The organism is Aeromonas sp. R10-1 (assembly GCF_040908465.1).
Classification (GTDB): domain Bacteria; phylum Pseudomonadota; class Gammaproteobacteria; order Enterobacterales; family Aeromonadaceae; genus Aeromonas; species Aeromonas caviae.
Genome location: NZ_JBFODT010000015.1, coordinates 1 through 56549 on the forward strand (window position 1 = coordinate 1; position 56549 = coordinate 56549).

The 56549-nt window shown below is 62.7% G+C and carries 49 protein-coding genes; 25 read left to right on the plus strand and 24 right to left on the minus strand.

What is annotated here, in order from left to right; genetic code table 11:
- The first annotated feature begins 364 nt into the window (after nucleotides 1-364).
- Entirely contained in the window at nucleotides 365-1561 is a 1197-nt protein-coding gene (locus AB5Y93_RS06305) for an NnrS family protein (RefSeq protein WP_368229001.1), read from the plus strand.
- Here AB5Y93_RS06305 and AB5Y93_RS06310 read toward each other — a convergent pair whose 3' ends face one another.
- A complete protein-coding gene (locus tag AB5Y93_RS06310) occupies nucleotides 1562-2134 on the minus strand; it encodes a helix-turn-helix domain-containing protein (RefSeq protein WP_201902277.1) in 573 nt (190 codons plus the stop codon).
- A 113-nt stretch (nucleotides 2135-2247) separates the two neighbouring features.
- On the opposite strand from AB5Y93_RS06310, the gene AB5Y93_RS06315 reads away from it, so the two are divergent.
- A complete protein-coding gene (locus tag AB5Y93_RS06315; protein ID WP_368229002.1) occupies nucleotides 2248-3399 on the plus strand; it encodes a benzoate/H(+) symporter BenE family transporter in 1152 nt (383 codons plus the stop codon).
- 147 nt (nucleotides 3400-3546) lie between these two features.
- The gene (locus AB5Y93_RS06320; RefSeq protein ID WP_183149010.1) at nucleotides 3547-4611 is read left to right on the plus strand and encodes a DUF3103 family protein; all 1065 of its coding nucleotides are present in this window, start codon (nucleotides 3547-3549) and stop codon (nucleotides 4609-4611) included.
- A 63-nt stretch (nucleotides 4612-4674) separates the two neighbouring features.
- Here the strand turns inward: AB5Y93_RS06320 and metF are convergent, their stop codons facing one another.
- Nucleotides 4675-5571 (minus strand): methylenetetrahydrofolate reductase, encoded by an 897-nt coding sequence (gene metF / locus AB5Y93_RS06325; RefSeq protein WP_010674220.1) that lies wholly within the window; start codon nucleotides 5569-5571, stop codon nucleotides 4675-4677.
- A 327-nt stretch (nucleotides 5572-5898) separates the two neighbouring features.
- Between metF and AB5Y93_RS06330 the strand changes: the two genes are divergently transcribed.
- Complete coding sequence (locus tag AB5Y93_RS06330) at nucleotides 5899-6690, plus strand: GNAT family N-acetyltransferase (protein WP_368229004.1); 792 nt, start codon at nucleotides 5899-5901, stop codon at nucleotides 6688-6690.
- A gap of 60 nt (nucleotides 6691-6750) precedes the next feature.
- Here AB5Y93_RS06330 and AB5Y93_RS06335 read toward each other — a convergent pair whose 3' ends face one another.
- The 3 genes from AB5Y93_RS06335 to AB5Y93_RS06345 all read right to left on the minus strand — a co-directional run bounded on the left by AB5Y93_RS06335 (nucleotide 6751) and on the right by AB5Y93_RS06345 (nucleotide 11011).
- Entirely contained in the window at nucleotides 6751-8214 is a 1464-nt protein-coding gene (locus AB5Y93_RS06335) for an extracellular solute-binding protein (RefSeq protein ID WP_368229006.1), read from the minus strand.
- 8 nt (nucleotides 8215-8222) lie between these two features.
- On the minus strand, nucleotides 8223-10202 hold the full coding sequence (locus AB5Y93_RS06340) for a methyl-accepting chemotaxis protein (protein WP_039040116.1): 1980 nt from the start codon (nucleotides 10200-10202) through the stop codon (nucleotides 8223-8225).
- A gap of 197 nt (nucleotides 10203-10399) precedes the next feature.
- The gene (locus AB5Y93_RS06345) at nucleotides 10400-11011 is read right to left on the minus strand and encodes an OmpW family outer membrane protein (RefSeq protein ID WP_010674216.1); all 612 of its coding nucleotides are present in this window, start codon (nucleotides 11009-11011) and stop codon (nucleotides 10400-10402) included.
- A gap of 325 nt (nucleotides 11012-11336) precedes the next feature.
- Between AB5Y93_RS06345 and AB5Y93_RS06350 the strand changes: the two genes are divergently transcribed.
- On the plus strand, nucleotides 11337-11462 hold the full coding sequence (locus AB5Y93_RS06350) for a hypothetical protein (RefSeq protein ID WP_010674215.1): 126 nt from the start codon (nucleotides 11337-11339) through the stop codon (nucleotides 11460-11462).
- 116 nt (nucleotides 11463-11578) lie between these two features.
- Here the strand turns inward: AB5Y93_RS06350 and uvrA are convergent, their stop codons facing one another.
- The gene (uvrA, locus tag AB5Y93_RS06355) at nucleotides 11579-14407 is read right to left on the minus strand and encodes an excinuclease ABC subunit UvrA (RefSeq protein WP_039040117.1); all 2829 of its coding nucleotides are present in this window, start codon (nucleotides 14405-14407) and stop codon (nucleotides 11579-11581) included.
- Nucleotides 14408-14499: 92 nt separating this feature from the next.
- Entirely contained in the window at nucleotides 14500-15138 is a 639-nt protein-coding gene (locus tag AB5Y93_RS06360; protein WP_199767272.1) for a LuxR C-terminal-related transcriptional regulator, read from the minus strand.
- A gap of 517 nt (nucleotides 15139-15655) precedes the next feature.
- Here AB5Y93_RS06360 and AB5Y93_RS06365 point away from each other — a divergent pair.
- Nucleotides 15656-16225 (plus strand): single-stranded DNA-binding protein, encoded by a 570-nt coding sequence (locus AB5Y93_RS06365; RefSeq protein ID WP_010674212.1) that lies wholly within the window; start codon nucleotides 15656-15658, stop codon nucleotides 16223-16225.
- 161 nt (nucleotides 16226-16386) lie between these two features.
- A complete protein-coding gene (locus AB5Y93_RS06370) occupies nucleotides 16387-17157 on the plus strand; it encodes an ABC transporter substrate-binding protein (protein WP_128296910.1) in 771 nt (256 codons plus the stop codon).
- A gap of 46 nt (nucleotides 17158-17203) precedes the next feature.
- Here AB5Y93_RS06370 and AB5Y93_RS06375 read toward each other — a convergent pair whose 3' ends face one another.
- Nucleotides 17204-17326, minus strand: a complete 123-nt coding sequence (locus AB5Y93_RS06375) for a hypothetical protein (RefSeq protein WP_010675895.1) — start codon at nucleotides 17324-17326, stop codon at nucleotides 17204-17206.
- Nucleotides 17327-17622: 296 nt separating this feature from the next.
- Here AB5Y93_RS06375 and yjbD point away from each other — a divergent pair, with 296 nt between their 5' ends.
- Both yjbD and AB5Y93_RS06385 read left to right on the plus strand, forming a co-directional pair.
- Nucleotides 17623-17907: a DUF3811 domain-containing protein gene (gene yjbD, locus AB5Y93_RS06380; RefSeq protein WP_042879473.1), complete on the plus strand. Its 285-nt coding sequence runs from the start codon at nucleotides 17623-17625 to the stop codon at nucleotides 17905-17907.
- Between the two features lie 392 nt (nucleotides 17908-18299).
- Nucleotides 18300-18512: an RNA chaperone/antiterminator CspA gene (locus AB5Y93_RS06385; RefSeq protein WP_042078672.1), complete on the plus strand. Its 213-nt coding sequence runs from the start codon at nucleotides 18300-18302 to the stop codon at nucleotides 18510-18512.
- 176 nt (nucleotides 18513-18688) lie between these two features.
- Here the strand turns inward: AB5Y93_RS06385 and AB5Y93_RS06390 are convergent, their stop codons facing one another.
- Together AB5Y93_RS06390 and AB5Y93_RS06395 are read right to left on the minus strand one after the other, a co-directional pair.
- A complete protein-coding gene (locus AB5Y93_RS06390; protein WP_368229007.1) occupies nucleotides 18689-20074 on the minus strand; it encodes an ATP-binding protein in 1386 nt (461 codons plus the stop codon).
- Nucleotides 20075-20081: 7 nt separating this feature from the next.
- On the minus strand, nucleotides 20082-20804 hold the full coding sequence (locus AB5Y93_RS06395) for a response regulator (protein ID WP_010675899.1): 723 nt from the start codon (nucleotides 20802-20804) through the stop codon (nucleotides 20082-20084).
- 199 nt (nucleotides 20805-21003) lie between these two features.
- Here AB5Y93_RS06395 and AB5Y93_RS06400 point away from each other — a divergent pair, with 199 nt between their 5' ends.
- Nucleotides 21004-21360, plus strand: coding sequence for a hypothetical protein (locus tag AB5Y93_RS06400; protein ID WP_010675900.1), 357 nt, complete (start codon nucleotides 21004-21006; stop codon nucleotides 21358-21360).
- A gap of 369 nt (nucleotides 21361-21729) precedes the next feature.
- Nucleotides 21730-23724, plus strand: coding sequence for a methyl-accepting chemotaxis protein (locus tag AB5Y93_RS06405; protein WP_368229008.1), 1995 nt, complete (start codon nucleotides 21730-21732; stop codon nucleotides 23722-23724).
- A gap of 62 nt (nucleotides 23725-23786) precedes the next feature.
- On the opposite strand, the gene AB5Y93_RS06410 is transcribed toward AB5Y93_RS06405, so the two are convergent.
- Together AB5Y93_RS06410 and AB5Y93_RS06415 are read right to left on the minus strand one after the other, a co-directional pair.
- Nucleotides 23787-24200 (minus strand): hypothetical protein, encoded by a 414-nt coding sequence (locus AB5Y93_RS06410; protein WP_010675902.1) that lies wholly within the window; start codon nucleotides 24198-24200, stop codon nucleotides 23787-23789.
- Between the two features lie 130 nt (nucleotides 24201-24330).
- Nucleotides 24331-25332, minus strand: a complete 1002-nt coding sequence (locus AB5Y93_RS06415) for a sensor domain-containing diguanylate cyclase (protein WP_039040121.1) — start codon at nucleotides 25330-25332, stop codon at nucleotides 24331-24333.
- 386 nt (nucleotides 25333-25718) lie between these two features.
- Between AB5Y93_RS06415 and glnK the strand changes: the two genes are divergently transcribed.
- Both glnK and AB5Y93_RS06425 read left to right on the plus strand, forming a co-directional pair.
- Nucleotides 25719-26057, plus strand: a complete 339-nt coding sequence (glnK, locus tag AB5Y93_RS06420; RefSeq protein ID WP_039040122.1) for a P-II family nitrogen regulator — start codon at nucleotides 25719-25721, stop codon at nucleotides 26055-26057.
- Nucleotides 26058-26082: 25 nt separating this feature from the next.
- Nucleotides 26083-27324 (plus strand): ammonium transporter, encoded by a 1242-nt coding sequence (locus AB5Y93_RS06425; protein ID WP_042864817.1) that lies wholly within the window; start codon nucleotides 26083-26085, stop codon nucleotides 27322-27324.
- Between the two features lie 59 nt (nucleotides 27325-27383).
- Here AB5Y93_RS06425 and AB5Y93_RS06430 read toward each other — a convergent pair whose 3' ends face one another.
- Nucleotides 27384-28310, minus strand: a complete 927-nt coding sequence (locus AB5Y93_RS06430; protein ID WP_368229010.1) for a helix-turn-helix transcriptional regulator — start codon at nucleotides 28308-28310, stop codon at nucleotides 27384-27386.
- A 75-nt stretch (nucleotides 28311-28385) separates the two neighbouring features.
- Here AB5Y93_RS06430 and AB5Y93_RS06435 point away from each other — a divergent pair, with 75 nt between their 5' ends.
- The gene (locus tag AB5Y93_RS06435) at nucleotides 28386-28784 is read left to right on the plus strand and encodes a VOC family protein (RefSeq protein ID WP_139736799.1); all 399 of its coding nucleotides are present in this window, start codon (nucleotides 28386-28388) and stop codon (nucleotides 28782-28784) included.
- A 312-nt stretch (nucleotides 28785-29096) separates the two neighbouring features.
- Here the strand turns inward: AB5Y93_RS06435 and AB5Y93_RS06440 are convergent, their stop codons facing one another.
- The 7 genes from AB5Y93_RS06440 to AB5Y93_RS06470 form a co-directional block, all read right to left on the minus strand.
- Nucleotides 29097-29804 (minus strand): hypothetical protein, encoded by a 708-nt coding sequence (locus tag AB5Y93_RS06440; RefSeq protein WP_368229011.1) that lies wholly within the window; start codon nucleotides 29802-29804, stop codon nucleotides 29097-29099.
- A gap of 184 nt (nucleotides 29805-29988) precedes the next feature.
- The gene (gene recD, locus AB5Y93_RS06445; RefSeq protein ID WP_368229013.1) at nucleotides 29989-32043 is read right to left on the minus strand and encodes an exodeoxyribonuclease V subunit alpha; all 2055 of its coding nucleotides are present in this window, start codon (nucleotides 32041-32043) and stop codon (nucleotides 29989-29991) included.
- Nucleotides 32044-32051: 8 nt separating this feature from the next.
- Nucleotides 32052-35666: an exodeoxyribonuclease V subunit beta gene (gene recB, locus AB5Y93_RS06450; protein WP_368229014.1), complete on the minus strand. Its 3615-nt coding sequence runs from the start codon at nucleotides 35664-35666 to the stop codon at nucleotides 32052-32054.
- On the minus strand, nucleotides 35666-39022 hold the full coding sequence (gene recC, locus AB5Y93_RS06455) for an exodeoxyribonuclease V subunit gamma (protein ID WP_368229016.1): 3357 nt from the start codon (nucleotides 39020-39022) through the stop codon (nucleotides 35666-35668). Before recC ends, recB begins: the two co-directional genes overlap by 1 nt.
- A gap of 232 nt (nucleotides 39023-39254) precedes the next feature.
- Nucleotides 39255-39647 (minus strand): DoxX family protein, encoded by a 393-nt coding sequence (locus tag AB5Y93_RS06460; RefSeq protein ID WP_043154976.1) that lies wholly within the window; start codon nucleotides 39645-39647, stop codon nucleotides 39255-39257.
- Nucleotides 39648-39730: 83 nt separating this feature from the next.
- Nucleotides 39731-40417: a pirin family protein gene (locus tag AB5Y93_RS06465; protein WP_010675910.1), complete on the minus strand. Its 687-nt coding sequence runs from the start codon at nucleotides 40415-40417 to the stop codon at nucleotides 39731-39733.
- A 30-nt stretch (nucleotides 40418-40447) separates the two neighbouring features.
- The gene (locus tag AB5Y93_RS06470; protein WP_041211883.1) at nucleotides 40448-40780 is read right to left on the minus strand and encodes a hypothetical protein; all 333 of its coding nucleotides are present in this window, start codon (nucleotides 40778-40780) and stop codon (nucleotides 40448-40450) included.
- A 257-nt stretch (nucleotides 40781-41037) separates the two neighbouring features.
- Between AB5Y93_RS06470 and AB5Y93_RS06475 the strand changes: the two genes are divergently transcribed.
- The gene (locus AB5Y93_RS06475) at nucleotides 41038-41952 is read left to right on the plus strand and encodes a LysR family transcriptional regulator (RefSeq protein WP_010675912.1); all 915 of its coding nucleotides are present in this window, start codon (nucleotides 41038-41040) and stop codon (nucleotides 41950-41952) included.
- A gap of 443 nt (nucleotides 41953-42395) precedes the next feature.
- Nucleotides 42396-43160, plus strand: coding sequence for a helix-turn-helix transcriptional regulator (locus AB5Y93_RS06480; protein ID WP_010675913.1), 765 nt, complete (start codon nucleotides 42396-42398; stop codon nucleotides 43158-43160).
- 48 nt (nucleotides 43161-43208) lie between these two features.
- Here the strand turns inward: AB5Y93_RS06480 and AB5Y93_RS06485 are convergent, their stop codons facing one another.
- Nucleotides 43209-44021: a UTRA domain-containing protein gene (locus AB5Y93_RS06485; protein WP_368229017.1), complete on the minus strand. Its 813-nt coding sequence runs from the start codon at nucleotides 44019-44021 to the stop codon at nucleotides 43209-43211.
- 183 nt (nucleotides 44022-44204) lie between these two features.
- Here AB5Y93_RS06485 and AB5Y93_RS06490 point away from each other — a divergent pair, with 183 nt between their 5' ends.
- The 6 genes from AB5Y93_RS06490 (at nucleotide 44205) to AB5Y93_RS06515 (ending at nucleotide 49499) form a co-directional block, all read left to right on the plus strand.
- A complete protein-coding gene (locus AB5Y93_RS06490; RefSeq protein WP_010675915.1) occupies nucleotides 44205-45251 on the plus strand; it encodes an ABC transporter substrate-binding protein in 1047 nt (348 codons plus the stop codon).
- Nucleotides 45252-45261: 10 nt separating this feature from the next.
- Complete coding sequence (locus AB5Y93_RS06495) at nucleotides 45262-46095, plus strand: alkaline phosphatase family protein (protein ID WP_368229019.1); 834 nt, start codon at nucleotides 45262-45264, stop codon at nucleotides 46093-46095.
- On the plus strand, nucleotides 46095-46991 hold the full coding sequence (locus tag AB5Y93_RS06500) for an ABC transporter permease (RefSeq protein WP_368229020.1): 897 nt from the start codon (nucleotides 46095-46097) through the stop codon (nucleotides 46989-46991). Before AB5Y93_RS06495 ends, AB5Y93_RS06500 begins: the two co-directional genes overlap by 1 nt.
- On the plus strand, nucleotides 46984-47760 hold the full coding sequence (locus tag AB5Y93_RS06505; RefSeq protein ID WP_368229022.1) for an ABC transporter permease: 777 nt from the start codon (nucleotides 46984-46986) through the stop codon (nucleotides 47758-47760). Before AB5Y93_RS06500 ends, AB5Y93_RS06505 begins: the two co-directional genes overlap by 8 nt.
- 6 nt (nucleotides 47761-47766) lie before the next feature.
- A complete protein-coding gene (locus AB5Y93_RS06510; RefSeq protein WP_368229024.1) occupies nucleotides 47767-48774 on the plus strand; it encodes an ABC transporter ATP-binding protein in 1008 nt (335 codons plus the stop codon).
- A 65-nt stretch (nucleotides 48775-48839) separates the two neighbouring features.
- A complete protein-coding gene (locus tag AB5Y93_RS06515; protein ID WP_201970239.1) occupies nucleotides 48840-49499 on the plus strand; it encodes an HAD family phosphatase in 660 nt (219 codons plus the stop codon).
- Between the two features lie 23 nt (nucleotides 49500-49522).
- On the opposite strand, the gene AB5Y93_RS06520 is transcribed toward AB5Y93_RS06515, so the two are convergent.
- The gene (locus AB5Y93_RS06520; protein ID WP_319892280.1) at nucleotides 49523-51127 is read right to left on the minus strand and encodes a diguanylate cyclase; all 1605 of its coding nucleotides are present in this window, start codon (nucleotides 51125-51127) and stop codon (nucleotides 49523-49525) included.
- A 110-nt stretch (nucleotides 51128-51237) separates the two neighbouring features.
- On the opposite strand from AB5Y93_RS06520, the gene AB5Y93_RS06525 reads away from it, so the two are divergent.
- Nucleotides 51238-51678 carry a DUF2214 family protein gene (locus AB5Y93_RS06525; protein ID WP_039040139.1) on the plus strand — a complete coding sequence of 147 codons (441 nt, stop codon included), beginning with the start codon at nucleotides 51238-51240 and terminating at the stop codon, nucleotides 51676-51678.
- Nucleotides 51679-51787: 109 nt separating this feature from the next.
- Nucleotides 51788-52687 (plus strand): DMT family transporter, encoded by a 900-nt coding sequence (locus AB5Y93_RS06530; protein WP_042864813.1) that lies wholly within the window; start codon nucleotides 51788-51790, stop codon nucleotides 52685-52687.
- 69 nt (nucleotides 52688-52756) lie between these two features.
- On the opposite strand, the gene AB5Y93_RS06535 is transcribed toward AB5Y93_RS06530, so the two are convergent.
- Nucleotides 52757-53614, minus strand: coding sequence for a helix-turn-helix domain-containing protein (locus AB5Y93_RS06535; RefSeq protein ID WP_319873117.1), 858 nt, complete (start codon nucleotides 53612-53614; stop codon nucleotides 52757-52759).
- Entirely contained in the window at nucleotides 53611-54099 is a 489-nt protein-coding gene (locus AB5Y93_RS06540; RefSeq protein WP_128296524.1) for a GNAT family N-acetyltransferase, read from the minus strand. Before AB5Y93_RS06540 ends, AB5Y93_RS06535 begins: the two co-directional genes overlap by 4 nt.
- A 152-nt stretch (nucleotides 54100-54251) precedes the next feature.
- Here AB5Y93_RS06540 and AB5Y93_RS06545 point away from each other — a divergent pair, with 152 nt between their 5' ends.
- Nucleotides 54252-55700: a catalase gene (locus AB5Y93_RS06545; protein ID WP_368229026.1), complete on the plus strand. Its 1449-nt coding sequence runs from the start codon at nucleotides 54252-54254 to the stop codon at nucleotides 55698-55700.
- The last annotated feature ends 849 nt before the right edge of the window (nucleotides 55701-56549 follow it).

The following is a 56549-nucleotide window of genomic DNA, read 5'->3' on the forward strand; positions in this document are numbered from 1 at the left end:
ACACAGATTGCTTGATTCAAATTGTTAAAGAGCGTCACGCTTATCGCGTTGAGGAGGCGCATCTTACGCTCCTCACTTCGAAAGTCAAGCGGTTGTTTTCGCTTTTCTTTCGGCGCTGGCTTCACAAGGAAGCGAGCTCATCAGGTTGGCGTAGTCCGCCATGCTGGTAGGGGCGCATTATAGGGAGCCGCGCCGTGATGACAAGGGCTTTTTCACCGAAAAGAACCGTTCGCTCAGATATACAGCAAAGCGGTTCTATTTCGTTCGCATCACCACCATTATCGGGCGGTCATTGGATTTAAATTGAACATTTGAAAAGCCACTTTATAATTGGCTTTTCAAATGTTCAATTAAGGTTTCATTCATGCACCAGATCCTGGATAGCCGCAAAGAGGAGAGAATCGTTCCTCTGTTCCGCCTCGGGTTTCGGCCTTTCTTCCTGTTTGGCGCCTTGTTCTCGGCTTTGGCGATGCTCGGCTGGCTGGGGCAGCTCAACGGCTGGTTCGCTCTGCCCCGGATTGCCAACCCCATCTGGTGGCATGCACATGAAATGCTGTTCGGCTTTGGTGCCGCCATAGTGGCGGGTTTTCTGCTTACCGCCGTCCAGAACTGGACCGCTCACCCAGGTGTACGCGGTTGGCCGCTGGCACTGGTCGTGGGATTGTGGGCCATCCCGAGAGGCCTGCTCCCCTGGTTTGGAGAAAGCAATGTCACTCTGATGGTCATGGACCTGGCCTGGTTGCCCCTCTGTACGTGGTTCCTCGCCAGACCCATCATAGTAACGCGCCAGTGGCGCAATCTCTTTTTTGTTCCCCTGCTTCTCGTGTTGACCCTGCTCAATGCCGCTTGCTGGCGGTGGCATACCGAATGGCCATTGGTGGAACATATACTGCTTGCAACCGTGCTCCTCTTCACGACCCTGATTGCCGTCATGGGAGGACGTGTCATTCCCTTCTTTACCGCCAGAGGCACTGGGGCGGAAAAAGCACCCCCACTGCCGTGGCTGGAGCGCATTGCCCTCGCGTCTCTGTGGCTCATCCTGCTGCTCTGGTTGGTGCTCCCGACACAGTGGGTCACCGGCATCCAGATGTTCCCTCTATATATAGTGGCGGCAGGGGCTCACCTCTACAGGCAGCTGCGCTGGCGACCCGGAACCACGGTGGCCCAGCCCCTGCTGTGGTCGCTTCACCTGGCATACCTCTTTATCCCACTGGGGCTGACCGCCCTGGCGGCACGCACGGCTGGCTGGCCGATTGCCTTGTCACTGGCCAGCCATCTGTTCAGCGCGGGCAGCATGGGGGCCATGATCCTCGGGATGATAGCCCGTGTATCCCTCGGACACAGTGGCAGAGCCCTGCAGATAGGACGCAGGATCACGGCGGCATTTGCACTGGTCATCCTGTCCGCACTGTTGCGGGTCTTGCTCCCCCTCTTTTGGCCAGACCTCACCCTCACGGGATGGAACCTCAGCGGATGGAGCTGGGTTGCCGCCTACGGTCTCTTTGTCTGGGTCTATACCCCCATGCTGACCAGTCCCAGAGCGGATGGCCGCCCCGGCTAGTCATCGCGTGGCCATGGCCGGATAGTGGATCAGATTGTGGAAGATGGCGGGAGCGACCCCAAGATTGCGATAGCCATGGGGACGATCCGCTGCAAACCGGACGGCCTCACCCTGATCGAGGGAACGCCACGCCCCGTCCACCAGCACCTCCATCACACCGCTGATGACGATGACATGTTCGGTCACCCCGGGTTCATGGGGTTCTGACTCCCGCTGGTAGCCAGGTAGCAGGGTCAGTTCGAACAACTCGAAACCAAAGCGGGCCTCATAGGGGAAAAGCGGGGCAACCTGCATCCCCTCTCCCGCCGGCTGCTGTCGAATATCATCGGCAATACGGTATACCGTCTCTCCCTGCGCCTCTGGTGTCGGCTCAATGAAACTGGAGAAAGAGACCCGAAAACCGGTGGCAATCTTCCACAATGTTGCCACCGTCGGACTGGATTCACCTCGCTCGATCTGTCCCAGCATGGCCTTGCTCACCCCCGTTTCACGGGCGGCCATATCCAGGCTCCATCCTCTTTCAGTGCGCAGCCCTTTCAATCGCTGGGCCAGATAGCGACTCATCTCCTGCATCTGTTCTCCGATTTCTTCGAGCCATATTGTGCGCCATAACGCACAGCGTTATAGTCAAAACCACATTGTACGCAATAGCGCACAAGCTATCAGCATCCACAAGGAAGTTTCCCATGCCCCTAGCCCTCCCCCACATGGTCGCGGGACTCATCGCCGTATTGGTGGGTTACACGAGTTCTGTCGTCTTGATCATCCAGGCTGCCACGGCCGCCGGTGCCGATGCAGCCCAGGTCTCTTCCTGGTTATGGACACTGGGTATCGGCATGGGGGTCAGCTGTATCGGCCTCTCCCTCTATTACCGGATGCCTGTCTTGACGGCCTGGTCTACCCCGGGTGCCGCCCTGCTCATCACCAACCTGGGGAGCTTCAGTCTGGCGGAGGCCATCGGCGCCTTCATCATCTCTTCACTGCTGATCACCCTCTGCGGCATCAGCGGCTGGTTCGACAGGCTGATGCGTCACATTCCCGCCCCCCTGGCGGCCGCCATGCTGGCCGGAGTCTTGCTCAGGTTCGGGCTGGATCTCTTCAAGGTAGCACCGCAAGATCCTCTGCTGCTTGGCACCTTGCTACTGGCTTTCTTGCTGGGTCGCCACCTCTGGCCCCGCTACACCATGGTGCTGGTCCTGGCGGCCGGCATGCAGCTCTGCACCCTGAGGGGCGAGCTGCAACTCAACGAGGTTCACTGGCAACTTTCCACCCCGGTCTGGATCTCGCCAGCCTTTTCCATCGACGCCCTGCTCGGCATCGCACTCCCGCTCTTTCTCGTTACCATGACCTCGCAAAACATGCCGGGCATTGCCATCCTGCGCGCCCACGGCTATCAACCGGCCACTTCTTCCCTGATTGGCTGGACCGGATTCATCGGCGTGCTGCTGGCACCGTTTGGCGGCTATGCCTTCAACCTGGCCGCCATCACTGCAGCCATCTGCATGGGCAAGGAAGTGGATCACGATGTCACTCGACGCTGGCCTGCTGCCGTGTGGGCTGGATGTTTCTACCTGCTCACAGGCTGTTTCGGTGCCACCGTGGTTGCCCTGTTCAGCGCATTCCCTGCGGTGCTGGTCACCTGCGTGGCCGGGCTGGCGCTGCTCGGTACCATAGGCAGCAGCTTGCACAGCGCCTTGCAGCAGGACGAGGAGCGGGAAGCCGCGCTACTGACTTTCCTTGTGACTGCCTCGGGGATCACCCTGCTCGGGGTCGGGTCTGCCTGCTGGGGATTGCTGATCGGAGTGACATTGCATCAAGTCAACCGGCTCCGCGCCTGACCTGACCATCTGGGGAGACTCCAGTGAGACGCAGCACATAATCCTGAGAAGAGCGTTCACATATGAACCTTATTCCTTTCTAGTGAGAAAACGGCGCAGATCCTTCCCGACAAGCGCCGTTGTCAGACTCAATACTGGAGAACGAAGATGAGGAATCAGGCTGTCATTTTGTTACTGGCACTGCTGGGCGCCACCACGACCCAGGCTGCCGACACCGATCGGGAGCTGGCACGCCAGCTCGCGCTGCAGCAGAAGAACCTGCTGCCACTCCTGAACAATCAGGAATACCAGAGCCCGCTGCCCAACCTGCTGCAAAAGGCCAGCCCGCGCCTGAAGCGCCAGGCTCGGGATGCCAACCAGGCGGCCATCCGTCGGCAAGGGCTGGATGGCGAGGTCAGGGAGCTGATGCAACTGCGGCTGGCCAATCCGGATCAGGCGGATGCACTGCAACAAGGGGTTGAGCCACTGGTTGCCTACATACCAAGTGGTGACGAAAAGAGCTGGAGCGCCATCGAGGCGTTCGACAGCGCCGGCAGCCCGATCTATCTCGATGTGAACCAGCCGCCGGCGCGGCCGGTACTGGTGGTGGAGGCCGATCCGGTCAAAGCCAAGAATGCCGGCCTGAAGGTGATGCGAAAGGCGCTGGCTGCCGCCGACATGCAGGTGACGCCCCGTGCCACCAGCAACACCACGCCCCTCAAGACCAGCATTCTCAAGAAGATCAGGCTCAACGATGATCAGGAGCCCTGGCTGCTGGGCGCCGCCGAGGTCTATGCCGTCGTGGCCGGGGTCAATCCTGGCAGGGATGAGCCCGTGGTGGATATCGTCGACATGCCCTATCTCGACTACGACAACACCGACTATACCCCCAACCAGATCCTGGTCTATTGGGATCGCTACCGCTGGGGAGCCGTCGACGTGGTCATGATGGAGCAGGATGACAACGTCAATTACAAGGAGCTGAGCGCCCTCCTGATTGACGCACTCAAACTCGGCTTCACTGCGGGCGGCGTACCCGAGGCCCTGCCCTTCCTCGACCTCGGCGGTCGTATCGTCAAGGCACTCCCGGACTCCTGGATGACCAACAACGACGACTACCTCGACACCTTCTATACCCTGGAGCAGGACCAGAGCTATCACCAGTATCCCGGTGCCGCCGGCAATGCAGTCATCGATCTCGAGCCCAGGGAGATCCAGCCAACCCGGCCCTGACTGTCGCCCAAAACAAAAAGCCAATGAGAAGACTCATTGGCTTTTCTGTATCAGAACCGCGGATCAGGCCTGACCTTTCGGCCTCACACCCAGTGTGTGACAGATGGCGTAGGTCAGCTCGGAGCGGTTCAGGGTATAGAAGTGGAAATCCTTCACCCCTTCCTGACTCAGCACACGCACCTGGTCGATGGCAATGCTGGCTCCCACCATGTTGCGCGTCATCTGATCGTTTTCCAGCCCTTCGAAACGCTGATGCATCCAGCGCGGGATTTTCACATTGGTGAAACCAGCAAACTTGGCCAGGGTCTGGTAGTTGGAGACCGGCAGTATCCCCGGCACGATCTCCGCATCGATACCGATGGCGGCGCAGCGATCCCGAAAACGCAGATAGGTCTCCACATCGAAGAAGAACTGGGTAATGGCCCGGTTGGCACCGGCATCTATCTTGCGCTTGAGGTTCAGCAAGTCGGATTGCGCACTGCGAGCCTCGGGGTGGCCTTCCGGATAGGCGGCGACCGAGATATCGAAATCGGCTTCGGATTTGAGCAGGGCGACCAGGTCGGTGGCATACATGTCAGGCTTGTCGAGGCCGGGAGGCAAGTCTCCGCGCAGGGCCACGATGTGGCGAATGCCGCTGTTCCAGTAGTCACGGGCAATGGTGCGCAACTCGTCACGGCTGGCATCGATACAGGTCAGGTGCGGGGCGGCGATGAGGCCGGTACGCTCCTTGATGTCCTTGATCACCTTGTGAGTGCGGTCCCGGGTGCCCGAATTGGCGCCATAGGTCACAGAGACGAATTTGGGCTCCAGCACCTGCAGGCGCTCGATGGACTGCCAGAGGGTGTTCTCCATCCCTTCGCTGTTGGGCGGGAAAAACTCGAAACTGACCGATATGTCGCCACCCAGATCCGCCAAACTCTGGTTGAGTGCCTCAACCTGACGCGCGCTGTGAAATCCCATCTGCTCTCTCCCTGTCCTGCAACCCATTCCTTCACGCCAAAACGGATGTTTGGACGTCTAAACGTCTTTCTATCTTTATGAGAAAACGGATCAAAGTCAATACCGATTTGTCAGCGACAAGGGGGATTGCCGATTTTTTTATTTTGCAATTCAACCTAAGTAATGAGCGACCCCATCCCAAAATGCTGTCAGGCACGCTATGATGCGGGCGGATCGTCCTGGACGTTCTGAATCTGCGTGTGATTGTTTGGCCGGGTTTCCCGGCCTTTTTTTAACTTCTTTCCCCGCCTGCCGATAAGCAATTCAAGCGTTTGCAGGAGCCCCATCATGGAAGATCACCCCGGTTTTGCCACCGATCTGCTGTTCGATCGCTATCAGGGCGAGGTGACGGATCATGATGCGTTCTGGACCGTGCGCACCCCGGGCTCTCCAGACTACTACTTCGGCAACTACCTGTTGCTGCCCACCCCCCCAAGCGATCGTGACAAGGGCTGGCTCGAGGCCAGTTTCGACAGGCTGATTGGCTGGGATCCCCGTATCCGCCACCGCACCTTCCAGTGGCCCCTCACCGCAGGCCAGAACAGCCGGGTCGCCGGGTTCGTGGCGGCGGGGTACCAATACATGGAGTGCGTGGTACTGGCGCTGGGTGCAATGGAGTGGCAAGCCCCCACCGGCAGCGACATGGCCCCGGCTCGCCCGTTCACCGCGGCGGACTGGGATCAGTGGCTCGCCTTCGAGCTGGCAGAGCGGGATCCAGCCCATTCGGAGGAGCGCTATCTTCCCTATCTCTTGTCACGCCGCCAGCTCTATCAGGCCATGATCGATGACGGGCTCGGACAGTGGTGGGGGTTATGGCACCAGGATCAACTGGTTGCCAGCTGCGGACTCTTCTTCACCGGCACCCTGGGACGCTTTCAACTGGTGCGCACGCACGCAGAGTGGCGAAACCGGGGGCTTTGTCGTCTGTTGCTGAGCCAGGTCGCACGCCAAGGACTGGCACGGGCCAGTTCGCTCATCATAGTGGCAGACGAGCACTATCACGCCCAGCGGGTCTATCGCACTCTGGGTTTCGTGCCGGTGGCCCGTATCGGCAGCCTGTGCCGCTGGCCACGGGAATGACAGGTCATCACGCAGATGCAAAACGGGAGGCCAAGGCCTCCCGTTTTGCATGGTGAACCATCAGGGCTGTGCCCCCTCCAGTTCGCTGGCGAGCGCCTCCTCCACTTCGGCAGGAGGCGCTGGAGCGACGGCTCCGGACACCGGTGCTGACGGAGGCTGGGTCGCGCTTGCTCCGGAGGGCGCTTGTCCATCCGGCACCACAGGCGCAGCAGGTTCGGTCCCGATGGCACCCGACACAGGGACGGTAGGCACGCTCGCCTCACACTGACACTCTTGTCCCTTGCCCTGGTTGCCCTGATGGGGGGCATACCACCCTTTCAACCCCTGTTCCAGGCGATCGGCCGCCGCCTTGGGTGCCACGGTTCCCAGCAATACCTGCTGGCTCACCTCGGCCAGTTCATCCCCGAGCTTGGGAGTGCCGCGGGAGAGGATCTGGGTGGCAACCCGGATGGTGGAATCGCACTGATCCCGCCACTCCATCATCTCTCTGGCCGCCGGATTGGTGGCTTCAAAGAAGTGGTTGGAGAGCGAGAAGAAGCCGGGCAGCGAGTTGGTATAGAGCTCGGCAAACTGGGGAGTGGTCAGCCACTGCAGGAAGGTCATGGCGGCCTCCTTGTTCTTGCTGGCCGGATTCATCCCCATACCGATATCGGTGTGATCGGTGAAGAAACAGCCATCCCCCTGCTTTGCCACGGGCGGGCGCATGACACCGAAGTCCACCTTGCCGGTGAAGGGGGCAATCTCCCAGGATCCCGCCGCATAGAAGGCAGCCTTGCCCGAGGTGAACAGCTCGTTGGTGGTGGCGTAGTCGCGGCTCTCGCCCCCCTCCCCCAGGTAGTCACGCCAGCGGGCCAGCTCCTCGAACACCTTGACGTATTGCGGGTTGTTGAAGCGCTCCTGGCCCCCGATCAGCGCCAATCGACCATCCTCCCCCTTCCAGTAGTTGGGGCCTATGTTCTGGAAACCGAGCTCGGAGGCAACCCAGCTCTCCGAGCCGCTCACGGCGAGGGGAACATAGCGACCATCCGCCTTCACCTTGTCCAAGGCCGCGAAGAATGCCTCGCGGGTCTGGGGTACCGTCAGCCCCAGCTCACTGAATATCTTCTTGTTGTAGAAGAAGCCATGAATCACCGATGCCATGGGTACGCAGAACGTCTGGGCGCCACTGTCGGTCTGCCAGGGGGATTGGGCAAAGCTCGGGAAGTTCTCCATCCCCGCCATCTCGCTCAGCTCCACCAGATGGCCCGCCTTGAACAGGGCCAGGGAGTCGTCAAACGGGCGACAAGTGATGAGATCCCCCGCCTTGCCCGCCTTGAGGCTGGCCCAGAGGGTCGGCATGTACTCGACGTTCTGCACCCCGTTGAATTTCACCTGAATACCCGGGTGGGCGGCCTCGAAAGCAGGAATGATCTTCTGTTCCCACAAGGCCTTGTCATCAATGCGCCAGCTCTCTATCACCAGCTCGCTGGCCATCAGCTGACCACACAACAGGAGACTCAGGGCCCCGATCCACTTGTTAGCCATAAGTCCTCCTACACCTTGAAATGGGCGATCAATTGCTGCTGCTTGGCGACCAGATCCGCCAGCACCTCACTGCTGCTGGCCGATTCCCGCGCCTCCCGCTCGGTCTCGTAAGCCACATCCGCAATGCCGGCGACATGACGGGCAACCCCCTGACTCACGGAGATCTGTTCCTGGGCGGCATGAGCCACCTGATCCGCCATCGCCTTGATGGCACTCATCCGCTCGGCAATGGATTGCAGTGCCTCGTCCATCACCCGGGTCTGGGCCACGCAATCCTGGGTCTGCTCCTGGCTGCGTGCCATCACGGCCACCACGTGCTTGCTGGAACTTTGCAGGTTCTCGATCATGGCCTGGATCTCCTCGGTCGAGGTCTGGGTCCGGTTCGCCAGTGCCCGCACCTCGTCCGCCACCACCGCGAAGCCGCGACCGGCGTCCCCCGCCCGGGCCGCCTCGATGGCCGCGTTCAGCGCCAGCAGGTTGGTCTGCTCGGCGATGCTGCGGATCACGTCGAGGATGCTGCCGATGTTGTCGCTGAATTCCCCCAGCTTGTGGGTGATACCGACCGCCTCTTCCATGGCTCCCGCCAGTTGTTCGGTGATCTGGCGCGTAGTCGCCACTTGTTTGCGTCCGGCGCGGGCCTCTTCGTCCGCCAGGTCCACCTCGCGCTTGGTGCCGTCGGTGGAGCGCGCCACCTCAGTCGCACTCACCTCCAGCTCTGTGATGGCGGCAGCCACCTGATCGGTCTGGCTTTTCTGATCCTGTACCCGTGACATGGCCCGCTCGCTTATCTCGGCGGCGCGGCTCGCCTCGTCCACCAGATGGCGCGAGCCGGCATTGATCTGGGCGAGCAGTTCGCCAGTCTTGTCTGCCAGGGTGTTGATGGAGCGGGTCAGGCTGCCAAACTCGCAGCGGCTCTGGTAGTCGATGCGCCGGGTCATGTCACCCGTGGCCATGCGATCCAACTCCCGATCGATGAGTTGCAGCGGACGCTGGATGCTGCGGGCCGTGGTGTAACCGATGAGGAGCGCGGCGGCCGCGGAGATGGCCGACACGATCAGGATCCAGGCGCTGGCGCTGCTGACGGCGTCATCCGCCCCGACCCGGCTCGCGCTGGCAATGCTGCCCGCCGATTTGGCCATCTCGTCCAGCAGCGCCAGGCTGTTGACCAGACTGGTGTCGAGTTGCTGGTTCAGGGACTGCAGTGAGGCCGCCAGTTGCTGGCCATTGCGCATGGTCGCCAACAACCCTTTCGGGCCGAGGGCCAGCTCCTGCATCCGATCGAGGTTGACGATGAAACGCTGCCTCACGTCATCGGGCACCTGCACCCGTTCGAGCCGTTTGCGTGCCATCTCGATATCCTTGCCAAGCACCTTCTCCAATTCATTGAGATCGGTCTTGGCATCGGCCCGGCGGATGTTTTTCAGATCCCGGGCAATGCCGGAGGTGATGAGTTCGGCCTTGTTGCGCATGGAGCGTTTGCTCGCGGTCTGCTGCAGCAACAGATCGGCGGCCCACTGGTAGGTATCTTCCAGCCGGATGAACGCCAGCTCCAGTTCATGGCGCCGATCGAGTGCGGCCACCCACTGACCGTGCTGGGTCAGCACCTGATCCGCCAACCCGTAGAACTCGCGGGTCGCCCCGTCGACCTGGCGAAACCGCTCGCTCGCCTCGGCCACCCCGTCAAACCGGGCCATCTCCTTGCTCTGGGCCAGGAAACGCTCCTGCTGCGCCTTGAACTGGCTGGCCAGTTGCGGCAACTGGGCCGCCTCCTCGCTGGTTCTGTAGGTGAGCACCCAGCGGTTGCTGTCCTGCAGTGCGCCCTTGAGCCCGGCGACTGCGATCACCAGGGGGGTGGCACGATCAGAAACCTGGGAGAGCCCCTCGTTGATCCCCCGGATCTTCAGAATACTGATGAAGCCGAGCAGAACCAGCAACAACAGCATCAGCACGAAGCCGGCGATGATCCGCTGCACAATAGATAAACCCATGGAGGCATCCTCACTCGTTGGGGAAAGGGGTGAATGCCGAGGTTATCGGCAGCGGGGTGCAATGGAATAGCGGTTCATGACGCGATGGCGGGCCAGATCACAGTTGGCGTGACATGGCAGGCAGAAAAGGGCCCGAACAGAGCCGGGCCAAAGAGACATGCTTGGTTGTCATGGCCGTGCATCGGCCACGTTTGTCATCAGAAGCGGTAGCCGACGCCGAACATGAAGGCCACCGGATCGATGGAGGTGTTGATGGTGCCCACGGCGGTATGCACATCGGTATCGATGTCGATGAGCCAGGCGGAGGCGTTGACGAACCAGCGGTCATTGATCGCCATGTCCAGGCCCACCTGACCCGCCATCCCCCAGGAGGAGTCCACGCTCACATCCGTCCCGGCCAGGGCTCCGCGCCCTTCCTCGTCGAAGAAGGTGGTGTAGTTGATACCGGCCCCCACATAGGGGCGCACCTTGCTGTTGGCATCACCGAAGTAGTACTGCGCCATCAGGGTCGGCGGCAGGTGTTTGACCTTGGCGACCTCACCCAGGCCGGCAGTCGACACCGAGTGGGAGAAGGGGGTCGCGGCCAGCAGCTCGACACCCCAGTTGTCCGTCAACATGTAGGAGAGGGTCAGGCCAAGCTGCATGTTGCTGTCGATCTCCAGCTCGCCCGTCCCCAGCACGTTGTCACTGCTGGTCTGGGGAGAGACGAACGCCAGGCCACCACGGACCAGGATGTCACCGGCCTGATGTGCCATGGCGACGGGGGAAGCAAAAGCGGCTGCGATTAACAGAGGAAGGATCTTTTTCATCACATTATTCCTTTTTTGTTTTCTTTCTATGTTGCAAGCCCGAAAACTATAAAAGGATGTGAATGGCCGGTTATTGATTTAGCTCAATAGTTATCAAGAAATAGATAGATGTACACGGCAGCTTTGATTGGACAATCAAACCGCAGATGAAAATAAAAAGTCATTCAAATACATGATGATGCCTTAAATTACCGCATCAGCATGAAATGTAAAATACCAATTAAATACACCTTAAACACCTTCATATCACCTTTCAATTGTTGTTTAATTATGCCCCGGGGCGTATTTTATTAATGCGATGTAACCACGCTGTAATTTGAATTTTATGAAACCACAGACACGCAAAGACAAAATTCTCGGCATTCTTGCCGCCATCTGGGGGATAGGTTCCTTCCTCTTCATTCTGCTGGGTTTCCTGTTCGCCCTCGCCTTCCTGATGCTGACACACTGAGTTTGCCGGACGAGTCCCTCTTTTCTCCCTCTCATCCCTGGCCGGGCGCCAGACCGGCGCACCTCGCCCACCGGCCAACAAAAAAGGGGCCTTGGCCCCTTTTTCTCGAGTGACGCTTATTTCTCCAGTAAAGGAGCGAGGAAGCGCGCCGTGTGGGACTCCTTGCAACGGCTCATCTCCTCAGGCGTACCCGTCACCAGGATGCGGCCACCACCAGCGCCCCCTTCCGGGCCCAGATCAACGATCCAGTCCGCGGTTTTGATGACGTCCAGGTTGTGCTCGATGATGACGATGGTGTTGCCCCGATCCCGCAGTTGGTGCAGTACCTTGAGCAACTGCTGGATATCGTGGAAGTGCAGCCCCGTGGTCGGTTCGTCCAGGATGTAGAGGGTCTGGCCGGTGTCCCGCTTGGAGAGCTCCCGCGCCAGCTTGACCCGCTGCGCCTCGCCGCCAGAGAGCGTGGTAGCGGACTGACCGAGCCGGATGTAGGAGAGGCCCACGTCCATCAGGGTCTGCAGCTTGCGCGCCACCGCCGGCACCGGATCGAAGAAGGCACGGGCATCTTCCACCGTCATCTCGAGGATTTCGTGGATGTTCTTGCCCTTGTACTTCACCTCCAGGGTCTCGCGGTTGTAGCGCTTGCCCTTGCAGACGTCGCACGGCACGTAGACGTCCGGCAGGAAGTGCATCTCCACCTTGATGACCCCGTCCCCCTGGCACGCCTCGCAGCGTCCCCCCTTCACGTTGAAGGAGAAGCGGCCCGGCTGGTAGCCACGGGAACGCGCCTCCTGGGTGCCGGAGAGCAGCTCGCGGATCGGGGTGAACAGGCCGGTGTAGGTGGCAGGGTTGGAGCGCGGGGTGCGGCCGATGGGGCTCTGGTCGATATCCACCACCTTGTCCAGATGCTCCAGCCCCTCGACGCTGCGATAGGGCGCAGGTGTGGACTCGGTGGCCTTGTTGAGCTCGCGGTGGGCGATGCGGAACAGGGTGTCGTTGATCAGAGTCGACTTGCCGGAACCGGAGACGCCGGTGACGCAGGTCATCACTCCGATGGGCAGATCCAGGTTGACGTTGCGCAGGTTGTTGCCGCTCGCCCCTTTCAATTTCAGCCACTTGCCGGTGAGCGGGGTGCGCTCGGCCGGGATGGCGATCTGCTTGCGCCCGGAGAGGTAGTCACCGGTCAGGGACTCGGGGTTCGCGATGATCTCCTCCGGCGTCCCCTGGGCGACGATGGCACCGCCGTGCACGCCAGCCCCCGGACCGATGTCGAGCACATGGTCGGCGAGGCGAATGGCATCCTCATCGTGCTCCACCACGATCACGGTGTTGCCGAGATCACGCAGGTGAGTCAGGGTCTTGAGCAGCCGCTCGTTGTCACGCTGATGCAGACCGATGGAGGGCTCATCCAGCACGTACATGACCCCCACCAGGCCAGCCCCGATCTGGCTGGCCAGCCGGATCCGCTGCGCCTCGCCACCGGAGAGGGTCTCGGCGCTGCGCGACAGGCTCAGATAGTTGAGGCCGACGTTCACCAGGAAGCCGAGCCGCTCGACGATTTCCTTGAGGATCTTGTCCGCTATCTGGGCACGCTGACCGGACAGGTTCAACCCTTCGAAGAAGGCCAGGGCATCGCCGATGGATTGCTCGGCGATGGCGGGCAGGTTGCGATTGTCCACGAAGACGTGGCGGGCTTCTTCCCGCAGTCGGCTGCCACCGCAACTGGTACAGGACTTGTTGGCGATGTATTTGGCCAGCTCTTCCCGCACCGCGTTGGATTCGGTCTCCCGGTAGCGGCGCTCCATGTTGTGCAGGATCCCCTCGAACGGGTGCTTGCGCACCACCACGTCGCCGCGGTCATTCATGTAGCGGAACTCGATCTCGGTGCGCCCGGAACCACGCAGGATCACCTCCTGGGTCTTGAGCGGCAGATCCTCCCAGGGGGTCTCCAGGTCGAACTTGTAGTGATCGGCCAGGGATTTGAGCATCTGGAAGTAGTAGAAGCTGCGCTTGTCCCAACCACGGATGGCGCCGCCGGCCAGGCTCTGGCCCGGATCATGGATGAGCTTGGCGGGATCGAAATACTGCTGCACCCCGAGACCGTCACAGGTGGGGCAGGCCCCCGCCGGGTTGTTGAAGGAGAAGATCCGGGGCTCCAGCTCCGACATGGAGTAACCGCACTCGGGGCAGGCGAAGTTGGCGGAGAAGGTCATGGGGGCAACCCCATCCTCCCCGTCCATCGGCACCACCAGCACGATGCCGCCGGAGAGAGTCAACGCCGTTTCGAACGATTCGGCCAGGCGCAGGGCCAGGTCATCGCGCACCTTGAAGCGATCCACCACCACCTCGATGGTGTGCTTCTTGTGCAGCTCCAGGGCAGGAGGATCCGACAGATCGCACACCTCGCCGTCGATGCGGGCGCGGATGTAACCCTGGGCCGCCAGGTTCTCCAGCAGCTTGGTGTGCTCCCCCTTGCGGTTGCGCACCACGGGGGCCAGCAGCATCAGCTTGGCGCCTTCGGGCTGGGCAAGCACCTGATCCACCATCTGGCTGATGGTCTGGGCCGCGAGCGGAATGGCGTGGGTCGGGCAGCGTGGCTCACCGACCCGGGCGAACAGCAGCCGCAGGTAGTCGTAAATCTCGGTGATGGTGCCAACCGTCGAGCGCGGGTTGTGGGAGGTGGACTTCTGCTCGATGGAGATGGCTGGCGACAGCCCCTCGATGTGGTCCACGTCCGGCTTCTCCATCAGGGAGAGGAACTGGCGGGCATAGGCGGAGAGCGATTCCACATAGCGGCGCTGCCCCTCGGCATAGAGGGTATCGAACGCCAGGGAGGATTTGCCCGAACCGGACAGGCCGGTGACCACGATCAGCTTGTCACGTGGCAGGATCAGGTTGATGTTCTTGAGGTTGTGGGTGCGGGCACCCCGGATCACGATTTTTTCCATCTTGTTGCGCGCTCGATACGGGAACCAGAGCGGGCCAGTATGGCATAGAGACTACTGGATGAATAGACAGTCTTTCCTTCCGTACCCCTTCCTCAGAGATACTCCTTGGCCCAGCTCACCGCCTGCAACCGGTTCTTGACGTTCAGCTTCTTGAAGACGTTGTAGAGATGGGATTTGACGGTGTGTTCGCTCACGAACAGGCTGTCGGCGATCTCGGTGTTGGAGGCCCCCGTCATCAGGTGACGCACAATCTCCTGCTCGCGGGCGGTCAGCAGCGTCTGCTGACGCTGAGGTTGCCCGCTCCCCTTGCGGTAGTAGTCCACCAGGTCGCAGAGCAGGTGGCGCGGGATCCAGTACTCCCCCTGCAACACCTTGCGGATACCGAAGACCAGCCTGTCCAGCGTGTCCTGACGAAAGAAGAGCCCGCTGGTATGGGGCCACATCAGCAGCAGCTCTTTGTTGGTGCTGGTCGGGGCATTGAGCAACACGGCACTGGCCTCGCCAAAGCGCTGGCAGATGGCATTGCTCCAAAGCTCCTGCTGGGTCGACTTGAGGTAGTCCAGATCGATCAGCAGCAAGGTTTTGGGGGTGCCCTCTGCAACGTCTGGCAGGTCATTCAGCTCCCCCACCAGCAAGATGGGCAGACCAAGCTCTTCACTGAGGTGACGCTGGAAACGGGAGGCTTGTGCGTTATTTTCGGTGATCAGCACCAGGAGGGAGTCGGGCGTCATCAAGAGAACTTCCTTGCACATTCGAGTCGGGGCTTTTTGGCAAGGAAGAGTACCAATCCCCCTCCCGGCTGCAGCATTAAAAAAGTATTAGACGCATCGGTGGCTCCTTTGAAGCCCAGCAATTTTCCAGCCAATACAATTGGCTAGCACGCCCCCCCCATTTGGGGGGTCAAGTAGTGCCGGTGCGCACCATAACAGCTCCGCCCTCTTCACGCAGCCTGCCCCAGCCGCCTCCCCTTGCTGGTGGCACCTTACCTCGGGTAAGTTACTCAGGCTGTGGCGATCCATTGACGCCACAGTGGCAGGGAAGATGTGCGCTCATGCCCGTCAACTGGTACTATGGCGGCCAAACGCTGCGGCCGATCCATGACGCCTCTGCCGGCAAGCTCCGGCGCAGCCAGGACACTGAAGAGAGATGACACCCGTCCAGGGCGCGCATCTCGTTGCAAACAAACGCATTATTGAATGGGCCCAGGCATCTGGCCTGGCCGGTATACATAAGGGTGGAAGAGAGATTATGGCCAGTCGAGGCATCAACAAAGTCATTCTGATCGGTAACCTGGGGCAAGACCCGGAAGTGCGCTACATGCCGAGCGGCGGTGCCGTGACTAACATCACCCTGGCCACCTCCGATACCTGGCGCGACAAGCAGACCGGTGAGCAGAAAGAGCGCACCGAATGGCACCGTGTCGTCTTCATGGGCAAGCTGGCCGAAGTGGCCGGCGAGTACCTGAAGAAGGGCTCCCAGGTCTATGTGGAAGGCAAGCTCCAGACCCGTAAATGGCAGGATCAGAGCGGCCAGGAGCGCTACACCACCGAGGTGCTGGTCGACAGCTTCACCGGTGTGATGCAGATGCTGGGTGGCCGTCCGCAGGGCGGTGGCCAGGGCATGGGCGGCCAGTCATCCCAGGGCAACTGGGGCCAGCCGCAACAGGCTGCACCGCAACAGAACATGCAACGTCCTGCTGCCCCGCAGCAGAACATGCAACCGCAAGGCGGTTACGGCCGTCCGGCCCAGCAGCCGCAATCCGCCCCGCCGGTCTACAACGAACCGCCGATGGATTTCGACGACGATATTCCGTTCTGATCCCCTGCGGCAGGCCCTGATTCATCAGGGCCTTTTTTTACCTGTTTCTGACGCATTCACCTCCCCCGACGACCATGTTGCTGCCACTTTCCCGCGCTTTACGTCCCCTTCGTCCAGGCTTGTGGCTATCATCGAGACGATTTCTCCCTTCGGGAACCTGCATGAACCACTTGAGTCGTCTGCTGTGCCTCGCCCTGCTGATGTTCGGCAGCCACCTTGCCGCGGAGCCGCTGCGGGTGGGAGTCAGCTTTGCCATTCCTCCCTATGTCATCAGCCACGAAGACAGGGGCATCGAACTCGATCTCATGCGAGAGGCCTTCGCAGGCAGCCCCCATGAGCTGCAGGTCGTCTATCTTCCCCTGGAGCGCACCTTCAGGATGCTGGAGGAAGGCAAGCTGGACGCCATCATCAACGTCAAACCCGGCATGCTGGAAAGCGCCTACCTCTCACAGCCGGTGATCACCTTCCACAACCGGGTCTTTACCCTGGCGCCGACGGCAGTCCACACCATGAAGGATTTGCAGACCCTGCGCGTCAGTGCCTTCCAGCGTGCACGGCAGATCCTGGGAACGACCTTCTCCGACATCGTCGACCAGAATCCCCGTTATGAAGAGGTGGCGAGGCAGGAGGGACAGGTACAGCGGCTCCTGCTCGGGCGCACCGATGCCGTGATCCTGGAACAGCGGGTGTTCTACTACTATCTGGCGCAGTTGCTCGGGGATGACCAGGAGGGCGACCGCTATCCCAAGGACAAGGTCAGACAGCACGACCTCTTCCCCCCGACTCACTACCACTTCGCCTTTCGCGAGGCGGGCCACCGGCAATGGTTCGACAGACAGCTCGCCAAGATGAAGGCGGACGGGCGCTATGAGCGGATTTTTGCCGCCTATGGCACCACCTCTACTGCCGGAGACAAAAAAGCCAGCCCATGATGGACTGGCTTGATACCGGCTCCGGGGAGCCGCAGTGGATGGAGCGTTACTTCATCGCGCTGCCGTTTTTCAGCTCTGCTTTCTGACGTTTGGCTTCGCGTTTCTCTTTCAGTGACATCTGCGGTTTTTTCTTGGCATCTTTGCCGTGATGCTGTTCTTTGTTGCTCATCATCAGACTCCAAAAAGGTTACCTGGACAGTTGGAACGGGTGTTCCAGCATGTCAGCCGAATCGTGGATTTCAGTACGCCAACAGTGACGATCGGGGATCGCACTGGCCTCAGCATACTCCCAATCTTCCGCCGGGATCCAGCCTCCCGGCAACGCCTGTCAGCCAGGCATTCCCGTAGCGTGCTCCCCCCGGAAATGACGACCGGGCGACACTTTTGGCATCCGGGGACGGATGGTCAGCCTGTCTCCGATGGATGTGTGTTAGGGTGGGCATTCAACGATCGCAGGAGCGCGTCATGAAGAAGCTGGAAATGAAAGATCTGACCGAGGCCGAGAAAGCCGAGATTGCCCTGCTGGTGCAAAAGGCCCAGGCCAATGCCGATCACACCCTGACCAACGGGGAGCGCAACAAGATCCGCGAGGCAGGACGCCAGAAGATCGCCGCCGATCGCGCCCAGGCCGCCAAGGCGGCATCCGCACTGGCGCGGGAGAAAGCCAAGGAGCGAGCCAGTGCCCAAGTACTGCCCGACACCTTCAACTGGTCCGATTCCGTCAGCAACAAATACCGTGGCAGACGGTAACGGCAGCATGAATGCACGCAGAAGACTCTGCTGAAAAAAAAGCGGCTGGCAGAGCGTGATGTCATTCCCCTGAAAAGGGCAGCAGGAGGCGCCTGGCAGCAGACGCACATCCGGATAAAACGCCGATCCAGCCATCACCGTCAGAAATGAATACCAAGATAAAGATTGCCATGACGGGATGTGCGTGTTCTAATCGTTTTCGATGGTTCGGTAGTTCAGACCTGATTATGTTAGGCAGTCATCTTAAAGCAGTGATTTGTGCAGGCAGTTATCCACGATAATTCTTGCCAGATAATTCTCCTTCTTTAGTGCTCCCCATACGTATTTCTGACGAAAAATCATGGATTGCCACCCTAATGGCGTTTCACTAATCACTATTCAAGGAAATTATCATGTCCAACAAAATGACTGGTACCGTAAAGTTCTTCAACGCCGAGAAAGGCTTCGGTTTCATCTCCCCGGCTGACGGCAGCAAAGACGTGTTCGTTCACTTCTCCGCCATCCAGTCCAACGGTTTCAAAACCCTGGAAGAAGGTCAGCGCGTTGAGTTCACCATCGAGCAAGGCCAGAAAGGCCCGGCTGCTGCCAACGTTACTGGCCTGTAATTCACGCCCGAGCCGCCTTCCGTTTATCGGCAGCGCCTCAGCAAGAATTGAAAAAACCCGCTTCGGCGGGTTTTTTGTTGCCCGTTTCCGGGTGGCCGACCTGTTGCCCTGCTTCCCTCTCGCCACGGGCAGCAAAAAGGGCACCCTGGTGGTGCCCCATTTCCTGGTCAGGTTCCTTACAGGGGCAGGCTGATCCGCGCCTCCAGCCCCCCCTCCTCGCGATTGTGAAGGCTGAGCTCACCGCCGTGCTGGTGCACCAGGGTGCGGGCGATGGCGAGCCCCAGTCCCACGCTGCCAGACTCGGTGTTGCGGGCTTCATCCAGGCGCACGAAGGGCTTGAACACCTCCTCCAGCTGGCTCTCCGCAATCCCCGGTCCCTGATCGCGAACCAGGATCAGCAACTCGCCGTCACCGCGCACCAGCGAAACCTCGGCACCCCCTGCGTACTTGATGGCGTTGCCGATGAGGTTTTGCAGTACCCGGCGCAGGGTATTGGCCCGGCAGGCGTAAACCTGCTTGCCCTCGGCCAGGCAGGTGACGGGCTGGCCCATGTCGGCATAGTCGTCACACAGACTCTCCAGCAGGCTGACCAGATCCAGCTCTCGGGTCGCCTCCTGCTGCCCCTCCTCCCGGGCAAAGCTCAGGGTCGCCGCCAGCATCTGCTCCATCTGCTGCAAGGTCTGCTGGAAGCGATCCTTGTCTTCCCCGTCCGCCAGAAACTCGCTGCGCAGCCGCAGGCTGGTGATGGGGGTGCGCAGGTCGTGGGAGATGGCGGCCAGCATCCGGGTTCTGTCCTGCACGAAGCGATCGAGCCGGGTGTGCATCCGGTTGAAGGCCTGGATGGACTCGCGGATCTCGGTGGGCCCCTCCTCGCGCAGGGGCTCGATGTCCTCACCACGCCCCAGCCTGTCGGCGTTGGCCGCCAGTTGCTTGAGGGGATGGGTCGCCCGGCGGAACAGCCAGATCATCAGGCCGATCACCAGGCTCGCCACCAGCAGCAGGTTGAGGGTGGTCTGCCAGGACCAGCTCGCCGTCTCCTTGTCCACCAGGGAGCTGAACTGAAGCCAGCCGCCGTTGGGCAGTTCGATGGAGCCGTAGAGCCGCATGTCCTGGGGCGGCGGCATGCCGTTGCGATCCTTCATCATGCGGTTGTGGTGCTGCCAGGCCCGGCTGCGCTGGATGTCCTGCTTCAGCTCGGCGCTGATCTCCACCGCCAGGGAGGATGGATAGCCGAGCTTGGCCCGCACCAGCTTCTCGAAGCGGGGGCTGCGGTTGTCCGGCTGCAACGGCTCGTCGGCCAGACGTAGCAGCAGGGTCTCGCTGCGGCTCGCCTTGAGGATCTCGTGATAGAGGGAAGGAGGAGAGAGGGAGAGCAGGCGCACCACGGAGATGATCCGCTGCATGGCGTTGCGGCTGTTGACGTAACCGAGGGCCTCTTCCCTGTCCGAGCGGTAGATCTGGATACTGAGCAACTGGATCAGCACCAGCCCCGCCAGGGCCACCAGCACTATCTGGCCGGTCAACCCCTTGGGCAGCAGCCTGGCGAAGACGCGCTTGATCATGTCGGCCTCACTCCTGGGTCACGTCGGCGGCGAACAGGTAACCGCCACCCCAGATGGTCTTGATGAGCTCGGGATTCTTGGGATCCCGCTCCAGCTTGCGCCGCAGTCGGCTCACCAGGGTATCGATGGCGCGATCGAAGGCCACCGCCTCCCGGCCACGGGCCAGATCCAGCAACTGATCCCGGCTCAGCACCCGCTGGGGCCGCTCCAGAAACACCTTGAGCAGATCGAACTCGGCGGTGGAGAGGCTCATCCCCACCCCCTCCTCGTCCACCAGCTCACGGCGATTGACGTCGAGCAGCCAGCGATCGAAGCGCAGATCCCGGGTCAGGGTCTCCGGCACGGGCAGGCTCTCCGCCTGGGTACGGCGCATCACCGCCTTGATGCGGGCCAGCAGCTCCCGCGGGTTGAACGGCTTGGAGAGGTAGTCGTCCGCCCCCATCTCCAGGCCGATGATGCGGTCCGTCTCCTCCCCCATGGCGGTAAGCATGATGATCGGCAGGCGGGATTTGACCCTGAGCTCGCGGCACAGGGTGAGGCCATCCTCCCCCGGCATCATCAGATCCAGCACCAGCAGGTCGAACTCCCGCTCATCCAGCAGCCGCTTCATCTCCTTGCCATCCCGGGCACAACTGACGCGCATGCCGTGCTGCTCCAGAAAGCGCTTGAGCAGATCGCGGATCTCGCTGTGGTCATCGACCACCAGAATATGAGGGCTGCCTTGGTTCATCATCATCTCTCCGTTATCGGGCTGGGGCGATTATACGAAAATCAACCGGGCGGGTTGTGTCAAAGTGTGCCAGCACGCCCCTGTGCCACACTCTGCTACAAAATAGGCCTCTACTGGCAAATTTCAGACACTTCCACGGTGTTTACTGGATACCAAGGCGAAAGAGCCTCTACCCGTACACATCCGACAGGAGTTACCCATGAAAAAGCTGACCAAGACCCTGCTGACCGCCACCCTGATCCTCGGCCTGCCGCTGGGCGCCTATGCCGCCAGCGAGGCGGTCTCCACCGCGCAACCGACCCAGGCCACGGCGACCGGTTGCCCCATGGACGGTACCGGCATGATGGGCGGCAAGCATCATGGCGGCCGCCACGACAAGATGGCCCGCATGAAGAACATGACCCCGGAACAGATCCAGGCCCATCTGCAACAGCGCTACGACAAGATTGAAGATCCGGCCAAGAAGGCGGAGTTCGTGAAGAACCTCGGTCTGCGTGCCGACGGCATGATCAAGCACGCCGAGGTGATGAAGCAGTTCGCAGAAGCAAATCAGTAAGTCGAAGTGATGAAGCAGTTCGCAGAAGCAAACCAGTAAGTCGAAGTGATGAAGCCGTTTGCCGAAGCAGACCAGTAAGTCGAGATGATCAAGCAGTTCGCAGAAGCAAACCAGTCAGTCGACGTAATGAAGCGGTTTGCCGAAGCAGACCCGTGATCCGGCAGGGCACTGCCCCGACACCGGCGAAAACGACAGGGTGGCGCAAGCCACCCTTTTTTTGTCTCCACCCCCCAGTTTTTTCACCTTTTCCTGCCTGGCCGCATCATGTTATGTGAGCGATAACAAACGTTTCACTTTCGAAATAAATCATAATGGTCCCTCACACAACAGACGCGGGCACGATCCCGGACACAGTGGACAGGAGTCGTTATGGGATGGAATCTGGGCACAATCAAGGGGCGCTATACCGCCGTTTTTCTGGGCTTCATGGCGCTGGTGTGCGCCCTGACGGTGATCGGCATCCAGATCTGGATCACCCCCGCCCTGCAAAAGGCAGGGGAGGAGAACGTGGCGCTGCGAGTCGGCGAGATAGCGACCGACATCCGTGACCAGCTCAACGGGGTCCAGACCCAGTCGCGAAGCATCACCCAGCTGGTGGCACAACTGCCGAGCGAGCAGATAGATGCCCAGCTCCCGGCCCTCATCGACCAGTACGGCAACGGCATGGTCTTCGGTGGCGGCATCTGGCCCCTGCCGGACAAGCGGGAGGCGGGGCGCGCCAAGTTCAGCACATTCTTCCACAGGGATGCGTCCAACGCCCTCATTCCCAACACCTACTGGAACTCGGCAGAGGCGCCCAACTATTTCGATCAGCCCTGGCACAAGGCTGGCCAGCAGGCGCCCCGTGGCGTCTGTGCCTGGGCCGCCGCCTACAAGGATGGCGCGAGCCAGCAGCCGAGAACCAACTGCGCCATGGGGATCTACCAGGATGGCGCCCTCTACGGGGTGTCGACCATAGACGTCACCCTGGGCTTCTTCAACAACCTGGTGGCCAAGAAAGAGCAGGAGATCGGCGGTCAGGTGATGATCATCGAGGCTGACGGCAAGATCCTGAGCCGCAACGCCCGTCTGACCGGGGATGTGGTGCTCGGCAACCTCTCCGCCCACGCCGACTATCCCTTCGCCCTCGCCATCAGCGGCCTGCTGGGCCAGGATGCGAGCAAGGGGCAGCTTCGCACCACCTTCCAGGATCAGGGTGAGGAACAGACCCTGCTGATGGAGGCCATCGAAGGGACCCCCTGGCTGCTGGCCGCCGCCCTGCCGACCCGCACCCTGACCCAGGACAGCCGGGATGTGCTCGCCACCCTGGCGAGCATCCAGCTCCCCCTGGCGGGGCTGCTGTTCGTGCTCATGGTGTTGGCCATCAGCCAGCTTGGCAGCCGCCTGCAGACCCTCAAGCTCAACATCGACGCCCTCAGCGCCGGCGACGCCGATCTGACCGCCCGCATCCAGGTCAAGGGGCATGACGAGCTGGACAACATCGCCCTGTCGGTCAACCGCTTCATCGCCTTCCTGCAACAGATGATGGTGCAGGTGACCGCCGCCACCGACCTCATCACCCGCGAGCTGGCCCAGCTCGATCAACAGACCGGGCAGGCCAGGCGGATCCTGGGAGAACACGCCAGCGAAACCGATCAGGTCGTCACCGCCCTCAACGAACTCAGCTCCACCGCCGACAGCGTTGCCCGCCACGCCAACGACTCCGCCAGCTTCACCGAGGCCGCCAACGGTCAGGCGGCCAGCTCCCGCAAGGTGGTGGGGTCAGCCTCCGCCAGCGTGGTGGCCCTCATCGACGAGGTGGATCTCGCCGCCGCCAAGGTGCTGGAGATGCAGGAAGATGCCCAGCAGATCGGCAGCGTGCTCGGGGTGATCGGCGGCATCGCCGCCCAGACCAACCTGCTGGCGCTCAACGCCGCCATTGAGGCGGCCCGGGCCGGTGAACAGGGCCGGGGCTTCGCGGTGGTGGCCGACGAGGTGCGCGCCCTCGCGGCACGCACCCAGAACAGCACCGCCGAAGTGGGCAGCATGTTGTCACGGCTCACCCAGGGGGTCGCCGAGGCCGTGGTCGCCATGGAGCAGACCAAGCGCAGTTGCCAGGCGGCGGCCGACACCACGGGGCAGGTCACCGGCGGCCTCGACACCATGGCCGACGCCGTGGTGCAGATCCACGATCTCAGCAGCCAGATCGCCACCGCTGCCGAGGAGCAGAGCCGGGTGACCGAGGAGATCAACCGCAACATGGTGAGCATTCGCGACATGCTGAACCTCCTGGTGGAGAACGGTGGCAACACGGAGCAGAGCGCCGCCACCCTGCTGGGGTCCAACCGCCAGTTGCTGGCTCTGGTACACCGCTTCAAGGTGTGAGCCTGAACACCAGGCAGCAAAAAGGGGCCCGCGGGCCCCTTTTTCATTCACTTTGTCAGGACTCAGGCCTTGTTGGCCAGGTTCAGGGTCTTCACGGTCTCGCCTTCGAACTTGATGACCACGTTCTTCTGGGCCACTTCGGAGTCTTTCAGCAGGGACTTGGTGGTCTCGGCCAGCAGCGGGGAGGCCTTGTTCAGAGCGTCCAGGTCATAGGTCCACACTTCCAGACCGGCGTCGGTCTTGGTGCTGGCCGGGGCGCCCAGCTTGTCCTTGATGGCCTGCTTGTTGGAGCCGCCTTCCTTGATGTCCAGGGCCTTCTTGATCGCTTCGTTGGAAGCGGTGTCCATGGCGTTGCCAGCCATCTCTTTGGCGGTGCTGGTGACGCTGCTGGTCACTGTGTCGGTCAGGGAATCCATCAGGCCGGCGTGGGCAACCAGAGGCAGGGCGGTCAGGGCAATCAGCAAGGACTTTTTCATGAAGATACATCTCGCAAGAATGAAAAGAGCGCGCATGAAACCAGCGGGATGAATTGGAGTCAAGAAAATCCCTTGGTCAAGCCGTATTCGGGGGGGAAAAGCCCCGTAGCGGCTCCGACCAGTGCCCTTGTCAGCCGCTGAGCTGGTCCTTGCCCGCCAGCTTGGCCCGGTAGAGCGCTCTGTCGACCCGTGCCATCAGGTGGGACACCTGCTCGTCGGGGTCGGACTCCACCAACCCGAAACTCAAGGTCACGGGCTCGATCCCCTTGACCCTGGCATGGCTCAGGCGCTGCCTCAGCTTTTCGGCCACCACCCGGGCGTCGGGCAACCGGGTATTGGGAAGCACCAGCATGAACTCGTCACCCCCCCAGCGGGCCAGCAGATCGATCTCGCGGATGCAGCCCCGGGTCAGCTGCACGATATCGATCAGGGTCTGGTCCCCCACCCCGTGGCCATGGCGATCGTTGATCTGCTTGAAGTCGTCCACGTCCATGGCGATCACGGCAAAGGGCTCCTTGAAGCGCTTGGCGCGCTCATGCTCCAGCCGCACCGCCTGCTCCAGCCGATAGCGGCTGGCCGCGCCGGTCAGGGAATCCGTCTCCGCCAGGCGGCGGTTCTCCTCCACCTGGAACTGCAATGCCTGGTTGAGCCGCTCCAGTTCGGCGGTACGCTGCGCCACCTGCTGCTCCAGGGTGCGGTTTTGCAGCTCCAGCCTGGCGTAGAGTTCCCGCTGGGCGTGGATGTTGCGGTGTGCCCCCACCATCCTGGCGACACTGCCGTCCGGGTTGCGTGCGACGATGCGGCCACAATCCGCCACCCAGAGGTAGTCACCGTTACGGCAACGGCAGCGGTATTCGGCCCGGTAGTCCGCCGCCCGCCCGCTCAGGCAGGCATCGAAGCTCTCCATGACCTGCGCCAGATCGTCCGGGTGGATCAGGTTCTCCCAGGTGAAGACAGTGTTGTCGAGGGAGTGGGGCTCATACCCCAGCATCTGATACCAACCGGGATAGCGATGGACATAGCCGGTGTTGGCATTCCAGTCCCAGAGACCGTCGCTCACGACCTCCAGCATGCCGCTCATCACGGCCTCGTCGAGGGCCGGTAGCCTTGTCATCTCATTGTCATGCAGCATGAAAACCTTCCTTGTTCTGCTACTCGGCACCACGGATCCGCTTGTTGACCTGGCGGGAAAACCGGGCCTGCCGGTCGAGCCTTCAAGGGGGCGACTGGCCTCGACACCCCGTTATGACGGGTTATCGGCCAGGTTGCCCTCTTGTTGAACAACAGTAGCAGTCCGCACACTTTCGAGTCTTGCGCGCCGTCACGCTCCCTTCCGTTCTTCTGCCGGCCAGATTGCACCACGGCGGTGCACACCTTTGGCGCAGCCCTGCCCATATTGGGCAAGCCTCGCTGACCAGGGTTGCGATTAATAAATAAGTGCATGAATAAAAAGAAAAATACTTTTCTGGCGCAATATTTGCCTTTATCTGGGTGAACCACAAGGATTGGGGATATTGCATGAAATTAATCACCGCCATCATCAAGCCGTTCAAACTCGACGACGTGCGCGAAGCCATCGCCAGCCTCGGCGTCGAGGGGCTGACGGTTTCCGAGGTCAAGGGGTTTGGCCGCCAGAAGGGGCACACCGAGCTGTACCGGGGTGCCGAATACCAGGTGGATTTCCTGCCCAAGGTAAAGCTGGAGATCGCCACCCTGGCCGACAACGTCGAGCAGATCATCGAAGCCATCAGCAAGGCCGCCCACACCGGCAAGATAGGTGACGGCAAGATCTTCGTTTATGACCTGCAGGCCGCCGTGCGCATCCGCACCGGCGAGACCGACGCAGACGCCCTTTGATACGACTGGAACTGAGGAATACGACATGGAAGAGTTGATCACATCCGTCAGCGAGCTGCGCTATGCACTCGACACCTTCTACCTGCTGATCTCCGGCGTGCTGGTCATGTGGATGGCCGCCGGGTTCGCCATGCTCGAAGCCGGCCTGGTCCGCGCCAAGAACACCACCGAGATCCTGACCAAGAACATCCTGCTCTATGCCATCGCCTGCATCATGTTCCTGCTGGTCGGCTACAACATCATGTACGTGGACAACAGCGCCGGCGGCTGGCTGCCGAGCTTTGGCAGCCTGATGGGCAGCCAGGCGGACGACGCGGGCCACTCCCTGCACTCCGACTTCTTCTTCCAGGTGGTGTTCGTCGCCACCGCCACCTCCATCATCTCAGGTGCGGTGGCAGAACGGATGAAGCTCTGGTCCTTCCTGCTGTTCTGCGTGGTGATGACCGGCTTCATCTACCCCGTGGAAGGCTACTGGAGCTGGGGCGGCGGCTTCCTGAAAGAGGCGGGCTTCTCCGACTTCGCAGGCTCCGGCATCGTCCACATGGCGGGCGCTGCCGCTGCCCTGGCCGCCGTGCTGCTGCTCGGCCCCCGTCGCGGCAAATATGGCAAGCAAGGGGAGATCTACCCCATCCCCGGCTCCAACCTGCCGCTCGCGACCCTGGGCACCCTGATCCTCTGGATGGGCTGGTTCGGCTTCAACGGTGGCTCCCAACTGGCGCTCTCCAGCGCCGCTGACGCCACCGCCATCGGCACCGTGTTCGTCAACACCAACGCCGCCGCGGCCGCCGGTGTGGTCGGCGCCCTGCTGGTCAGCAAGCTCACCTGGGGCAAGGCGGATCTCACCATGATCCTCAACGGCGCCCTCGGCGGTCTGGTCGCCATCACCGCCGATCCGGCCTCCCCCAGCCCGCTGTTCGCCAGCCTGATCGGCGCCCTGGCCGGTGCCCTGGTGGTCTACGCCATCGTCGCCTTCGATCGCCTGAAGATCGATGATCCGGTCGGTGCCATCTCGGTACACGGCGTCTGCGGCCTGTTCGGCCTGATGGTGGTGCCCTTCTCCAACACGAGCGCCACCTTCGGTGCCCAGTTGCTGGGTGCTGCCACCATCTTCGGCTGGGTCTTTGTCGTCTCCCTCGTGGTCTGGAGCCTGCTCAAGGCCACCATGGGCCTGCGGGTCAGCGAAGAGGAAGAGATGATGGGTGTGGATGTCCACGAGTGCGGCATCGATGCCTACCCCGAGTTCGTCAGCGTCAAATCCAGCATCTAAGCACGCCATCTGCTTGCGGGGCCCGGGGGAAACCCCGGGCCCCGTTTTTTTGGGCGCCCTCAGCGCCCCTTGAAGGCGGGGTGATGCAACCGGCGATAGTGACTGGGCGCCAGCCCATGCTGGCGCTTGAAGGCGGTGGAGAAGTGGTATTCGTTCTTGAAGCCGCACTGCTCGGCCAACTGCTTCACCGGATCGGCCCGGCTCGCCAGCAAGAGCGCCGCCCGCTGCAACCGCAACCGTTGCAGCAGCGCCATGGGCGCCAGCGCGAAATGCTGCTGACAGAGTCGATGGAGCTGACGCTCGGAGAAGTGCAGGGCGCCGGCCATGCGGGCTATGTCCCAAGGCTCGGTCAGCGCCTCTTTGAGCAGTAATTCGAGGCGCAGCGCCAGCCGCTCGCCGCGGCTCTGTCCCTCTCCCTTTTGCAACAGACGGCGCAGGTAGAAACCGAGCTGCTCCACCAGCAGCGCGCTGAGCAGCGGGTCCTGATGGCGCTCCTGCTCCGCATAGAGGTTCTCGATCGTGCGCAGCACGGTGGCCTGCTGGGAGGTACAGCCGAGCCGGGGGTGGCTGGCGAAGGCATCCCAGGGGGAATCCTTGTGCAACAGCAGCCACACCAGCTCCCACTCGCCCGTCTCGTTCAACGACTGATCCAATGGCTCGTTCACCTGCTCACTCAACTGTTCACTAAGCTGCTCACTAAGCTGATAGCAGAGCGGCTCCCCGGCCGGGATCAGGGCCCACTCCCCGACCTGCAACCGCTCGAAACGATCGCCGATCAGCACCTCTCCCTCGCCCCCCAGAGTCAGCAGAAAACAGTGCACATCGGCAAAGCGGCGGGAAATGCGATAACGGGTCTTGAGACGGGAATAGCCCGCCAGCCACACCTGCTCCTGTGCGAGGGCCGGCAGCAGGCTGTCGCAACAGATCTGCTCGCGGCAGTCGAGGGAGACGTCAATGACTTCAAGATTGGCAGTTTCAGACATCATCAGGACGGGCTCAGCCATGTCGAAGGGACAGGCCCCAGCATAGCATCAAGGGCATCGAGTCACAGGAGACCAGCCATGCATATCCATCACGTCGCCATCTGGGCGCAGGACCTGGAGGCACTCAAGGCATTCTACTGCTCCCTGTTTGGCGGGCAGGCCAATGAGCGCTACCACAATCCGAGCAAACAATTCAGCTCTTACTTCGTGCGTTTCGAAGGGGGCGCCAGCCTGGAGCTGATGCACACCCCCATCCTGTTCCCGGCGGATCTCCATCTGCCGCACCCGTTGCAGGGGCTGGCCCATCTCGCCTTCTCCCTCGGCAGCGTGGATGCGGTGGACCAGATGACAGCCCGCCTCAAGCTGCTCAAGGGCGCCGAGGTGAAACACCTGGACGGCCCCCGCTGGACCGGCGACGGCTATTACGAGAGCACCTTCCTCGATCCCGAAGGCAATCGGCTGGAGCTGACTATCTAATTACCTGAATGATCCCCTCACCCTGCCCTCTCCCAACGGGAGAGGGGATAAAGCGGCACCGGGGATATAATCGCCAGCCATGGCGATTCAATTGACGTAAAAGTAGTCAGCCACGTAGGTTCGATTAGCGAAGCGTAATCGGACGACGTATTTTCTCCCTTCTCCCGTTTATTAAATAAGAAGGAGAAGGGTTGGGGATGAGGGCTAGGAAAAAGAGATTTAGCGGTAAACGTTGGGCTTCGCTCAGCCACAACCAATAAAATCGGTAGGTTGGTGCTGAGCCTGCGAAGCCCAACATATGAGATCATTAAATCAAGGCCGAGTTACCAGTAAAGACATGCCAGGCTCAATCCCCACCTCTGTCAAACTTCTCGTGTCGGGACAAGGAATTCCTCTTTCCGTGCCTGTAATCATTCTTGCGTTTTTAATTATTTCTTCATTATCAGGCTTTCTAAGCACCCAGGAATAACCATATTCAAAAGGTTCAACAAACTCATCAATAAGGAAGTAAACCTCATCCGTTAAGCTATTTAGAGACGGAAAAGCAACAAATGGCAACTCAAAAATGCTCTGTTCATTTCCCGTTATCCTACGAGCATCAATTGTTATGAATGAGCTATTTTTTATAGATTTCTTGATGGCATCTGCAACTCTTGATCTCTCACTAGGGTCTCTTTCATTTTCGGAAAGAACTGATTTAAGCGCAGTGTCGATACTATTTTCAATAGTTCCCTCCAGTGCCGATACTTCGGGCCTCGCTGCTGCTGAAGCACGTATACTTTCCAAGAAAGATTCATCACTATTGTAATCTGACGGAGCATACAGAGCTTTATGATTCCAATTTAGCGTGGCAAAGAAAAATATAATCAAAGCGAATGGAAAGCTCATCAAGAACCAAATGTATGTACTTTGATTCTCAGATGAAATAAATGGCAAGATAGCAGTGCCACTTATTTCAGCAATACCGGCAAATATAGCAATAACTGAAAGTGGATTTTTCACTACGCCTATTTTTTCCATTTTCATTCCTGATGTTTTTGTAAAAATCGAACCATGGAAACTTCCCTTGGCACACCTTGCCTCAAGTTTGAATTACGGTTCCAATCTACTCTTTTTATTATAAAAAGCACAGATCACAGCTTTAAGGGGTGATCCCCCCTGAGCCCCATCCAACAGCGGTAAGTCCCTTCACCGCCACCATTAATCACTCCCCCAACCTCTCCGCCAATCCTGAATACCGCTCGGTCTTTTTCCGCACCGCCTGTGCCAGCAGGGCGCGATCGCCGTAGAGATCGAGGCGCACCTTGGCGCGGGTAATGCCGGTATACACCAGCTCGCGGGTCAGCAGGAGGCTGGGGCTGTCGGGCAGCACCAGTACGGTGTGGGCAAACTCCGACCCCTGGGATTTGTGGATGGTCATGGCGTAGACCGTCTCATGGGGGGGCAACCGGCTGGGCAGCAAAGCCCGCAGGGTGCCGTCCGGCTGCTCGAACCACACCTTGAGGCGGCCGGTGTCATCGGGCAGGCAGAGCCCCATGTCGCCGTTGTAGAGGCCGACCCCGTGGTCGTTGCGCACCACCATCACCGGGCGGCCCGCATACCAGTCGCCGTCACGCTGGATCAGCCCTGCCTTGGCGAGGGCCAGTTCGAGCCGCTCGTTGAGCCCCGTCACCCCGAAGGGGCCGTCCCGCAGGGCGCAGAGGATCTGGAAGCCGTTGAACGCCTTGAACACCGCCGCCGGATCCTCGCCGGCCCGGGCCGCCTTGAGGTAGCTGCCATAACCGGCCACCCCCTCGGCAATCAGGGCGTTGTAAGCCTCCCCCGCCCAGGGGTGCAGGCGGATGTCGCCAAATCCTGCGCCCCAGACCTCCTCCACCGCCGCCCCGTCGCCGCTGTTGCAAGCGCGCGCCAACTGGCCGATGCCCGAATGCTGGTCAAAGCGCCAGCTCTTGGAGAGCAAACAGAGGCTGTCGCGCACGCTGGCCCCCGATGGCGTGCCTTGCAGGCGATAGCCGGTCTGGCGGGAGAGCCAGTGTGCCTGCGCGGGGCTGATGCCCTGTTCGATAAAGCTGCAGATATCCCCGAGCACGGCCCCCGCCTCCACCGAGGCGAGCTGATCCTTGTCGCCGAGCAGGATGAGGCGGGCATGGATCGGCAGCGCATCCAGCAGGCGCGCCATCATGGGCAGGTCCACCATGGAGGCCTCGTCCACCACCAGCAGGTCGAGGTGCAGCGGGTTGCCTCTGTGATGGCGGAACTGGCTGCGCCCGGGGATCACCCCGAGCAGCCGGTGCAGGGTGCCCGCCTCGGTGGGGATGGCCTCCACCCACTCGGGGGGCAGATCCAGGGCCTGCAGGGCAGCGCCGATACTCTCGGTCAGACGCGCCGCCGCCTTGCCGGTGGGGGCCACCAGCCGGATCGTCGGGGCCTTGCCCCCTTGCAGGCCGGTCTCCACCAGGATGGCGAGGAGCTTGGCCACCGTGGTGGTCTTGCCGGTGCCGGGGCCGCCGGAGATGACCGCGAAGGGGCGCGCCGCCGCCGTGGCCGCCGCCAGCTTCTGGCCGTTGCAGCAGAGCGCCTCGGGCACCAGGGTATCCAGCCGCTCCAGCTCGCTGGCCGCCTGGGCGCTCTTTAGCAGGGTCTCCACGGCGGGCCACTCCACCTCATGGGGGAAGACCAGATCCAGGTACTTCTCCACAAAGTGGCGGACGGAGAAATCCGGTGCGAGGCGGGCCTTGAGCAGGGCCCCGAACACCAAGCCGTAGTCGCGGGCAAAGAGGCGTGACAGGGCCGGGGCAATCTCCGGCCATTCGGCCCGTTCACTCAAGGCGCTAAGGTGGCGGGCCACCCCCAGCTCAAAGTCGTGGTAGCGGGTGAGGTAGAGGCGATCCCCCCAGAGTCGCAGGGGCCAGCGGGGGCTCTCCCCCTCCTCCTGTTCGCTCCCCACCAGGGGGCTGGCCGCAAAGAGGGCGGGCCAGCTTGCAGGATCCGCGAGATCCGCCAGCAGATCCCGGCTCTGATCCGGATCCAGCCCGAAGGGGCGCGAGGATCCCTGCCCGTCACCGCCCTGAGCAAGCATCGCCAGCGGCAGGCAGACATGGCCGCGCCCCAGCTCATGGCAGGCGAGCGCGGCCCCCAGCACCAGCTCGGGGCTGCCGCCAAGGTCGGCCACCAGCCTGGCAAATTGCAGGTCAAGCTGGCGGATGCGCCCCGCCAGCGCCAAGGCTTTCAGCCGCTCTATCATGGTTTCGCCCTTCATCTCGCCCCTCATGCCTCTGCCTTGTTCGATTTTTCTAAACGATGATCGTCAGACGTCACACCTTTACTAAACAACTCGTCCAGCCCCAGCACCAGTTCCCGGCTGGGCCTGGCATGGAAAATGCCCCCCTGGGGCATGCCGCGCAGGAAGAGATAGAAGACCCCGCCAAAATGCCGGTCGAAATCGTAGCCCGGCAGCCGCAAGGCGAGCAGCCGGTGCAGGGCCAGCGAATAGAGCTGGTATTGCAGATCGTAGCGATGCTCGCGCATGGCCCGCTCCAGGGCCGGGCGGCCGTAATCGGCGGGGCTCATGCCAAGGTGGTTCGATTTGTAGTCGAGCAGATACCAGCGCCCCTGCCACTCGAACACCAGGTCGATAAAGCCCTTGAGCATCCCCTGCACGGTGGCAAAACCGAGCGGCTTGCCGCCCCGCGACAGGGGGTCATGCTGCTGGCAGAGTGCGGTCAGCGCCGGTGCCGTCACCCGCCCCATGGGCAGGAAGAACTCCAGCTCCACCTGTTTGCGCTCGGGGGCCAGATCCCGCAGCCGCACCGGATCCCCAAGGCCGGTCTCAAGGGGAGTATCCAGCACCGCCTCCACCTGCTGTTGCAGCACGGGAGCCCAGCCTTCGTCGAACCCCTCCTGGGCCAGCAGGGCGGCGATGTGCTGTGCCAGCGACTCACCCCCCGCGTGCTCGAAGTCGATGGTCTCGAACAGGCTGTGGAGCAGGGTGCCGGGACGCGCCCCCTTGGGGAAGGTGAAGATGGAAGGGGCAGGCGCCTCCTCTTCCTGCACGGTGACGGCAGCCTCGGTGGCCACCTCGTCGTCGAAGCCGGGGTTGGCCAGCACCCCCTTGCCGTGGCCGTTGCCCTGGGCCGCGAGCCCGGAGTAGGAGCTGATCCACCAGTCCCGCTCAAGCTGCCCCTGGAACGCGCGCACGCTGGGCTCACCCGGTTTCTCCGCTTCGGCGGGCAGCGGGGCCGGGCGGGTGAGCGAGGGCTCACCGACGGCCACCCCCGGCAGGGCCTGGGCCAGGTCGGTGAGGGCGGTCGCCAGTGTCCCGGCGTCCCCCTCCTCCCCCTTTTGCAGCAGGTAGCCGATGGCGGTGCGGTGCAGGTCGGTCTTCTCCGACTTGCCCGCCCCGGAGCGCACCGGCGCCAGCCCGAGCCAGGTGGCATAGACCCCCCGGGTCAGGGCCACGTAGAGCAGGCGCAAGTCTTCGGCGAGGCGCTCCTTGTCGGCCTCGGCCAGGGACGCCTCGGCACCGGTGAGATCGAGCACGGTGCGATTGCCCGCCTCCCCCGTTTCGTGGAACAGGGGGGTGTCGGCGGCGCGGTGGCTGCAAATGAACGGCAGGAAGACCAGCGGGTACTCCAGCCCCTTGGATTTGTGGATGGTGACGATCTGCACCAGCTTGCGCTCGGATTCCAGGCGAAGTATCTGCTCCCCGTCCTGGCCGTTGGGCTGGCTCACCGCCTCCCCGAGCCAGCGCAGCAGGGCGTACTCCCCGTCCAGCTCGCCGCTCGCCTGTTGCAGCAGCTCGCCGAGATGGAGGAAGTTGGTCAGCCGCCGCTCCCCGTAGGGGCTCGCCAGCAGGGAGGCGGCGAGGTTGCGCCCGTGCATCAGGGCCCGCAGCATGGCCAGCACCCCGTGGCGATGCCAGACCGCGCGGTATCCCATGAACTCCTGCACCGCGCTCTCCCAGGCCCGCTCGTCCGAGGCCAGCGCGTCCAGGGCCCTGGCATCGAGATCGAACAGGCCGGTGGCGAGCGCTGCCCTAAGGCTTCGCTCATCGCTCGGGTTCTGGCAGGCGTGCAGGATCAGCAGGATCTCCCGCGCCTCCACCTGGGCCAGCACGCTCTCGCGGTTCGACAGATAGACGGAGGCGATGGCAAGGCGCGCCAGCTCCTGCTGCACCAGCTTGCCCTCGGCGCCGGTGCGCACCAGCACGGCGATATCCCCGGCCCTGACCGGCTCGCTGCCGAGCATCGCCTTGCCCTCCCTGGCCAGCGTGAGCAGGCGATGGATCTCCGCCGCCGTGGCGCGGGCCATCCTGCTCTGGTACTCCCCCTTGTTGAAGGTGGGCTGACCGGTGAGCTGCCAGCAGTGCAGCACGGGGGCGGTCTGCCCCTCGATCAGCAGTGCCCGGCTCTTGCCCTGCGCCTCCACCGGCAGGAAGGGGATGTCCGCCTCGTAGATGAAGGGATCCTTCGCCCGCTCGAACAGGCCGTTGACCGCCGCCACCAGGGCGCGGCTTGAGCGCCAGTTGCGCCCCAGGGTGTAGTGGGCGCTCACATTTCGCCGCGCCTGGATGTAGGTAAAGATGTCCGCGCCACGAAAGCCGTAGATGGCCTGCTTGGGGTCGCCGATCATCAGGAGCCCCGTGTCCTGGTGACCGCCGTAAAGGCGATGGAAGATGCGGTACTGCTGGGGGTCGGTATCCTGGAATTCATCGATCATGGCGACCCGGTAGGTGGCGCGGATGCGCTCGCACAGCCGCTCCCCCAGGCCCGAGCCGAGCGCCCCGTCGAGATCCCGCAGCAGATCGTCGAAGGAGAGCTGATGGGCCTGGCGCTTGCTCTCCTGCATCCGGCTGCGCACCACCCTGGCCGCCCGCTGCAAGACGAGATCCCGGATGCCGGGTCGGCTCGCCAGCAGGGCGTCTATCTCGCCAAAGAGCGGCAGGGTGGGCACCACTCCCCCCTTCTTGAGGTTCTCCTCCAGCACCTGCTGGCCGAAGCGCTCCAGCTCCTTGGGCAGGACGTAGCCGCTGGTCTCGTCCTGCGCCCAATCGCCAATCTTGGCAAGCCAGCCCTCGTAGTTCTTGCCGGTGTAGCGGCTGATCTGCCCCTCGGTCTGGCGGCGGATCTCGTCCGTCTGCGCCAGCCACCCGGCTTTCACCGCCCCGATGCGGGCCATGGCGACGCTGTGCCGCGCCGCCAGGGTCTCGTCCCCCGCCACCGGGCGGATCTCCAGCTCGTCGTTGTCGAGCCAGCTCCCCATCTCCCGCAGCAGGGCGGCGGGGCTCGGCCAGAGCCTTCGCACCGCCCGGGCCAGGGGCTGATCCACCGGATAGAACTCGGCGCGCCAGTAGTCACTCACCGCCTGCAGCCGGAGCCGGCTGTCGTCGGTCAAAAATTCGGTTTCAAAGAGGGCGCCCGACTCGAAGGCGTTCTGCCTGAGCATCCGCTGGCAGAAGCCGTGGATGGTGAAGACCGCCGCCTCGTCCATCTGCCGCTCGGCGGCCAGCAGGCGACGGGCCGCCAGATCGTGATCCTCCACCTCCACCAGCAGTTGGGCCAGCAGGGTATCCGTGCTGTGACCGCGCATAAAGGCGAGGCGCGCCTCGTGGATGCGGGCGCGGATCCGCCCCCTCAGTTCGGCGGTGGCCGCCTCGGTAAAGGTCACCACCAGGATCTCGGTCACCGACAGGGGCCGCTCGTGGGCACAGGGCTGACCGGCGTCTCCCCCCTCCTCGCCTGCTTGTTCGATAACCGGGCCGTGGCCCAGCAAGAGGCGCAGATAGAGGCCCGCGATGGTATAGGTCTTGCCGGTCCCGGCGGAGGCCTCGATCAGCCGCTCGCCATAGAGGGGAAAACGCAGGGGATTGAGCGGGTTAGCCATTATTGCAACTCCTCCAGCGCCTGATGGAGCGGGGTCAGGTGTTCACGGGCCAGCCCCTGCAACTGGGCCAGCACCTCGTCATCGAGTTCCGGGAAGCAGCGGGCGACATAGACGTCCTGCCCCTCTCCCGTCACCATGTAGCCGCCGTTGAAGCGGGCAAGCGCCGCCTTGTCGGCCTCCTCCGGCTTTGCCGGATCCTTCTCGATCGCCCTGAGCCACTCCCAGGCGGTGCTCGGGAAGAAGGGCTGCGGCCGCTTCATCCCCTGGGTCCAGAGGGCCACCAGGGCCGCCAACCTGGGCCGCGCCTCGTCCGCCGCAAGCCTCGGCAGCCGCAGACTCTGTTTGGCATCGAACAGCAGGGTGTCGCCGGGGGCGCTGCTCAATGAGAGGCAAAGGTGCTGGATCCAGGCCAGCAGCAGATCCTTGCCGTTGAAGCTGCCGGGTTTGACCACCAGCGCTCGTCCCTTCTGGGTGTCTATCCAGCCCTGAAGCTGCCCCTGGGCCAGGGCGATGTCGATCTCCACCGCCTGTTTGTCCCCCGTCCAGGGACGCAGCCGCGCCGCCAGCTTGCCCATCTCGCCGTCGATCTCCTCCAGCAGCAGGCTGCCGAACCACCCTTGCGGCAGCAGGCCGGAGAGTTGCAGCCGATGGCGACGGGCCTCGCTCTTCCCTTCGGTCAGATGGGCATCCAGCAGCAGCGCCTTGAGCTGATAGTGCTGCAGGCCGTCCAGCTCGAAGGGCTCGCTGTCTTCGATGGTCGCCTCCTCCAGCTCGAACCACACCTTGAGGCGGCGGTTGAGGAAGTACCTGGCGGGCTGGCGATAGAAGCGCAGCAGCTCCGCCAGCTCCAGCCCCTGTTCCCTGCCCCACTCCGCGGGCAGGGGCAGATCGCCGCTCTGGAAGTTGGCGGCCCCCCGCTCCGGGCTCAGGGCCGGCAGCCAGTCGGCGGCATAGGTGAAGAGACCGGAGCCGGGTTCGGGGTAAAAGTAGGCCGGGCTGTAGGGGGTGAGGGGGTGCGCCACGATCAGGTGTTCGAGCAGCCGCTGGCCCGAGGTGTCGTCGTCGAGATCTTCATCCCCCGCCAGCACGAAGCCCTGGCGCACGTAGTCGATGAGCTCCGCCAGCAGCACGGAGGGCACCTTCTCGCTGTTGTCCTGGGCGCTGAACCCCTGATAGCTGATGTAGAGCCCCTGCTGGGCACTGAGGAGCGCTTCGAGGAAGAGGTAGCGGTCGTCATCCCGGCGGGATCGGTCCCCGCGCCGCGAGGCCACCGCCATCAGATCGAAGCCCATGGGGGGCAGGGTGCGCGGGTAGACGCCGTCGTTCATGCCGAGCAGGCAGACCTGGCGGAAGGGAATGGAGCGCATCGGCATCAGGGTGCAGAAGTTGACCTGACCGGCGAGGAAGCGCTGGCTGGAGCGGGACTCCCCCAGCACGCTGCCGAGGTAGTCCTGCAACAGGTCGGCACTGATGGCCTGCTCGAAGCGGGCCTCGCCGAGCTGGGCCTGCCAGTCGGTGAGCTGGCTGCGAATGAGCTGGAGCTGGCGCTCTTCATCCTCGTCGGCGAGGTAGAAGCGCTCCAGCAGCGCCAGCAGGCAGGCGTGCCACTCGGCCAGCGGCTGCGCCTGTTGCAGCCGGGGCAGAAACTCCGCCAGGGAGTCGACGAACCAGGCGAGCTTGCCGAGGATCAGCCCCTGCTGCCCCTCGATGTCCGCATAAGGCAGGATCCCCGCTACCGGCTCCCCGTCCCCCATGGCAAAGCCCAGCAGCATGCGCCGCAGGCCGAACAGCCAACTGTTGCCGGACAGACGCGGCAGCGCGAAGCGCTCGGGATAGTCGTCATCCAGCCCCCAGCGGATGCCGGTCTCCTGTACCCAGCGCCGCAGCACGTTGAACTCGTCGTCGTCCAGCTCGAAGCGGCGCAGCACGGCGGGCACCTCCAGGATGGCGAGCAGCTCCCCCGCCCCGAAGCGGGCGTTCGGCAGCCTGAGCAAGGCGAGGAAACTTTGCAGCAGCGGGCTCTCCTGGCTCGCCGCCCGATCGGAGATCGCAAAGGGGATCTGGCCGCGGGCCCCGCCCCGCCCCTTGCCGCCCTCCTTGCCAAAGACGGCCTGGATGTAGGGGCCGTAGCTGTTGACGTCCGGCATCATCACCACCACGTCTTTGGGGGTGAGGGTGGGATCCTGCTCGAACAGGGCCAGCAGCCGGTCGTGCAGCACCTCGAGCTCCCGCATGGGGCCGTGGCAGGCGTGGATCTGCAAAGTGCCGTCATCCAGGCTGACAGGGCTCTTGTGGTGGCTGGCATCGAGACTAAACTCGCCGGCCCCCCGTTCCGCCAGCTCCAGCACGTCTTTCTGGATGGCCCGCAGCAAGGTGACCTTGCCCTCATCGTCGCGATCCTCGATGTCGACGAAGGCCTCGATCTGCGGCACCTCCAGCTCCATCAGCTGGTGCAGGTAGTCGCGCCCCAGCTTGCCCATGGAGGCGAGCAACGGATTGGCGGGGCCCTGCAGGGTCTCGAGATCCGTGCCGGGCTTGAGCTTGTTTTCGAGGCGGGCCAGGGTCTTGCGATCGAGCAAGTCCCCCCAGTAGTAGCGGCAGGGGTTGGTCACAAACAGGTGTACCTCCACCTCGGGGCGGCTGCCGAGGGCCAGCAGGGCCTCCACGTAGCGGGGCGGCAGGGCCGAGATGCCGAACACGAAGACCCGTTGCGGCAGCCTGCCCGGCAGATCCCGGGTGCGCTCCAGCTCGTGGATGAAGGCCTCGTAGAGGTTGGCGCGGTGGTAGCCGCTGGGGCTGAGGGCCAGGGTGCGGGCCACCAGCTCGCGCCAGAGTTCGGGCTGCCAATCCTGACCGCTCACTCCGGCCAGCTCCTGGCTCAATCCTTCCCCCTCTTCCCAGCGGGCGATCCAGTCCGGCCGGTAGACCAGATACTGGTCGAACAGATCCGCCACCTTCTGGCAGAGCTGCCAGAGCCGCACCTGCTCCGGCGCCGCCCCGTCACTGCCCCCCAGATAGGCCGCGAGGGGCGCAAAGGCGGGTCTGCCGAGCAGGGTGGGCAGAATGGTCATCAGGTGCCAGCTCATGGCCCCCTTGTTGTAGGGGCTCTGGCGCGGCACGTCCGCCAGCACCCGGGTGAACATCTCCCAGATGAAACTCGCGGGCAGGGGAAAGTCGATGTTGGCGGCGATGCCGAACGCCTTGGCCAGCTCCAGCTTGAGCCACTGGGCCATGCCGGGACTCTGCACCAGGATCTGCTCCCGATCGAAGGGGTGGGAGAGCGGAGCCTGCCGGATGCGGCTCACCAGCAGCTCCTTGAGCAGATCCAGCTGATTGGAGTGGTAGAGGGTAAACATGGACGACTCCCGCCAATTTCATGAAGAGGGGGTGCGCGGGGGGACATTCTCTGGCATTCCCGTCACGGCACGCGAATCGGGATTGTCGGGGATCGGGGGATAAGATGCAAAAGGCACTTGTGGCGTCCGGACTGCGCGCCGTCACACCGATGACATCCCCGGAGCGCGGGCACAAAAAAGCCGGTGCAGGGCACCGGCCAAAAGGCGTTGGAAAACTTGAAACGTCAGGGTATTACCAGTGCTTGCCGAGGCGGGCATCCAGGCTGAAAGCCCCTGCACCGGCCGCCGCCAGGGCCAGGAAACCACCGGCCACGGAGACGTTCTTCATGAACATCAGCATCTGCATCTGCTCGGCAGGCTGATAGTGGAAGATGAAGGCGGCCATCAGGGTGAAACCTGCCAGCAGCACGGAGAGGCTGCGGGTAAACAGGCCCAGCACGATGGCAAGACCGCCACCCAGCTCCAGCAGGATCACCAGGGGCAGCATGAACCCGGGCACGCCCATGGCTTCCATATAACCCTGGGTACCGGCGTAACCGCCGATCTTGCCCCAGCCAGCCATCACGAACATCAGCGCCAGCAGTACACGACCCACCAGCAGTGCCACATCTTTCATCTTGTCCATCGTCATATTCCTTTGCTTACCATCATGGTATTTACAGTGTAAAAGCTAATTGTTAACTCATTCATTTCGCCAAGATTTTTCTATCAAGGCAGGTCAAACAGCAGGGCTTCACTCCCCCTGGAGGCGGTGAGCACCCAGCTCGACTCGTCGCGGCTGAGCAGCCCGTCGCCGGGTCGGGCAGCCAGACCGTTGCCGGTCAGCTCCCCTGAAATCATGTGCAGGTAACCATGACGCCCTTGCAATGCCCACTCGAGGGTCTCCCCTTCGGCAAGCTGCAGCCGCCATACGCGGGCCTGCTGGCGGATCCTGAAGGATCCCGCCTCGCCGTCCGGTGACGCCACCAGCGTCATCCCGGGCTTGTTTTCAATCTTCTTCTGCTGATAACCCGGGGTCGTGCCGTGTTCATTCGGCTCGATCCAGATTTGCAGCAGGGAGAGCGGCTCGGTCTGCGAGGGGTTGTACTCGCTGTGCCGGATGCCGGACCCTGCGCTCATCAGCTGGAAATCCCCCGCCGGGATCTGCTCGGCGTGGCCGAGGCTGTCCTTGTGCTCTATGGTGCCTTGCAGCACGCAGGTGAGGATCTCCATGTTGGCGTGAGGGTGGGTCGCGAAACCGCCACCCGGCGCCACCCGATCCTGATTGATGACCCGCAGGGCAGAGTGTCCCATCCATTCCGGGTCATAGTAGTGACCGAAGGAGAAGCTGTGACGGGCATCCAGCCAGCCAAAGTTGGCCTTGCCCCGTGCTTCTGCGGCTCTCAATTTCATCATGGTGTGCTCCTCACTGACCAAGTTGGTTCATTAACGCTGGCGACCGTCACCCAGACCGAAGGGGATGCGGTAGCTGCTGCTTTCGTTGCCCAGGCTCACCGTCAGCTTGCCCTGGGTACGGCTCGGGATGGCGACCTGCTGGGTGCCCATCAGGTTGGCGTGGACGGAAGCCAGCAGATCACCGGACTCGTCGCGCACCTCCAGCATGGGGTTGGCCTTGCCGTCCATCGCGGCGGTGGCGCTCCAGTTGACGAACAGCACGCCCGGGGCGGCATTGAAGTCAGCGGGAACGGAAGCCTGGGCGGCACCTGCGGTCATCAGGCCTGCAACGGCCAGCATCTTGATTACGTTTTTCATGTTCATTCACTCTCTTGGGTTTTATGTCATTGCCAAGGCCCCTTGGGCCCGAATCAATGCATCCATGCAAGAGATCATTCAAATACTATGTTGTTCTTTTGCTGACATCAGACATCGTGTTTGGGGATGTCTCAGCCCGGAACTACCTTTTATTTGGCTGCCAGGCGTTCCTGCCTAAGCGTTGATTGAATATTAAAGTGACTTCCCCTAAGTTGTTAGCGAGATAATCTGGTAAACACATTCAAAAAAATTGAAGGTTGGATATGGCCAAGGAATCGAACAAGGAGCGGGCGCTGACCCTGGAGGCGATCCGGGTGCTGGACGCCATTGACCGTCGTGGCAGCTTCGCGGCGGCGGCCGACGAGCTGGGCAAGGTGCCTTCGGCGCTGAGCTACACGGTACAAAAGCTGGAAGACGAGCTGGACGCCATGCTGTTCGACCGCAGCGGCCACAGGACCAAGTTCACCCCGGCGGGCCGCATGCTGCTGGAGCGAGGCCGGGTGCTGCTGGAGGCGGCCGAGCACCTGGTGGGGGAGACCCGGGCCCTCTCCCGTGGCTGGGAGACCGACATCACCATCGCCGTCGACGCCTTGATGCCGGTACAGGCTCTCTACCCCCTGGTGGATCGGCTGGCCGAACAGACCGATACCCGGCTGAGGTTTCGCGCCGAGGTGCTGGCGGGCAGTTGGGAGTGCCTGGAAGATGGCCGCGCCGACCTGCTCATCTCCTCTCTCAATGCCGATATCGCCATGACCGGCATCAAGCACCAGGTGCTCAGGGAGGAGGTGATGCTCTACGTCGCCCATCCCGATCACCCCCTGCATCAGGAACCCGAGCCCCTGGCGGACGAGACCCTGCGCCGCTATCGCGCCATCGCGGTGGCCGACACGGCGCTGCGCAAGCCGGTGCTCACCTACCGCCTGCTCGACAAGCAGCCGCGCCTGACCGTCAGCACCATGGGGGAGAAGCGGGACGCCCTGCTGGCAGGGCTCGGCATCGGCACCATGCCGCAACGCTGGATTGAAGAGGACATCAAGGCGGGCAGACTCAAGGTGATCAGTCCCGAATATCGCCACCAGATCCAGGTCGTGCTGGCCTGGCGGCGAGACACCATGGGCAAGGCCAAGAGCTGGCTGGTGCGGGAGATCCCCAAGCTGTTTGCCGGTCAGGGGGAATAAAGGACTGCCTTCCGGGGTCGGTGGCGCAGGAAGTGCCAAAACTGCGCCCCATTCTTGACGACGGGCTCAGATTCGGAGAAAAGAAAAAAAGCGGACCTCTTGCGAGTTCCGCTCAATGCCAGGAAAGAATAAAACCTTGCGGTTAAAAAAACCCTTAAATTGGAAGCAAACAATCGTTTTCTCAACCAGGAAGGTATTGAATCCGATTCGTGTTGAATTATGTGCGATGTAATATGCATCACCAGCAAAATGTTGAAAGGTTGAAGGATATGCACCACCGAGTGTCATTTTCTGCCACCTTGCACCACAACTGGTCAGGCCATTTCCGCCATTATCACCGGGTTACCCTCCTCTGGTTTTTCTAGGTGTCAAAATTTGAGCCCGATACAGACAAACCACTCAATTTCTGACACGACTAAAAATGCAGATAAAGGAATAGTTGCATGACCTACAGCCAGACACTGGCCAATCATATCCTCGACACCCTGAAGAAAACCCTGACCGACAAGGGGATCCGCTATCAGACCCTGGCAGAAGCCATGGGGGTTTCCATCGCCACCGTGAAGCGCATGATGAACAAGCCCTCCCTGCCGTTCGACACCCTGCTGGAGATCTGCCATCTGGTGGGACTCTCCTTCGAAGAGCTGCTGGACCGGACCCAGGATGCCCAGAGCCGCCGGGCCGTCTTCACCCAGGAGCAGGACGAGGCGTTTCACAAGGAGCCGGGGCTCTATGCCTTTCTCGCCAACATCTTCTGGCGCGACAAGACCCTTATCGATCTCAAGCGGGAGTACGGCCTGACCGATGCCTCCTGCTACCTCTATCTGCGCAAGCTGGAGAAGCTCGGCATCCTGCAGCTTGGCATCGACAACAGCTACCACTTCCTCATCAGCGAGCGCATCAGCTTCGAGCAGCACAGCCGTTTCGCCCGCCAGCAGGCGCGCCAGGCCATGTCGGTGCTGGGGGACTATCTGGTGGAGAACATGCACAGGCCCAACAACTACATGGCGCTGTGCCAGCTCCATCTGGGGGAGAGCGAGGCCATGGCGCTGATCGATCGCATGAAGGAGTACTGGCATCAGGAGCTCAAGCTCAACCGCCCCGCCATCGGCCAGCGGGAGGGCAGCAAGACCTACACCATGTCGCTGCAACTGGCGGACTGCGGCTACCAGAGCTTCGACGATCTGATCCCCAACATCGACAACTGATCCCGGTGGATCCTGCGGGATCCGCCATGTCAGGTCGCCAGAACGCCGCTACTCTGCCAGTTGCACCTGCCGCGCGCCGGTGGCGAGCGGTTGCAGTGCCCGGGTATCCAGGCAGATGCGGATGGCATCCGGTCGCCAGTGCTCGATGTCGCAATCCACCAGCTTCCCCTCCTCGTCATGATTGACCCGCACCAACCGCAGCACGGCGCTCCCCTGGGCCAGGTTGAGGGCGCGGGCTATCTCTCCCCGGGCCGCCGAGGGGGTGATCTCGAGGCTCGCCCAGCCCTGGCCTATGCCATAGCGCTGTCGGTAAAGCTCGGTGAGGGAGCTGGCCAGGGGAGCGCAGGCGATGCCGGGGAAGCGGCTCGCCAGCAGGTGATGGCTGACGTGGAGCACAGGGCGACCGTCGATCAGCCGCTGGCGGCGGATTTCGTAGAGCGGCGTAAAGGGTTCCAGACCCATCCAGCGGCACAACTCGCTGCTGGCAAGCTGGTTGCCATGAGCCAGCACCCGGGTCTCGGCGGTGCGCTGCTGCTCGCCAATCCACTGGTGAAAGTGGGTGTGGATGGCGGGATCGTAGGTGAGGCGAGGCGGCGCCACGAACCAGCCGCGCCGCTCGGCCCGGTAGATGAGGCCGTCCGCCTCGAGGCTGGAGAGCGCCTCCTTGATGGTGATGCGGGTGGTGGCGAATCGCTCGCTCAGCGCCCGTTCGGCGGGCAGCTGCTGCCCCGCCGCCAGGTGTCCGCTGCCGATATAGCGGCGCAGGGTCCGGCAAATCTGTTCGCACTTGGAGGGTGTGCGGCCATCGGCCATCCCCTGTTCACTCAATCGCTCTGTCACTGTCACGTCCCTGTCGGTCATTCGGGTTTGCACACCACTGGAGTAGACCAGAGGTTGTCGACCCCGAGTTGTAACCGCCCCTGATGACAGCGCCATGACAGGGCGATTGTCACGAAACTGCCATCAAAACGCCCCGCCACCGTCATATTTCCCCTCTAGCATCCCTCTCGAACCTTAACTGACCTAGTCCAGAGGGATGGGATGATGAAAAGCGTGATCGCAAGTGCACTGGCCCTGGTGGCCATCAGTCAACCGCTGTTTGCCGCCGAGAACATCGCGGATCTCGAAAAAGCCGCCCGCGGTGAGGGCCAGCTCCAGAGCGTCGGCATGCCGGACAGCTGGGCCAACTGGAAGGATACCTGGCAGCAGCTCGGCAGCATCTACGGCATCAAGCATCAGGATACCGACATGAGCTCCGCCCAGGAGATCGCCAAGTTCGCCGCCGAGAAGGCCAATGCCACCGCCGACATCGGTGACGTGGGCGGCGCCTTCGGCCCGGTGGCGGTCAAGCAGGGTGTCACCCAGCCCTACAAACCCTCCACCTGGGCCGACATTCCCAACTGGGCCAAGGATGCGGATGGCCACTGGATGCTGGCCTATACCGGCACCATCGCCTTCCTGATCAACAAGGATCTGGTCAAGGCCGCCCCCACCAGCTGGCAATCCCTGCTGGGTGGCGACTACAAGGTGACCCTGGGTGACGTGGGCGTCGCCTCCCAGGCCAACAACGGCGTGCTGGCGGCGGCCTATGCCACCGGTGGCAGCGAGAAGAATCTCAAGCCCGCCCTGGATCTGTTCGGCAAGCTGGCCAAGCAGGGCCGTCTGTCGCTGAACGACCCGACCATCGCCAACATCGAGAAGGGCGAAGTGGAAGTGGGGGTGCTGTGGGACTTCAACGCCCTCAACTACCGCGACCAGATCGACCCCAAGAAGTTTGATGTGGTGATCCCGAGCGACGGCTCCGTCATCGCCGGCTACACCACCATCATCAACAAGTGGGCCAAGAACCCCAACGCCGCCAAGTTGGCGCGGGAATACATCCTCTCCGATGCCGGTCAAATCAACCTGGCCCGTGGCTACGCCCGCCCCATTCGCAGCAACGTGACCTTGCCGGATGACGTCAAGGCCAAGCTGCTGCCGGCCGAGCAGTATGCCAACGCCAAGCCGGTGCAGGATCACGCCGCCTGGGAGCAGAGCTCCAAGGCCCTGCCGCGCCAGTGGCAGGAAACCGTCATGATCAACATGCAGTAAGGAGCGGCCAGTGCAACACAAGGTGATAGTGGTACTTGTGGATGGCCTGGCAGCAGAGGTAGCCCATTGCATGGGCTACCTCTGTGGCATGGTGGAGGCAGAGCGCGGCCTGCATACGACCCTGAGTGCCGCCCTGCCCTCCCTCTCCCGCCCTCTCTACGAGTGCATCCTGACCGGCGTGCCGCCGGTGGCGAGCGGCATCACCCACAACGGGGTGAATCGCCTGAGCCAACACGACTCCATCTTCCATCTGGCCCGGGCCGCGGGCAAACGCACCGCAGCGGCGGCCTACCACTGGGTGAGCGAGCTCTACAACCAGAGCCCCTGGCTGGCGGCCCGCGATCGCTTCACTCACGATGAGCAACTGCCCATCCAGCACGGCTGCTTCTACTGGGATGACGGCTACCCCGACAGCCATCTGCTGATGGACGGCGAGTGGCTGCGCAGCCAGTACGACCCCGATTTTCTGCTGATCCACCCCATGGGAGTGGACGATGCGGGCCACCAGTTTGGTCTCGATTCCCGCCAGTACCGCAATCAGGCGCGCCGCATGGACAGCCTGCTGGCCGAGCTGCTGCCCCAGTGGCTGGCAGAGGGGTATCAGGTGGTGATCACCTCGGATCACGGCATGAACAACGACCTGAGCCATGGCGGCACCCTGCCGGAAGAGCGCTCCGTGCCACTCTGGCTCTTTGGCGACGCCTTCGTCGAACGCTGGCCGGATGGTGCCGTGATCCACCAGACCCAGCTCTGCGCCCTGATGGCAGATCTGCTGGGAGTTCCCCACGACAAGCCGGCAGCCCCCCCGCTGCTCAAGGCGGCCTTTATGCGCGAGGTGCACTGATGATGCCTGCCACCACCGAGATCCTCGCGGATCAACAGGTGAAGCCACGCCGGGTGCGCCGCCACTGGCTGCCGGCCCTGGTGCTGCTGCCCTTTGTCCTCTTGATGATCCTGTTCCAGCTCGCCCCCATGGTGTGGGTGCTGGTGGGCAGCGTCCAGACCCCCGATGGCTGGGGTCTCGACCACTACCGGGAGATTTTGGGCTCCCCCTTCTATCTGCAATCCTTCGGCAACTCGCTGCGCATCGCCGGCATCGCCAGTCTGGCGGGGCTTGCCATCGGCACTTTGGGGGCAGCCGCGCTGCGCCACAGCGGCGAGCGGGTCAAACGGGTGCTGCTGGCCTTCGTCACCATGACCGGCAACTTCAGCGGCGTGCCGCTGGCGTTCGCCTTCATCATCGTGCTCGGCATCAATGGCGCGGTGACCCTGCTGCTCAAATCCTGGGGCCTCATCGATGGCTTCAACCTCTACTCGGGCAGCGGCCTTATCCTGATTTACACCTACTTCCAGATCCCCCTCGCCCTGCTGCTGCTCTATCCGGCCTTCGACGCCCTGCAGGATGAGTGGCCCCAGGCGGCCGCTCTGCTGGGGGCGAGCAGGGGGCAGTATGTGTGGCACGTGGCGCTGCCGGTGCTGACGCCTGCGCTGCTCGGCACCCTGATCATCCTGTTTGCCAACGCGGTGGGGGCCTATGCCTCTGCCTACGCTCTCACCACCGGCAACTTCAATCTGGTGACCATCCGGGTGGCCAGTCTGGTCTCCGGCGACATCTTCCTCGAGCCGAATCTCGCGGCGGCGCTGGCGGTGATCCTGATGGTGCTGCTGGGGGTGGTGACAGCCGCCAACCAGTGGTTGCTGAAAAAGAGCTATGTGAACAAGGGGCAATCCCATGCATGATTTGACGCCGCGCTGGCCCAGATGGGTGCTGGGGGCGCTGGTCGCCACCCTGCTGCTGCCGCTGCTGGCCACCTTTCTCTACTCCATCTCCACCCGCTGGGGGGCGACCCTGCTGCCGGACGGCTTCACCCTCGACTGGTATCTCAAACTCTGGGGTGACCCGCGCTTTCTGGCGGCCTTTGGCCGCAGCCTCCTGGTCTGTTTCGCCACCCTGCTGCTGGGGACCCTGGTGCTGGTGCCCACCGTGCTGGTGGTGGCCTACTACTTCCCAAGGCTGGATCCCTGGATGAACCTCTTGATCCTGCTCCCCTTCGCGGTGCCGCCCGTGGTCTCCTCGGTGGGCTTGCTGCAGATTTACGCCGACGGCGTCCTGCCCATTATCGGTACGCCCTGGATCCTGATCGGCACCTGGTTCACCGTGGTGCTCCCCTTTATGTACCGGGCGCTGGCCAACAGCCTGCAGGGGGTGCCGCTGAAAGATCTGATGGATGCCGCCCACCTGCTGGGGGCCAGCAGCGCCCGCGCCTTCCTGCTGGTGGTGATCCCCTGCCTGCACAAGGGGCTGCTGGCGGCGCTGTTTCTCTCGCTCTCCTTCCTGCTCGGCGAGTTCGTGTTTGCCAACATGCTGGTGGGCACCCGTTACGAGACCCTGCAGGTCTATCTCTACAACATGCGTGCCACCTCGGGCCACTTCACCAGCGCACTGGTGATGAGCTACTTCCTGCTGACCCTGCTGCTCACCTGGGCAGCGAACAGATTTCATCGGTGAATCAACATGTTCCATCTAGAAGTGAATCAACTGCACAAATCCTACGGCGACACCAAGGTGTTCGAGGGGATTGAATTCGGCATCCGCAAGGGGGAGCTGGTGACCCTGCTCGGCCCCTCCGGCTGTGGCAAGTCCACCCTGCTGCGGGCCCTGGCCGGTCTCACCCCGGTGGATGGTGGTCAGGTGCGGGTGGCCGGTGAGGACATCACCTGGCAGGAACCCCAGAAGCGGGGTATCGGCATGGTGTTCCAGAGCTATGCGCTCTTCCCCAACATGACGGTGTGGGACAACGTCGCCTTCGGCCTCAAGATGAAGCCCCAGCCGGGGCGGGATCTCGCCGCCAGCGTGCAGGAGGCGCTGGCGCTGGTGGAGCTGACCGGTTTCGAGCGCCGTTATCCGGCGGAGCTCTCCGGCGGCCAGCGCCAGCGGGTGGCGCTGGCCCGGGCGCTGGTGGTGCAGCCGCGGATCCTCTTGCTGGATGAGCCGCTCTCGGCGCTGGATGCCCGCATCCGCCGCAGCCTGCGCCAGCAGATCCGCGCGATCCAGCAGCGCCTCGAGCTCACCACCATCTTCGTGACCCACGATCAGGAGGAGGCGTTGACCCTGTCGGACAGGATCTTCCTGATGAACAAGGGCTCCATCGTGCAGAGCGGCACGCCAGAGCAGATCTATACCCGTCCCGTCAGCGAGTTCGTGGCGGGCTTTATCGGCAACTACAACCTGCTGGGTGGCGAGCAGGCCAAATCCCTGTTCGGCCCGCGCTTTCGCGGCAAGCTGGCGCTGCGGCCGGAGTCCATCACCCTGCTGCCCGCCGGGGCGGTCAGCCACGAGCCCAGCCTGCCCGGCATCGTTCGCCAGCAGCAGCTGCTCGGCAACGTCATCCGCTATCAGGTGGAGTGCGAGGCGGGGCTGTTGACGGTGGATTGCCTCAACCGCCGTGCCGGCGATCTGCTGCCGGTGGGCAGCGCCGTGACCCTGGTGGTGGCCCGGGATCAACTCTGTGAGGTAGCATAACGCCATGAATCCCATTCATTTTTCAGCCAGTTCCCCGATGCTGGCAGCCAACCCGAGGAGCAGCCATGGCCCTGGCACTGTTTGATCTGGACGAGACCCTGATAGCGGGGGATTCCGCCAGCCTCTGGCTGGCGTACATGGTGGCCCAGGAGCTGGCCCCGGCGGGCATGGTGGCCGAGGAGCAGGCCATGATGTCCCTCTACCATCAGGGCAAGATGGACATGCACCAGTACATGGCCTTCACCCTGCAACCGCTGGCAGGCAGGACGCGCCAGTGGCTCGACTCCCTCTGCACCCGCTTTGCCGAACAGGTGCTGCGGGAGCGCCTCTACCCTGAGGGGCTGGCCCGCATCGAGTGGCACCGCCAGCGTGGCGACGAGCTGGTGCTCATCTCCGCCTCCGGCGAGCATCTGGTGGCCCCCATGGCGCAGATGCTGGGGATGGATCACTGCGTGGCCATCCTGCTCGACGAGGAAGCCGGCATGCTGACCGGCCAGACCCGCGGCACCCTGAGTTTTCGCGAAGGCAAGGTGGCCCGCATCAACCAGCTCTTTGCCGGAAAGGAACACCTCTGGCAGGGGAGCTTTGGCTACAGCGATTCCCACAACGATCTGCCCATGCTGCAGGCGGTGAGCCATCCCCATGCGGTCAATCCGGCCCCCGCCCTGCGCCAGTGCGCCGAGGAGCTGGGCTGGCCCCTCTGGACCTGGCAGTTGCACCCTTGATCCGCGCAATGAAGAAGAGGCCCTCAGGCCTCTTCTTTGCTCAACATGCCATCCCCTGAGGGCGAGTCGGCCCGGGGAGCCAGGGGATCCACCATGTAGATGCGATTCTTGCCGTCACCCTTGGCGCGATAGACCTCGGCATCGACCATGGTCAGCAGGCTCCTGGCCCCAAGCCCGGGGGCACTCGCCACCAGGCCGCCGCTGAAGGTGATCCCAAGACCGGGTTCACGCCAGTGCAGAGAGGCCACCCCCATCCTGTACTGCTCCAGCAGCATCTGGCAGAAGTGGATATCCGGATTGGCGAACAGCACCACCAGCTCTTCCCCGCCATAGCGGCATACCCAGCCATGATCCCCCAGCAGCTTGGCGCCAAAGCTGGCCACCCGCTTGAGCACCACGTCCCCGGTCTGGTGGCCATAGGTGTCATTGATCCGCTTGAAACCGTCCAGATCGATCATGGCCAGGCAGAAGCTGTCCTGATCGAGCAGCAGCCGATTCAACCGCTCGTCGAAGAAGCGCCGGTTGTAAAGGCCGGTCAGCTTGTCGAGGTTCGCCTGCTGGCGCACCTCGTGATAATCCTTGCTCACCTCCGCCAGCTCGGCATAGACGTGCCTGAGCTCGCGCATCCCCCCCTGGTGCACCTCGTCAGGCTGGGTCCGGCTGGCCCGGATCACGGTGGAGATCTCGTCCAGCATCCGCCTGAAATAACGGGACCAGATCAGTGCCAGCACCATGTAGAGCACGCTGGCCAGCACGATGGTCCCGAGCACGTTGAGGGAGGCGCTCGCCACCACCGCCTGGATGCTGGAGGCAGGCAACACGCTGATCAGCACCCAGTTGTGGTCCGGCAGACGGCTGTAGGCCACGAACTGGCGAGACGCCTGATCCAGGAAGATGCCGTCCTCCCCGCTGAAGCGGGAGAGCCAGGTCGGGTGGGTCATGGGCTTGAGCAGTTGTGAGGGATCGGGGTGGGCCAGCACCTTGCCCGACTGGTTGACGATCATCTGGTAGCCGCTGTTCCACTGCCGGTTCAGCTGGGCGGAGAAGGGGGCCAGGATGGCATCCACCGCGAAGACCCCCCGCACCTTGCCCTCCTTGTCGGTGATGGCCCGCGCCAGGGCGATCACCAGCGTGCCGTTGGTGTAGTCGTAGTAGGGTTCGGTCCAGACCATCTTGCCCACATGCTGGCTGGCCAGCTGATACCAGGGGCGCACCCTGGGATCGAAGTCCGCATCCGCCTGCCATTCGGGGTAGATCAGCATCTGGCGCTCGGCGGTGCCCACATAGATGTAGATGAGATCCGCCATCACCCCCTTGTAGAGGCGCCACTCCCTGAGATAGGAGTCGGTGTTGCGCAGACGGGGGCCGCTGATGTCCTCTACCTTGACCTGGTCGTAGATGAGGGAGAACTGACGCTCCATCTCGTTCAGGTAGGGCTCGATGAAGACGTGGCGCAACTGGTGATTGGTGGCGAGCAGGCGCTGTTGCAGCTCTCGCTGCAGGCTGCGCTCCATGTGCAGGTAGTAGATGGCGCCCAGCATCAGGACGGGAATGAAGAGCAGAAGCAGGCCCAGGCGCATCCGTGCCACCAGGGACCAGGTCTTTTTGGAGACTGCTCGCTTATCCAACCCTGACTCCATGCTATCCCCTGACATCGTGTAGTGTCAGAATATCAGCCCCACCTGATGGCGTCCAAAGGGAAGCGCATCAGGTGGCCAACGAGAAGGAACTGGCCTGGATGTTGAAACCGGAACTGCTGACTGCCCTCCATTACTGCGCCGTGATCACCCTGACCGGTGCCATCACCTCGGAGTATTTCCTGTTCCGGCGCGGCATGTCCATCGAGCAGGTGCGCAAGCTGCTGCTGGCTGACAGCCTGGCCGCCCTGGCCCTGCTGCTCATCTTCATCACGGGCGTGCTGCTGGTGGTCGCCCATCCCCAGCCACCGGCCATCCTGCTTGCCAATCCGGGTTACCGCACCAAGCTGCTGATGTTCTTCGCGATGGCCATCAGCTTTGGCTATCCCAGCCGGCTGTTCCACCACTGGCGCCGATCCTTGCGCCAGGGACGGGCTCCCCTTGTCTCCACCCAGCAGCAGTTCTGGGTGATCTGGATCCTTAGGGGCAACCTGCTGCTGCTCGCCCTGCTGCCCCTGCTCGCCAAGCTGGCCAGCCGCTGATCCTGCCCTCGCCCGGCAACAAATGGCTGACGACAAACGCCCCTTCTCGCAGGTATCGTAATGGCGGGGCCCGAGTGCCGCCGAGACTCTTTCTCAGGGATGATTCCGTATGCGTTCAAACATGATGTTATTGATGGCCGCCGCCATCTGGGGGCTGGGCTTCGTTGCCCAGCGTCTGGGGATGGATCACATGGGGCCCTTCACCTTCAACGGCCTGCGCTTCCTGCTGGGCGCCCTCTCCCTGCTGCCGCTCTTGTGGTGGCTCAAGTCACGCCAGCCGCCCCAGCCTGCCGGTGATCACCGCCTGCTGCTGACCGGGGGCCTCATCGCCGGCACCGTGCTCTTCTCCGCCGCCTCCCTGCAACAGGTGGGGCTGCTCTACACCACGGCCGCCAAGGCGGGCTTCATCACCGGCCTCTACATCATTCTGGTCCCCGTCATCGGCCTGGCCCTGCGCCACAAGACCGGGGCCAACACCTGGGTAGGCGCCCTAATCGCCATGGCCGGGCTTTACTACCTCAGCGTCACCGAGGAGTTCACCATCGGCTACGGCGATCTGCTGCAAGTGATCGGGGCCCTGTTCTGGGCCGTGCATCTGCTGGTGCTGGATCACTACTCGAACCGGGTCGCCCCCATTCGCCTTGCCGGGGTGCAATTCGTGGTGTGCGGCCTGCTCAGCCTGGCCACGGCCTTCGTCATCGAGACCCCGACGGCGAGTGGTGCCGTGGCGGGCTGGCAGGCGCTGCTCTACGCCGGTCTGGTCTCGGTCGGCATCGGCTATACCCTGCAGGTGGTGGGGCAGCGCGGTGCCCATCCGGCCCATGCCGCCATCATCCTCAGCCTGGAGACGGTGTTCGCCGCCATCGGCGGTGTCTTGCTGCTGGGGGAACATCTGGACGAACGGGCTGTGGTCGGCTGTGCCCTGATGCTGGCGGGGATGCTCATCTCCCAGATCCGCCTGCGCTGGTGGTGGAAGTCCCGCCGCAACAAGGTGCCCAGCCAGCCCTGATATCTGCGGTGGTCATGGACCCCAAATAAAACGAGGCGCCCTTGGGCGCCTCGTTTTATTGCCGCCTGCCTAGCGCACGCTGGAGCAGAAGCTCACGTCATCGCGCAGCGGGTCATTGCTCACGCTGTGATAGAGCTCGAAGCAGGGGCCGTCCCCAAAGGCGAGCCCGGCCGCGACGATATCGCCGATGTGCTCCTGCCAGCGCTCCCCGTACTGGCTGCGATCCGTGATGAGATAGCGGGACTGGGCGTAGCGCCCGGCGGGGATGAGCTGAATTTCCACCTCTCCCGAGCCCTGGGTCCCCACCGGTACGCTGATGCCGATGTCGGTGCGGCACTGGGCCGGCGGCGTCACCTCGGGGTTGTCGTGGTAGATGAAGATCCACTCTCCCCCTTCCAGGCCACGGGGCGCGGCCCACTGGTGAAGGCGATGGCAAACGGCGTCATACCCTTCGCCATAGGGGCCGGTCACGCGGATATAGGCCAGGGTGCGGGCGTCCATCTCGACGGTGTTCATGGTGTTGCTCCTTGCTGATGAGTGGCCTTCAGCATAAGGGAGTGCCCCTTGCCATGCGTGTCCTTCCTTGCGATCCAGGTGTCCGTTCTTGCCCTTGTCGCGGCGAAACGCCCCTGGGGTGCAACCATAGTGACGGCGAAACGCCTTGGCGAAAGCCTGGGAGCTGCCAAGTCCCGCCCCCAGAGCGATGGCGGTGACGCTGGCATCGGTGTAGCAGAGCTGCCAGGCCGCCCGCTGCATCCGCAGGCGGCGGCACATCTCGCCGGGGGCCTCCCCCACCACGGCGGTGAACACCCGGTGGAAATGGTAGAGGGAGAGGCAGGCGCGACTCGCCAGCGCCTCGATGGAGAGATCCGGATCCTGCTCCAGTGCCCGCAGCACCGGCGTCAGGCGCTCGCGATAGTCGATCATCGGCGCACCCTGGCCATGTAGAGGGCATCCACCAGCACCCCATGACGCAGGCCGTAATCCCGGGCAACGCCCTCCTCCACAAAGCCCGCCTTGCGATAGAGGGCCAGGGCCGCCTGATTGTCGGCCCAGACCGTCAGCTCCACCCGCGTCAAGCCGAGCCAGTTGTCCGCCAGATCCAGCGCAGCCTGCATCAGGGCGGTGCCCACCCCGCGCCCGGCCCAGTCATCGTGTACCGCCATGCCGATGCTCGCCACGTGGCGGCGACGGGGGGCCGGCTCCACCATCAGGACCAGCGCGCCCGCCACCTCCCCCTCGCACTCCGCCAGCAGGCTGTAGATGCCATCCCGCGGGGTCAGCTTCTGCTCCCACTGCTGCAGGGAGGGGAAGGGAAGTTGCAGGGTGCCCGCCTGGGCATGGGGCATGGCGTGAAGATCCCGCAGGGCGGCGGCATCTTCCGGCCCGGCGCGGCGAATGGTGATGGACATGAGACCTCCTGATTGGCTGAATCCCATCTTGCCGCAAGGCTGGCGTCTGTTTCCACTCCCATCAGCGAAACCAATCAAAGGGTTAGGCACACTCCATTGGAGCCGATCCCCCACTTCCCCTAGTCTGGCGACTCATCACAAGGAGACCCGCCATGACCGACAAGACCCTGCGCAGCGCCAACGGCGCCCCCGTCGTCGACAACAACAACAGCCTCACCGCCGGCCCCCGCGGCCCCGTCCTGATGCAAGACATCTGGTTGATGGAGAAACTCGCCCACTTCGACCGCGAGCGCATTCCCGAGCGGGTGGTGCACGCCAAAGGCTCGGGCGCCTACGGCACCTTCACCGTGACCCACGACATCAGCGCCTTCAGCAAGGCCGACCTGTTCAACGCCGTCGGCAAGCAGACCCCGGTGTTCCTGCGCTTCTCCACCGTGGCCGGTGAGAAGGGCGCCGCCGACGCCGAGCGCGATGTGCGCGGCTTCGCCCTCAAGTTCTACACCGAGCAGGGCAACTGGGATCTGGTGGGCAACAACACCCCGGTCTTTTTCATCCGCGACCCCCTGAAATTTCCCGACTTCATCCACACCCAGAAGCGGGATCCGCGCACCAACCTGCGCAGCGCCACCGCCGCCTGGGACTTCTGGTCACGCCACCCGGAATCCCTGCATCAGGTCACCATCCTCTTCAGTGATCGCGGCATTCCCAAGAGCCTGCGGGAGATGAACGGCTACGGCAGCCACACCTTCAGCTTCATCAACTCGGCCAACGAGCGCTTCTGGGTCAAGTTCCACTTCAAGACCGAGCAGGGCCACCGCTTCTACACCGATGAAGAGGCGGCCACCGCCGTCGGTCAGGACAGAGAGACCAGCCAGGCGGATCTGTTCAACGCCATCGAGCGGGGGGACTTCCCGCGCTGGAAGGTCTATGTGCAGGTGATGCCAGAGGCCGAAGCCCAGACCTACTCGATCCACCCGTTCGACCTCACCAAGGTGTGGCCCCACAAGGACTACCCGCTCATCCCGGTGGGCGTGCTGGAGCTCAACCAGAACCCGGACAACTACTTCGCCCACGTGGAGCAGGCCGCCTTCACCCCGGCCAACGTGGTGCCCGGCATCGGCTTCTCGCCGGATCGCATGCTGCAGGGGCGGCTCTTCTCCTACGGTGACACCCAGCGCTATCGCCTCGGCGTCAACCACGGCCTGCTGCCGGTCAACGCCCCGCGCTGCCCGTTCCACCACGGTGCCCACCGCGACGGCGCCATGCGGGCGGACAGCAACGGTGGCGCCAGCCCCAACTACCAGCCAAACCGCTTCGGCACCCAGCAGCCGAGCGAGCAGCACGAACCGGCCCTGAGTCTGGAAGGGGCTGCCCTGCACTACGATTTTCGTGACTACGACAGCGACTACTACAGCCAGCCGGGGGATCTCTTCCGCCTGATGGACGAGGGACAGCGCGCCCGCCTCGCCGCCAACCTGGCCCGCTCCCTCATCAATGTGGAGGATGACGCCATCGTCGCGGCCCAGCTCAGGCACTTCGAGCAGGCCGACCCCGAGTACGCCAAACGGGTCGAGCTGGCCCTGGCCGCTCTGCAGCGCTGAGTCGCAGGCAGCCAACCTCTGCAAAAGCAAAACGGGGGCCTGATGGCCCCCGTTCTCGCATGACGGTCTTGATGAATGAAAAACGCAGCCCAGGGCTCCGTTTTTCCATGCCGTATCCATCCCGGAAGCAGCGCCCTCGCGCTTCCCTCCCTTGCCAACAAGGGTTGGTACCGCCAACTCACGGCGGCAACGACGTTGTGCACTGGCAGAGCGGCATCATTATCCACCTGTGGTAATAAACCTGTCTGTGGTAATGCACTTTTAGTCACCAATAAAAACGGAGCCCGAGGCTCCGTTTTTCCATGCCGTATCCATCCCGGACGCAGCGCCCTCGCACGCTTCCCGCTCCCTTGCCAACAAGGGTTTGTACCGCCAGTTCACGACGGCAACGACGTTATGCACTGGCAGAGCGGCACCATTGTCCACCTCTGGTAATAAACCTGCCTGCGGTAATGCACGTTTAGTCACCAATAAAAACGGAGCCCGAGGCTCCGTTCTTCCATGCCGTATCCATCCCGGACGCAGCGCCCTCGCGCGCTTCCCGCGCCCTTGCCAACAAGGGTTGGTACCGCCAGCTCACGGCTGCAACGACGTTGTGCACTGGCAGAGCGGCACCATTGTCCACCTCTGGTAATAAACCTGCCTGCGGTAATGCACGTTTAGTCACCCATAAAAACGGAGCCCGAGGCTCCGTTTTTCAATGCGGTATCAATCCCGGACGGAACGCGCTTCGCGCTCTTCCCGCTCCCTTGCCAACAAGCGTTTGTACCACCAGCTACTGCGACGACGTTGTGCATTGGAAGAGCGACGAGCCATTGCTTAGATCCCAGTCAAGAGAAGAAAGAGCCG

Excerpts from the sequence above, each read along its gene's own strand:
- recD (WP_368229013.1), bottom strand. The coding sequence starts at position 32,043 with ATGAAGGGCGAAACCATGATAGAGCGGCTGAAAGCCTTGGCGCTGGCG.
- AB5Y93_RS06320 (WP_183149010.1), top strand. The coding sequence starts at position 3,547 with ATGAGGAATCAGGCTGTCATTTTGTTACTGGCACTGCTGGGCGCCACC.
- AB5Y93_RS06540 (WP_128296524.1), bottom strand. The coding sequence starts at position 54,099 with ATGTCCATCACCATTCGCCGCGCCGGGCCGGAAGATGCCGCCGCCCTG.
- AB5Y93_RS06515 (WP_201970239.1), top strand. The coding sequence starts at position 48,840 with ATGGCCCTGGCACTGTTTGATCTGGACGAGACCCTGATAGCGGGGGAT.
- AB5Y93_RS06480 (WP_010675913.1), top strand. The coding sequence starts at position 42,396 with ATGACCTACAGCCAGACACTGGCCAATCATATCCTCGACACCCTGAAG.
- AB5Y93_RS06385 (WP_042078672.1), top strand. The coding sequence starts at position 18,300 with ATGTCCAACAAAATGACTGGTACCGTAAAGTTCTTCAACGCCGAGAAA.
- AB5Y93_RS06485 (WP_368229017.1), bottom strand. The coding sequence starts at position 44,021 with ATGACCGACAGGGACGTGACAGTGACAGAGCGATTGAGTGAACAGGGG.
- recB (WP_368229014.1), bottom strand. The coding sequence starts at position 35,666 with ATGGCTAACCCGCTCAATCCCCTGCGTTTTCCCCTCTATGGCGAGCGG.
- AB5Y93_RS06545 (WP_368229026.1), top strand. The coding sequence starts at position 54,252 with ATGACCGACAAGACCCTGCGCAGCGCCAACGGCGCCCCCGTCGTCGAC.
- AB5Y93_RS06500 (WP_368229020.1), top strand. The coding sequence starts at position 46,095 with ATGATGCCTGCCACCACCGAGATCCTCGCGGATCAACAGGTGAAGCCA.
- AB5Y93_RS06465 (WP_010675910.1), bottom strand. The coding sequence starts at position 40,417 with ATGATGAAATTGAGAGCCGCAGAAGCACGGGGCAAGGCCAACTTTGGC.
- AB5Y93_RS06405 (WP_368229008.1), top strand. The coding sequence starts at position 21,730 with ATGGGATGGAATCTGGGCACAATCAAGGGGCGCTATACCGCCGTTTTT.
- AB5Y93_RS06335 (WP_368229006.1), bottom strand. The coding sequence starts at position 8,214 with ATGGCTAACAAGTGGATCGGGGCCCTGAGTCTCCTGTTGTGTGGTCAG.
- AB5Y93_RS06350 (WP_010674215.1), top strand. The coding sequence starts at position 11,337 with ATGAAACCACAGACACGCAAAGACAAAATTCTCGGCATTCTTGCCGCC.
- AB5Y93_RS06470 (WP_041211883.1), bottom strand. The coding sequence starts at position 40,780 with ATGAACATGAAAAACGTAATCAAGATGCTGGCCGTTGCAGGCCTGATG.
- AB5Y93_RS06305 (WP_368229001.1), top strand. The coding sequence starts at position 365 with ATGCACCAGATCCTGGATAGCCGCAAAGAGGAGAGAATCGTTCCTCTG.
- AB5Y93_RS06425 (WP_042864817.1), top strand. The coding sequence starts at position 26,083 with ATGGAAGAGTTGATCACATCCGTCAGCGAGCTGCGCTATGCACTCGAC.
- AB5Y93_RS06370 (WP_128296910.1), top strand. The coding sequence starts at position 16,387 with ATGAACCACTTGAGTCGTCTGCTGTGCCTCGCCCTGCTGATGTTCGGC.
- AB5Y93_RS06330 (WP_368229004.1), top strand. The coding sequence starts at position 5,899 with ATGGAAGATCACCCCGGTTTTGCCACCGATCTGCTGTTCGATCGCTAT.
- glnK (WP_039040122.1), top strand. The coding sequence starts at position 25,719 with ATGAAATTAATCACCGCCATCATCAAGCCGTTCAAACTCGACGACGTG.
- AB5Y93_RS06460 (WP_043154976.1), bottom strand. The coding sequence starts at position 39,647 with ATGGACAAGATGAAAGATGTGGCACTGCTGGTGGGTCGTGTACTGCTG.
- metF (WP_010674220.1), bottom strand. The coding sequence starts at position 5,571 with ATGGGATTTCACAGCGCGCGTCAGGTTGAGGCACTCAACCAGAGTTTG.
- AB5Y93_RS06490 (WP_010675915.1), top strand. The coding sequence starts at position 44,205 with ATGAAAAGCGTGATCGCAAGTGCACTGGCCCTGGTGGCCATCAGTCAA.
- AB5Y93_RS06365 (WP_010674212.1), top strand. The coding sequence starts at position 15,656 with ATGGCCAGTCGAGGCATCAACAAAGTCATTCTGATCGGTAACCTGGGG.
- AB5Y93_RS06475 (WP_010675912.1), top strand. The coding sequence starts at position 41,038 with ATGGCCAAGGAATCGAACAAGGAGCGGGCGCTGACCCTGGAGGCGATC.
- AB5Y93_RS06375 (WP_010675895.1), bottom strand. The coding sequence starts at position 17,326 with ATGAGCAACAAAGAACAGCATCACGGCAAAGATGCCAAGAAAAAACCG.
- AB5Y93_RS06400 (WP_010675900.1), top strand. The coding sequence starts at position 21,004 with ATGAAAAAGCTGACCAAGACCCTGCTGACCGCCACCCTGATCCTCGGC.
- AB5Y93_RS06535 (WP_319873117.1), bottom strand. The coding sequence starts at position 53,614 with ATGATCGACTATCGCGAGCGCCTGACGCCGGTGCTGCGGGCACTGGAG.
- uvrA (WP_039040117.1), bottom strand. The coding sequence starts at position 14,407 with ATGGAAAAAATCGTGATCCGGGGTGCCCGCACCCACAACCTCAAGAAC.
- AB5Y93_RS06345 (WP_010674216.1), bottom strand. The coding sequence starts at position 11,011 with ATGAAAAAGATCCTTCCTCTGTTAATCGCAGCCGCTTTTGCTTCCCCC.
- AB5Y93_RS06360 (WP_199767272.1), bottom strand. The coding sequence starts at position 15,138 with ATGACGCCCGACTCCCTCCTGGTGCTGATCACCGAAAATAACGCACAA.
- AB5Y93_RS06430 (WP_368229010.1), bottom strand. The coding sequence starts at position 28,310 with ATGATGTCTGAAACTGCCAATCTTGAAGTCATTGACGTCTCCCTCGAC.
- AB5Y93_RS06390 (WP_368229007.1), bottom strand. The coding sequence starts at position 20,074 with ATGATCAAGCGCGTCTTCGCCAGGCTGCTGCCCAAGGGGTTGACCGGC.
- AB5Y93_RS06525 (WP_039040139.1), top strand. The coding sequence starts at position 51,238 with ATGTTGAAACCGGAACTGCTGACTGCCCTCCATTACTGCGCCGTGATC.
- AB5Y93_RS06510 (WP_368229024.1), top strand. The coding sequence starts at position 47,767 with ATGTTCCATCTAGAAGTGAATCAACTGCACAAATCCTACGGCGACACC.
- AB5Y93_RS06315 (WP_368229002.1), top strand. The coding sequence starts at position 2,248 with ATGCCCCTAGCCCTCCCCCACATGGTCGCGGGACTCATCGCCGTATTG.
- AB5Y93_RS06310 (WP_201902277.1), bottom strand. The coding sequence starts at position 2,134 with ATGCAGGAGATGAGTCGCTATCTGGCCCAGCGATTGAAAGGGCTGCGC.
- AB5Y93_RS06415 (WP_039040121.1), bottom strand. The coding sequence starts at position 25,332 with ATGCTGCATGACAATGAGATGACAAGGCTACCGGCCCTCGACGAGGCC.
- AB5Y93_RS06435 (WP_139736799.1), top strand. The coding sequence starts at position 28,386 with ATGCATATCCATCACGTCGCCATCTGGGCGCAGGACCTGGAGGCACTC.
- AB5Y93_RS06505 (WP_368229022.1), top strand. The coding sequence starts at position 46,984 with ATGCATGATTTGACGCCGCGCTGGCCCAGATGGGTGCTGGGGGCGCTG.
- AB5Y93_RS06440 (WP_368229011.1), bottom strand. The coding sequence starts at position 29,804 with ATGGAAAAAATAGGCGTAGTGAAAAATCCACTTTCAGTTATTGCTATA.
- AB5Y93_RS06410 (WP_010675902.1), bottom strand. The coding sequence starts at position 24,200 with ATGAAAAAGTCCTTGCTGATTGCCCTGACCGCCCTGCCTCTGGTTGCC.
- AB5Y93_RS06530 (WP_042864813.1), top strand. The coding sequence starts at position 51,788 with ATGCGTTCAAACATGATGTTATTGATGGCCGCCGCCATCTGGGGGCTG.
- recC (WP_368229016.1), bottom strand. The coding sequence starts at position 39,022 with ATGTTTACCCTCTACCACTCCAATCAGCTGGATCTGCTCAAGGAGCTG.
- yjbD (WP_042879473.1), top strand. The coding sequence starts at position 17,623 with ATGAAGAAGCTGGAAATGAAAGATCTGACCGAGGCCGAGAAAGCCGAG.
- AB5Y93_RS06395 (WP_010675899.1), bottom strand. The coding sequence starts at position 20,804 with ATGAACCAAGGCAGCCCTCATATTCTGGTGGTCGATGACCACAGCGAG.
- AB5Y93_RS06340 (WP_039040116.1), bottom strand. The coding sequence starts at position 10,202 with ATGGGTTTATCTATTGTGCAGCGGATCATCGCCGGCTTCGTGCTGATG.